The sequence below is a fragment of the Aliiruegeria sabulilitoris genome (assembly GCF_001558155.1).
Taxonomy (GTDB): Bacteria; Pseudomonadota; Alphaproteobacteria; order Rhodobacterales; family Rhodobacteraceae; genus Tropicimonas; species Tropicimonas sabulilitoris.
Genome location: NZ_LOAS01000003.1, coordinates 281333 through 337054, shown reverse-complemented (window position 1 = coordinate 337054; position 55722 = coordinate 281333). Strand labels below are relative to the sequence as shown.

Here is a 55722-nt window from a genome sequence, read left to right as displayed (position 1 = left end):
GGCCTTGGCTGCGCCGACGGCCGCTTTCACGCCGGTATCGCCTGCGCCCGATTCGAGGATCTCGGTCACGCGCAGCAGGGTGAGCTGCTGGCGGTGGCCACGGGTCCGCTGGGAGCCGTGCTTACGGCGACGCTTGACGAAGGTGATCTTCTTGACGTCCTTGATCTGGTCGATGACCTCGGCCTGCACGGCCGCGCCGTCGATCAGCGGGGCACCAACAGTGCCGCCAACCATCAGAACGTCATTGAATTGAACGGTTTCGCCGGCGGTAGCCGCCAGCTTCTCGACGCGAAGCACATCGCCCTTCTGGACGCGATATTGCTTGCCGCCGGTTTTCAGGACCGCAAACATGGGCCTTTTCCTCTTCATGTATCCGCGTCGCTCTGGCCCCCAGATCTGGGCGTTAAGGCCGGTTGCCGGCACCTCGGACTGCGCGCCCTTTCAAACGGGCGTAGTTCTTGTTCCCGCGGCAGTGCATCCGCCAACGGAGGCCTGCATATGGGCCAGAAAGGGCAACGGGTCAAGGAATTCCTCGTCATTTTACGCCCCTTGGAGCACAAAACGTCCGAGTTTTGCGGCTCCCGCGCGGGTTCAGAGGTCCGAGCCTCCCATGAACTGCGCCGCAGCGAGCCCCATTTCGCGCGAAACCACGCGGAACACAACATCGAACCCAGAAAACAGCACGGAATTGACCTGTCTGCCGGGTGTGGACGTGCTGAACGCAATATAGCGCTCGATCTCGGCGTCGCTCAACGGCTGGTAGGCCATGGCCAGATAGGACATGACCCAGATGCCGGAATCGAGCCGGATCGTCTCCTCCTGGGACCAGAGCTCGCGCAGCATCTCTTCCTCGCTGCGAAACTCTCCAAAGGCGCCCGCCGCGTTGAGGCCGGTATAGAAGGCATAGCTGGCGTTCAGCGCGGCGATGACATTGTTCTCGACCAGGTCATTGATCTCGACGAATTCCTCCAGCAGCGCGATGCGCGGCGAACCGTCATCCTGCAGCATGGCCAGATAGTCCTGTGCAGCGCTCTCCACCGACGGCTGCAGCATCGCCTCGCGCGCCGAAATCTCCAGCGTCAGGATCCGCTGCCCGAGATCGCTGTCGAAAAAGGCGGCGGCGCCCTCGACCATGCCCTCGGGCATGCTCGCAGCCATTGCGTCGGCCAACATGTCGGTCATCCGCTCGGGGTCATAGATCTGGCGAACGAGATCCGGCCAACGCTCCTTCCCGCGCCCCGGAAACATGTCCTTTTCCAGGTCCGCCGCGTGGGACAGGCCCTCCATCTGGACGATCTCGAACAGCTCCCGCAAATGCAGGCTTTCGATGAGGGGCGCGATCTCGGCGCGTTGCGCATCGGTGGACTGGACATTGTCTCCCGCCCCGGAAGGCCCGCAAAGCGTCACCACCAGCAGGACGAGGAAGGGCGCCAGAAGCAGTCTTGCGGTCATGATCGGCTCCTGCCCGTGGCGCGGCGCGCCGTTGCGGTGAATCGTTGCTGGCATCCAATTGCCATGTATGTATCAAGTTTCTCGGCCGGCGGCGAGAAAAGCACTTGCGCCTGCGGCCCAAGATTACTAAACCGCGCCCACCCTGACCACGGGAGCGCGGAGAGGTGCCGGAGTGGTCGAACGGGGCGGTCTCGAAAACCGTTGATCCTGCAAGGGATCCCAGGGTTCGAATCCCTGTCTCTCCGCCATTTCCCCCAAGGAAAGCGCATTCCGATCCGGTCGCCGCGGATCTGTTTAGACGAATGAAGGGTTGCGCGCGAACCGACGGCTTTGTCGTCAGTCTTCGCAACGTTCAGCCGATGCGGAACGCATGGATCGCTTGTGTTTTTCAACCACGCATGGCAATTCCGCGGCTTGAAACGTGGATGCCGGCCTGTGCTGCCGGCCCGACCCTCCCGTAGAAAGGAACCGGAATGAAATTCCTCGATCTTGCAAAGGTCTACATACGTTCCGGCGCCGGGGGCGGCGGGGCCGTATCGTTTCGGCGGGAGAAATATATCGAGTATGGCGGACCCGATGGCGGCGATGGCGGCAAGGGGGGCGACGTTGTGGCCGAGGTGGTCGAGGGGCTGAACACGCTGATCGATTTCCGCTACCAGCAGCACTTCTTTGCCAAGAACGGCATTCCGGGCATGGGCAAGCAGCGCACCGGTGCCGATGGTGCCGATATCGTGCTGCGCGTGCCGGCTGGCACCGAGATCCTGGACGAGGACGAAGAGACGGTGATTGCCGATCTGGCCGCCGTAGGCGACCGGGTCGTGCTGGCCAGGGGTGGCAATGGCGGCTTTGGCAACCTGCATTTCAAAAGCTCGACCAACCAGGCGCCGCGCCGGGCCAATCCAGGCCAGCCGGGGATCGAGCGCACGATCTGGCTGCGGCTGAAGCTGATCGCAGATGCGGGGCTGTTGGGGCTGCCCAATGCGGGCAAATCGACCTTCCTGGCGGCGACCTCCAATGCCCGGCCCAAGATCGCCGATTACCCGTTTACCACGCTGCACCCCAATCTGGGCGTTGTCGGCGTGGACAATGCCGAGTTCGTCGTGGCCGATATTCCGGGCCTGATCGAAGGCGCGAGCGAAGGGCGGGGGATCGGCGACCGGTTCCTTGGTCATGTCGAGCGCTGCGCGGTGCTTCTGCATCTCGTCGATGGCACTTCCGAGGACGTCGCCACCGATTACCACACGATCATCGGCGAGTTGGAAGCCTATGGTGGCGCGCTGGCCGAAAAGCCGCGGGTGACGGTTCTCAACAAGATCGACGCGCTGGACGACGAGGAGCGCGCCGAGAAGATCGCGGCGCTGGAGGAAGCTTCCGGCGGGCGGGTCTATGCGATGTCCGGGGTGAGCCGGGACGGGGTGATACAGGTCCTGCGCGCGTTGCGCTCCGAGATCGATGCTGCGCGCCGCGCCGAGGCTGCGCCGGACGAAGAGGAGGACGGGACGTGGAAACCGTAACGGCCGACAAACCCCGGATCGCTGCCGCCGAACGTTTGGTGGTCAAGATCGGCTCGGCGCTTCTGGTGGACCGCGTGACCGGAGACCTGCGCGAGGAATGGCTCGCGGGACTGGCTGAAGATGTCGCCGCCGCACAGGCGCGCGGGGCAGGGGTGATCCTGGTCTCGTCGGGTTCCATCGCGCTCGGCCGGGCGACCTTGGGGCTGCCTTCCGGAGAGTTGCCGCTTGAGCAATCCCAGGCTGCGGCAGCGGTGGGGCAGATCGAACTGGCACGGGCCTATCGGCTGGCGCTGGCCCCGCATGGGATCAAGGCGGCGCAGGTTCTTGTCACGCTGGAGGATTCCGAGGACCGGCGGCGCTATCTCAACACCCGCGCGACGCTGGAGACGCTGCTGGGTTTCGGCGTGGTGCCGATCGTCAACGAGAACGACACCATCGCCACCGACGAGATCCGCTTCGGCGACAATGACCGGCTCGCCGCGCAGGTTGCGGTGACGGTTGGGGCAGACCAGCTTGTGCTGCTCTCCGATGTCGATGGTTTCTATACCGCGAACCCGTCGGAAGACCCGACTGCGCTGCGCTACGAGGTAATCGAGAAGATCACCCCTGAAATCGAGGGGATGGCGGGCGACGCAGGCTCAGGCCTGTCCAAGGGCGGGATGAAGACCAAGCTCATGGCCGCCAAGACCGCCACCAAGGCCGGTTGTGCCATGGTGATCTCGGAGGGGTCCGTCACCCGGCCGCTCAAGGCGCTGGATGACGGCGCGAATTGCACGTGGTTCGTGGCCGAGGGCGACCCGCAGGTGGCGCGCAAGCGCTGGATCGCCTCGATGAAACCTCATGGCGCGGTGCGGGTCGATCCCGGCGCGGCGTCGGCGCTTGCAGGTGGCAGTTCGCTGCTTCCGGCCGGCGTGACGGAAGTGCATGGCAGTTTCGGGCGTGGCGAGCCGGTGGAAATCCTCGGCCCGAACGGCAAGCTGGGGCAGGGTCTCATACGCTACACCTCGAGCGAGGCGCGGATCATCGCCGGGCATCGCTCTGGCGACATCGCCGGGCTGCTGGGTTATCCGGGCCGGGCCGCGCTGGTGCATCGCGACGACATGGCCGTGTGAACGACCGGTCACGGGGGGCGCTGCCCCCCCGGCGCTCTGGCGAGCGCTCCCCCCGGGATATTTGAGAACAGATGATGGATGCGGCGGCCATGCCACGGGCCGTGATTTGCGTTGAGAAAGCGTTTCGAATGACCTATTCAAGCGCTCCGAGAGGGGAGCTTGCGATGAAAGACCATACCGATATTTCCGCCCTGATGACCGAGATGGGCGAGAAGGCGCGAGCGGCGTCCGCAGAGCTTGCCTTTGCCAGCGCCGAGCGCAAGCATGCCGCGCTGGTGGCGGCGGCCGATGCGGTGTGGAAGCGCCGCGCCGAGATTGTCGAGGCCAACGCCAAGGATCTCGAATTTGGCAGCGAGAAGGGGCTCTCGGCGGCGATGATGGATCGCCTGATGCTGGACGAAGGTCGCATTCGCGGCATTGTCGATGGCCTGCTGGCGATTGCGTCGCAGACCGACCCCGTCGGCGAGACCATCGCAGAATGGGACATGGCCTCGGGTCTGCATATTCGCAGGGTGCGCACGCCGCTCGGCGTTGTGGGGGTGATCTATGAGAGCCGGCCCAACGTGACCGCCGATGCCGGCGCGCTCTGCCTGTGGGCGGGCAACGCGGTCATACTACGGGGAGGGTCGGAGAGTTTCCACTCCTCCAGCGCGATCCATGCCTGCCTTGTTGAGGGCCTGAAGGCCGCGAACCTGCCCGAGGCCGCGATTCAGCTCGTGCCGACGCGGGACCGCGAAGCAGTGCGCGAAATGCTTCACATGACCGACACGATCGACGTGATCGTTCCGCGGGGCGGCAAGGGGCTGGTCGGGTTGGTGCAGCGCGAGGCGCGGGTGCCGGTTTTTGCCCATCTTGAAGGGATTTGCCATATCTATGTCGACAAGGCAGCGGATGCCGATAAGGCGCGGGCGGTGGTGCTGAACGCCAAGACGCGGCGGACGGGGATCTGTGGCGCAGCGGAATGCCTGTTGGTTCATCGCGACATCGCCGACACGCTTGGCCAGCAGATCGTCGACGATCTCAAGGCAGCCGGGGTCGAGGTGCGCGCACGCGGGCTTGATGGCTCGGTTGAGGCCGCGGACGATGATTTCGGCACCGAGTTCCTGGACATGATAATCGCCGCAAAAGTTGTTGATAACATTGACGAAGCAATCGACCATATTCGCCGTTTCGGCTCCAGCCACACCGAGGCGATCCTGACCGAGGATGATGATGCGGCGGCACGGTTCTTCCAACGGCTCGACAGCGCAATCCTGATGCGCAACGCGTCGACCCAGTTTGCCGATGGCGCCCAGTTCGGAATGGGCGCCGAGATCGGGATTGCCACCGGCAAGATGCATGCGCGCGGCCCGGTGGGCGCGGCGCAGCTGACGAGTTTCAAATATCTGGTCGAGGGCGACGGCACGACGCGCCCGTAGCGGCGCGCGCCTACAGGCTCAGTAGCTCAGAACAAGCGTGCCTTCGTTCCGGGTGAGCGAGAGCTTGCGGCCGAGCCGCGCCAGCGCCTCGGGCAGAAGCGCGAATTGCACGTTTTTCGGCGAAAGCTCGAAGGGGGCGCCATTGGTCGGAACCGCCCAGAGCGCCTCGTCATATTTGAGCTTCGGACTGTTGGCGGAAAACTGCCATCGGCCGTCGGCACGGTTCACGGTGATCGTGCCACCATAGGGCAGGGCGTTTTCCAGGCAAAGCAGCGTCAGGAAGGCCGCCTTGGCCTCGGCACGGCGACAATCCACGTTCACGGCCCAGTCCAGCTTGGTCCGCGTGTCGCCATAGATGTCCTTTAGGATCGACAGGATCTCGGAACGCGCCGTGCCCTGTTCGGCGGATGCCATGCCAAAGGCGATGCGAAAGAAGCGGATGCGCGCATTTGCGTTGGCCACGCTATCGGAGATCAGGGTCACTTCCGGCCCGCCAGCCCCCGCCATGGACAGCAGTTCCAACCCGTTTCCGATTGCACCTATGGGGCTGATCAGGTCGTGACAGATCCGCGAGCCTATCAGCGAGGAGAGATCGGGTTGAACCAAGGGATCGTTACTGGACATGGGAGGAGTTTCCTGAAGGTATGGAAGCCATGATCGACATGAATACTATTCTCGAACCGGGCATGCTCGTTCGCCATCCAGACCAGCCCGACTGGGGGCTTGGACAGGTGCAATCCCGTGCGGGGCACAGGATAACGGTGAATTTTGAACACGCCGGAAAGGTCGTGCTGGATGGTCGTGTCATCGGTCTGCTTCCGGAAGACGTCTGATAGTTCCGCGCAACAAGCGGAAGGTACACAAAACGCAGTGAAATTAACCGAGCTGTTCGCGGCGTCAACCCGCTGAAAATGGGGAGTGTGGACAAGCCTAGCCGCTTTGCCTAAACACCCTCGGAACCGCAGACAGGCAAGAGACCGCCCCGCGCATGACCGCCGCAGATCCCCAATTCCAAGTCAGGCTGGCCGAGAGCGAGCAGGACATGCTCGCCGCGCAAAGGCTGCGGTACCAGGTCTTTGTGCAGGAATTGCACGGCGACGGGGAGCTCGTCGATCACGCGCTCCGTTTCGAGCGCGATCGGTTCGATCCGTATTACGATCACATGATCCTGGTGGACACAAGGCGCGACGCGGCGGCGCTGGAGCATGTTGTCGGCGTCTATCGGTTGATGCCGGGCGAGCGCGCCGCGGCGGCCGGCGGTTTCTACTGTGCCGGCGAATACGACCTTGCCCTGCTGCAGGGTTCCGGAAAGAGACTGCTGGAGCTGGGCCGCTCCTGCCTACATCCCGAGTATCGCGGCGGGATGGCGCTCTATCACCTGTGGAACGGGCTCGGCCGCTACGTGACCGAGCGTGATATCGAACTGCTCTTTGGAGTGGCGAGTTTTCATGGAACCGACGTAAGGACGTTGGCGCAGCCGCTCTCCTACCTCCATCACTTCCATCTCGCGCCGCCGGATTTGCGCGTGCGTGCGTTGGAAGAAAACTTCACCTCGATGAACATCCTGCCGGAAGACAAGCTCGACCGGGTACAGGCGGTGCGCGAGATCCCGGCGCTGATCAAGGGATACCTGCGACTCGGCGGCTATGTGGGCGAGGGGGCCTTCATCGACCGTCCGTTCAACACGACCGATATCTGCCTTGTCATGGAAACCGACAAGATCTCGCAGAAACAGCGCAACCTCTACACCGGCGGGCGCGGATGAGTTCGGAGGCGACGTGGCGCTCGGCGGATGAGCCCGAGATGCATGCGCCGCGCGGTCTGCGGGACTGGTTGCGCGTGCTGCGCCGGGCAATCCCACTCGCCATCGTCGTTTTCGGCTGCCTGGCGCTTTTGCTTCTTTTGCGGCTGATCGAAAGGCCGATCTTTGGCGAGAACCGCCCCTGGACGCCGGCCATCACGCGGTTCGTCTGCCGTGCCGCCTTCGTGATCCTTGGGATCAAACGCCAGGTGCATGGCTTGCCGATGGAGGGGCGCGGGGCGCAGGTGGCCAACCATGTCAGCTGGCTCGACATCTTCGCGCTGAACGCTTCCGACCGGATCTATTTCGTCTCCAAGGCCGAGGTGGCCGGATGGCCCGGAATCGGCTGGCTGGCGCGGGCCACCGGCACGGTTTTCATCAACCGAGACCGCCGGGAGGCGCGATCGCAGGCGGCGATGTTCGAACGGCGCCTGAAGGCCGGGCACCGCTTGCTGTTCTTTCCGGAGGGCACCAGCACCGACGGACTGCGCGTGCTGCCCTTCAAGACGACCCTGTTTCAGGCGTTCTATGCCGATGACCTGCCCGCGTTCTTGCAGGTCCAGCCGGTCAGCGTGGTCTATCATGCCCCGGAGGGCGAGGATCCGCGCTTCTATGGCTGGTGGGCCGACATGGAGTTCGGCGAGCATTTCCTGAAAGTGCTGCGCCAAAAGCAGCAGGGCTCGGTCGAAGTGATCTATCACCCGCCGGTGGAATTGCACGACATCGGTGGGCGCAAGGCGCTGGCCGCGGTCTGCGAGGAGGCTGTCCGCGAGGGCGTGGCCAGCGCGCGTCTTGCCAACGCCCGCCCCGCCCAGGAGTGATCGATTACAACTTCGCCAGAAGCGTACCGAGCGCCACTGCGGGATCCTCGGCCGACCAGATCTCTGAGCCGATTCCAAAGAAATCGACGGACGGAGAAAGGGTTGCGACCAGTTCCTGATTCAGTGCGCCCTCGGCCACGACAGGAACCTCTATCATTTCCGACCACCACGAGAACAGCTCCAGATCGGCCCGTGTGCCATCGCCGAGCGGAGTGTCCCCGGCCGGACCAAAGGCCACGTAATCGGCACCGGCTTCGCCCGCATTCATCCCGTCATGGCGGGAGGCTCCGCAATAGGCGCCGACAATCGCGTCTTCGCCCAGTTCGGTGCGCGCATCGCGGATGCCGCGCGCCCCGTCGAGATGCACGCCATCGAGGCCCAGCCGCTCGGCCAGGCGCAGATGCTGCGATATGACGATCGCTATATCGCGCTCATGGCAGACCGCGCGGCAGGCATCGGCCGCCCGCGCGATACGATCCTCGTCCTGCGAGGCGAGCGCCAGCCGGAAACAGGCGATCTCGCGCGCGTCCAGAACCCGCGCCAGTTGGTCCGGAAAACGCGACAGCTCGAATTCCGGCGGGCTGATGAGGTAGATCTGCGGATGTTCCTGCTCGGCCATTTTCTCGCTCCGGCTTCTTAAATCGATCCTGCGTCTTCTAGCGCCCTTTTTTCGCCTGCGCCATGCCTGCTTGAAGCCGTGGGGCTGGCGGCGTATCAGGTCCGGGATCGAAATTCAGGAGTGCTCATGTCTCAGCCCAGCTTCATCCTCGTGCGTCCGCAGATGGGCGAGAATATCGGTGGCGCGGCACGGGCGATGCTCAATTTCGGTCTCGACCGGATGCGCCTTGTGGAGCCGCGCGATGGCTGGCCCAACACCCGCGCCGTGGCACTGGCCAGCGGCGCGGCCCGCGTGCTGGACAATGCCGGGCTCTATGGCTCCGTGGCGGAGGCGGTGGCCGATTGCACGCATGTCTATGCCACCACCGCGCGCGGCCGAGAGTTGACCAAGCCGGTGATGACACCGGAACAGGCCATGGCCGAGGCGCGGGCGATCACCGCCGAGGGCGGCAAGGTGGGTGTGCTTTTCGGCCCCGAACGGGCAGGGCTGGAAAACGAGGACGTGGCGCGCGCCCATGCCATCATTACCGTCCCGGTCAACCCGGAATTCTTCTCGCTCAACCTCGCGCAATGCGTGCTGCTGACCGCCTATGAGTGGCGCCGGCAGAGCGAGCAACTGTCCGAGGCGCCCGAGATCGAGCGCGCGCAAATGATTGAAATCGAGAAGCTGGGGGACCATTTCGAGCAGCGACTGGACGATGCCGGCTTTTTCTTTCCCGAAACGAAAGCGGCTGGGATGAAGCTTTCGATCCGGAACATGCTTTCCCGACTGGCCCTGACGCGGGCCGATGTGCAGATATTCCACGGGATGCTGCGGCAGTTGACCCGCCCGCGCCCCAAGGACGATTAAGGAGACCTTTCATGGCCGCCAAGCGCAGCATTTTCGAAGAGGTTGGCGAGGAGCGCCCGAAAGCGCCCGCCGCCCAGCCTGGCATGATCGACCGCGCCGCCCGTGGTGCGCGTGGCGCGATCCGGGTCTGGCTTGGCATCCTCTTTGCCATGGTCGTGGCGATGATCCTCGTCGGCGGGTTGACGCGTCTGACCGACTCGGGTCTCTCGATCACCGAGTGGAAGCCGATCACGGGGGCCGTGCCGCCGATGTCGGTAGAGACCTGGGAGGCGGAATTCGCCAAGTACCAGGAGATCCCGGAATTCCAGATCCAGAACAAGGACATGACGCTGGAGGAGTTCAAGGGCATCTATTGGTGGGAATGGGGCCACCGGCAGCTTGGCCGCGTCATCGGCCTCGTCTGGGCCGTGGGCTTCCTGGGTTTTCTTGCCCTGCGCAAGATCCCGACCGGTTGGACCGGACGGCTGGCAATTCCGGGCATTCTCGGCGGCGTGCAGGGCGCCATCGGCTGGTGGATGGTCTCCAGCGGGCTGGGCGAGGGGATGCTCGATGTCGCCTCCTACCGGCTGGCCACCCATCTCGGCCTCGCCTTCGTCATTCTCGGCCTGCTCTGGTGGTACATGCTCCTGCTCTCGCGCCCTGAACGAGAGCTGATGCAAGCCCGCCGGAACAAGGAAGCGAAGCTCTGGGGCCTGTCGACCGGCCTGCTGCATATCGCCTTCCTCCAGATCCTGCTCGGCGCGCTGGTCGCCGGGATCGATGCCGGCGTGGCCTTCCCGACATGGCCGCTGATGAATGGCTCGGTCTTCCCGCCATCGCCGTTCCTGCTGGAACCGGTCTGGCGCAATTTCTTCGAAGATCCCGGCCTCGTGCAGTTCATGCACCGCACGCTTGGTTATATCGTCTTCGCCTTCGCCATCTTCGCCTGGCGCCGCAGCCGCGCTTCGGCCCATCCACGCACGCGCCGCGCCTTTGACTGGGTGCTGGTGATGTGTTTCGGACAAGTCGTGCTCGGTATCGTCGCCGTGCTGACGCAGGCGCAGTGGCACGTCGCCATCACGCATCTTTTCATCGGCGTCGTTTTCTGGACCCTCATCCTGCGCGCCCGCTTCCTGTCTGGCTACCCGCTGGCCAGTTCCGTTCGCGAAGGGCTCTGACATGACCGCATATGCCAACCTCATGGGCTTCGTCCGCGAGACAGAAGCGCTTAAACAGGTTCAGGGCCGGCTGGGCTGGGATCAGGAAACGGTGATGCCGCGCGGGGCTGCCCCGCAGCGGGCCGAGGAAATGGCCGCGCTGGACCGGGTGATCCACGCGCGTCGCAGTGCGCCGCAGATTGCGGAGTGGCTGGCGGAGGCCGAGGCCGGCGACGACGTGGCCGCGGCACAGCTCCACCAGATCCGCCGCGAACATGACCGTGCGACCAAGGTACCCGCCGACCTCTCGGCGGAGCTGACGCGCGTCACCAGCCTCTCGCAGGGGATCTGGGCCGATGCGCGGTCGGCGAACGATTTCACCGCCTTCGCCCCGACATTTTCCGAGGTGCTGAACCTGCGCCGGCAGGAAGCGGAAGCGCTGGCCACGGGCGGCGATCTTTACGACGCGCTGCTGGACGATTACGAGCCGGGCGAAACCGGGGTCACGCTGGCAGCCATGTTCGACGCGATGCGTCCACGCCTCGTGGCCCTGCGCGGGGCCATTCTCGACAGCGGGAAATCCGCGCCCAAACTTCAGGGAACCTTTGACGAAACGGCACAGTTGCGCCTTTCCGATGCCTGCGCCCGCGCTTTTGGCTATGATTTCGAGCATGGTCGCATCGACAAGGCGGTGCACCCGTTCTCCTCCGGCTCCGGCCTCGATTCCCGCATCACCACGCGCACCGACCCGGCCGATCCCTTCGGCTGCATCTATTCCACGATCCATGAGGTCGGCCATAGCCGCTATGAGCAGACCGTGTCGCCGGACTACCTGCTGACGCCCATCGGCTGCGGCGTTTCCATGGGCGTGCACGAAAGCCAGAGCCGGATCTATGAGAACCAACTTGGCCGCTCCCGCGCCTTTACCGGCTGGCTCTACGAGCGCTGCCGCGAGACCTTTGGCGAGATCGGGATCGACAGCGCCGACGCCTTCTACGCCGCCGTCAACGCCGTGCATTCCGGCTATATCCGCACCGAGGCCGACGAGGTGCATTACAACCTGCATATCCTGCTGCGCTTCGATCTCGAACGCGCCCTGATTTCGGGCGACCTGGGCGTGAACGACCTTGAAGCCGCCTGGAACGATCGTTTCCGCGCGGATTTCGGCGTCGCAGTGGACAAACCCTCCAACGGTGTTCTGCAGGACGTCCACTGGCCGGTCGGCCTGTTTGGCTATTTCCCCACCTACACGCTCGGCAATGTCTATGCCGGCTGCTTGTTCGAGGCGCTGCGTACGTCCCATCCCGATTGGGAGCAGGCGCTGGCAGAAGGCCGGGCGCCAGAGGTGACCGGTTGGCTCGCAGAGAACCTTCAGCAGCACGGCGCATTGCGCGCGCCGCGCGCGACAGTGGAACATGCCACCGGCGCGTCGATCTCGGTGGAGCCCCTTCTGGACTATCTCGAAGCGAAATTCGGCGCGCTCTACGGGCTCTGACACCGGTCCCGAATGGAAGTGGAACAATTTGGCCGTCAGCGCGTTTCCTCGCTGGCGCATCGAGGGCTTTCTTGTAGTCTCTCGAACGCAACAGGCCCTCGTTTCACTTCAAGGAAAGGATTACATCATGGCTCGCAAAGCATCGGCAGAATGGTATGGAGACCTGAAATCGGGCAAGGGCGCGATGTCCGGCAGCTCCGGCGCCTTCGCGGATCTTGCTTTCTCTTTCAGTACCCGTTTCGAAGAAGAGCCGGGCACGAACCCCGAAGAACTGGTCGCCGCGGCCCATGCGGGTTGTTTTTCGATGGCGTTTTCGAACGAGCTCGCCTCGGCAGGGTTGAACCCGACTTCCGTCAAGACGGAAGCCGCCGTTTCTCTCGGCGAAGTCGAGGGCGGCTTTGCCATCACCAAGATCGTCCTGACGTCGGTTGCCAACGTGCCTGGCGCGGATGAAGCCAAAGTGCGTGAAATCGGCGCTGCGGCAAAGGCAGGCTGCCCGATCTCGCGCTCGCTCACCGGCGATATCACTCTCGAATTGACCGTCGAAACCTGAAACGGAACAAGTTTCGCGCCGGTCCGTCATGTCGGGCCGGCGCATGCTCGAAGCGCTATTTCTCCGGGATCAGCCCGCGTGGACTGAACCGCAGCACCAGCAGCAACACGACCCCCATCGTCAGCAGCCGGATATGCTGGACCGAATCCAGCAGGTGCTCCTTGAGCCCCGAGCCATCGGCCAGGGGCAGGGTGATCACGTTCATGATCGCGCCGCCGATCGGTTCCACCTGAATCCAGAGCCACCAGATCAGGAAACCGCCCAGCACGGACCCCCAGTTATTGCCGGAGCCGCCGACGATCACCATCACCCAGATCAGGAAGGTGAAGCGCAGCGGCTGGTAGGTGCCCGGCGTCAACTGGCCGTCCAGCGTGGTCATCATCGCGCCGGCCATGCCACAGATCGCCGAGCCGGTGATGAAGATCTGCAAATGGCGGCGGGTCACATCCTTGCCCATGGCCTCGGCCGCGGTTTCGTTGTCGCGGATCGCGCGCATCATCCGGCCCCAGGGCGAGTTCAGCGCCATTTGCGTGAGCCAGATCAGCAGCAACAGGACGATCGCGAAGAGGCACCCATAGAGCAGCTTCACCCAGATCGTGGAGGCCGTGGCCGGGTCCAGCCCGAGCCAGGCGGCGTTCTCCACGAAGGAGGCACTTTCCTGCAGATCGACTTCGTAGGGAACGGGGCGGGGCAGGCCGACCACGTTCTTCACGCCGCGGCCAAGCCAGTCCTCGTTCTTCATCACGGCGATGATGATCTCGGCAATCCCCAGCGTGGCGATGGCGAGGTAATCGGAGCGCAGCCCGAGCGCCGTCTTGCCAATGAGCCATGCGGCACCAGCAGCCAGCAAGCCGCCGGCGGGCCAAGCCAAGAGGATCGGCAGACCCGCACCGCCGAGATAGCCGGTCAGCGCCGGGTTCACCGCCTCGATGGCGTCGCGCGCCGGATCGAACACCCCGCGATAGAGGATGTAGCCGACAACAAAGATCGCCAGGACCGCCAGAGCGCGGAGCTTGCCTCCGGACATCTTGCGATAGGTGACGATGGCTGCGCCGATGGTTCCGGCCCCGAGCAGAAGCGCCGCGTAGATACGCAGGCCACCAGCAGCCCAGGCCTCGGGGATGGGCGGCATCGCAACCAGCACGGTGGCCAGACCGCCAAGCGCCACGAAGCCCATGACGCCTACGTTAAACAGCCCCGCATAGCCCCACTGGATGTTCACGCCCAAGGCCATGACGGCCGAGATCAGCCCCATGTTGAAGATCGCCAACGCCGTGTTCCAGCTCTGCATGAAGCCGGTCAGGATATAGAGCAGGGCGACCCCGCCAAATAGCAGCGCGTTCCGGTTCATACCGCTTTCCCCCTGAAGAGGCCGTATGGCTTGAAGATAAGCACGATCACCAGGATCGTGAACGAAACGGCGTATTTGTAATCGGTTGACAGAAGCTGCACGAGCCCGTCGGGCGCCATGCTCTCCGGCAACGCATGGGTCAGCACCTTCTTCCAGGCATAGGTGAGCGTCACCTCGGAGAAGGCGATAATGTAGCCGCCCGCAATCGCGCCGAGCGGGTTGCCCAGGCCGCCGACGATGGCGGAGGCAAAGATCGGCAGCAGGAGCTGGAAATAGGTGAAGGGCTTGAACGCCTTGTCCAGCCCGTAGAGCACGCCCGCCGTGGTAGCCAGGATCGCGGCGAGGATCCATGTCACGCGCACGACCTTCTCCGGGTTGATGCCCGAGAGCAGCGCGAGATCCTCGTTGTCCGAATAGGCGCGCATCGATTTTCCGGTGCGTGTCCGGCCGAGAAACCAGAAAAGTGCGGCCACGGCGATGACGGTGACAACAATGGTGATGCCCTGGCTGGAGCGGAAGGCGAGGCCCTCGGAAAGACCGGTCATCTCCTTGAAATCCCGCGCATTGATGATGAAGCGCGCACCATCGTTGAACTGTTGTTCGCCGGGGCCGATGATGACGCGGACAACCCCGTTCAGCACGAACATGACTCCAAGCGAGGCCATGACGAGGATGATCGGCTTGGCCTTCTGCGCGCGGTAGAACCGGTACACCCAGCGGTCCGTCAGCAGCATCATTCCGGCTGTCGCGGCGATGCCGAAGGGCAGAGCGAGCAGCGCGGTCGGCAGGGGCCCGAGCGAAACACCGATCGCCTGGAACAACCATGTGACAAGGATCGTGATCATCGCACCAAAGGCCATTGTGTCGCCATGGGCGAAGTTCGAGAACCGCAGGATCCCGTAGATCAGCGTGACCCCGAGCGCACCAAGCGCGAGCTGGCTGCCATATGCCGTCGCCGGGATAATGACGAAGTTGAGAAGCGCCACGAAGGCGTTGAGAAGGTCCATCAATGGCTCCTTCGGCAGGATCCGTGAAACACCTCGGCGCGCGCCGTTGTTTCACTCGTTTTTGTTACCTCGACAAGCTTTGCGACCTTAGGAGTCGGCATTGTCAAAGCCTTGAATCGACCCACTGTCTTTTGGACAAAGAAGAATGTTCCATCGTCGGCGTTCTGGTTGAAGATCCGGGTTTCACCGTCTTGTTCTTCAATGGCCGCGATTGACTTTGAGAAGACGACTTCCCGTCTTCCTGAAAGGCTGCATCCTGTGCCATCATCTCTGCAGACTTGAACGAAGTGACAATTGTACTCGATTGCGAGTGCCAATCTGGGAAGAAAAAGAAGCGCCAGAAGCATCGCAAGCAATCGCGCTCGGTTCGATCTGATATGTCCGGCCACAGGCCGGGCCGCGCCCGACGCTCCGTACACAGCTCCCATCACGTTCCCCCCAGGAATGTCCGGCGCACTTCCGGGTCTTCCAGAAGTTCCTTGCCGGTGCCGGTATGGGCGTTGCGGCCCTGCACGAGCACATAGCCGGTGTCAGCAATTTCAAGCGCTTGCCGGGCGTTTTGTTCCACCATCAGGATTGAGATGCCGGTGCGGGCGACCTCGATGATCCGGTCGAAGAGCTCGTCCATGACGATCGGCGAGACACCGGCGGTGGGCTCGTCCAGCATCAGAACGCTGGGCTGGGTCATCAGCGCGCGGCCCACGGCAACCTGCTGGCGCTGGCCGCCCGAAAGCTCGCCCGCGGCCTGGCGGCGCTTTTCCTTCAGGATCGGGAAGAGGTCATAAACCTGTTCCATCGAGTCCTTCATGTCGTCTTCGCGCAGGAAGGCGCCCATTTCGAGATTCTCTTCGACCGTCATCGAGGTGAAGATGTTGTTGGTCTGCGGCACGAAGGCCATGCCCTTGCCGACGCGGGCCTGCGGGGAAAGGCCGGTGATGTCTTCGCCGCCCAGCCGAACCGCGCCCTCGCGCACGTCCAGCATGCCGAAAACCGCCTTCATCGCGGTCGATTTGCCGGCACCGTTGGGGCCGACGATCACCGCGATCTCGCCCTTGTCGCAGGCAATGGTACAGCCATGCAGGATGTTCGGGCCTCGGCCATAGCCGCCCGACATCTTGTCGCCGATAAGGTACTTCTCGCTCATTCGCTCACTCCGAGGAGGGCAGGGCGACGCATTCGCCCATGTATTGTTCGGGTTTCATGGTGATACCGCCGATCCGGTGGGAGCTGTGAGTTGCCTCGCCATCCATCAGCGCAATCGTCGTGACATCCACGGCTCCGGATATCTGGTATGCCAGAAAGCTCACGGAACGGTCGCCGATATGCACGCCGATCTTGTCGAGCGGGCTGCCATGGTTGCCGAGAAACTCGGCCTCGTTGCTGTCCGTATTATGCCTGATGCGCAGGTCCAACGCGGCATGATCGCATTTCGTGTTCGGATCGCATTTCCAGTCGAAGAAGCATTTGAACAGGATCACCTCATCGGCCCTGGCCGCAGCGCCCGCCAGTACGAACGACGCGATTACAAATGCTTGCAGGGCGATCCTCATGCCTGAGTCGCCTCCTGCTTGACCTTGTTCTTCAACCCTGTGCCGAGATAGGCCTCGATCACGAGGTCGTTCTGCATGACCTCCTTGGCGCCGCCAACGGCAAGCACCTTGCCTTCGGCCATGCAGATCACCGGGTCACAGAGCCGCGCGATGAAATCCATGTCATGCTCGATGACGCAGAAGGTGTAGCCGCGCTCCTTGTTGAGCCGGATGATCGCGTCGCCAATGGTGCGCAGCAGCGTGCGGTTCACGCCGGCGCCGACCTCGTCGAGGAACACGATCTTGGCGTCCACCATCATCGTGCGGCCCAGCTCCAGCAGCTTCTTTTGCCCGCCAGACAAATTGCCGGCCTTTTCGTCTGCCAGATGATCAATGGTCAGGAATTCAAGGACTTCGTCGGCCTTTTTCATCAAGGCTTTTTCTTCCTGCGCGATCCGGGCACGGTGGAACCACGTGTTCCAGAGCGTCTCGCCCGATTGTCCGCCCGGCACCATCATCAGGTTTTCGCGCACGGTCATCGAAGAGAACTCATGCGCGATTTGGAAGGTCCGGAGCAGCCCCTTGTGAAACAGCTCATGCGGGGGCAGGCCGGTGATGTCCTCCTCGCCCATGAAGACCTTGCCCGAAGTCGGCGGCAGGACGCCCGCGATCACGTTGAAAAGCGTGGTCTTTCCGGCGCCATTCGGTCCGATCAGGCCAGTAATGGAGCCCTCGGCGATCTCGATCGACGCGCCATCGCAGGCGCGGAAACCGCCGAAATGCTTGTGGAGGTTCTCAACCCGGATCATTCTCGCGCGTCCTTTGGTTCCTTTGGCGGGGACTTCTAGGCGAAGCAAACAGCCCGGGAAAGCCCCGGGCCGCTCGTCGTTACGTCAAGAGGGGCCGAACGGCAAGCCTGCCGATCGGCCCAACTGGCACTTAGCGGTATCCGACGGTCTTGAACTCGCCGCCTTCCATGACGACTTCGCGGAAGGAACCAGCCGAGTCGCCGTTTTCGAGGAACTCCACCGCGGTCGCGCCGACATAGTCGACGTCGCCGCCGCCCGCAAGAATCTCGAGCGCCTTGCCAAGCTCACCCGGCAGGATCTCTTCGCCCGGACCGTTGGCCACTTCCATGACCTTGTCCTTGTAGACCTTCGGATCGGTCGAGCCGGCAGCCTGCATCGCCATCAGCAAGATGGCGGCGGCGTCATAGGATTCGGCGGCAAAGATCGAGGTCGGGTCGAATGCATCGCCCACGACTTCGGCGAATTTCTCGGCACCCGGGGAATCGGAGCCCGGAAGCTGGCCGCCGGAGCCGTCGACATCGGCGCCGAACTTGCCGATCGTGGCGTCGGAGACCATGCCATCGGGGAAGTGGAACGTATCGAACGCCCCGGTGTCGAGCGAGGCCTGCACGATGCCCGCGCCGCCACGGTCGGCGTAGCCGGCAACCACGAGAACCTCGCCGCCCGCGGAGGCCAGAGCGCCCACTTCGGCGGAATAGTCGGCCTTGTCATCCTCATGCGCGGCCGAGATCGTCACTTCGCCGCCCATGCCTTCGAAAGCGGCCTGGAAGCTGTCGGCAAGACCTTTGCCGTAGTCGTTATTGGTGTAGGTCAGCGCGACCGAATTGACGCCCTTCTCCTTCAGGATCTCGGCCATCACCACGCCTTGGCGGGCATCGGAGGGAGGTGTGCGGAAGAAGAGGCCGTCATCCTCGGCTTCCGACAGCGCCGGCGAGGTGGCCGAGGGCGAGATCATGACCATGCCATTGGGCCGGGCCACGTTGGCCAGCACGGCTCCAGTGACGCCCGAGCAGGCCGCGCCCATGATACCGGCCACGCCTTCGGACGTGATCAGACGCTCGGCGGCGGCGGTGGCGGCAGCGGAATCGATGCAGGTCGAGTCGGCGCGAACCGGAACCACGGTGGCCCCGTCCATGAATTTGCCGCTCTCGTTGATTTCCTTGATCGCCCACTCGGCGCCGGCGCCCATGTTCACGGCCATGGATTCGATGGGCCCGGTGAAGCCCAGAAGCACGCCCAGCTTGACGTCTTCAGCGGTGGCGGCGGTGGCCAGCAGGGTGGCGGCGCTCGCCAGCAGAAGTTTTTTCATTTCAATTAGTCTCCCAGTTGGAACTCTTGTCCGGGCGTTACGTTATTGGGAGGAAAGCGAAATGGGAAGCGCTGGCTTGCATGAAGGCGGCGTGAAAAGAGGTAGCGGTCCTGTTCACAAGGGCTCGATGCCTGCGGGCAGCGGCTGACCTGTCGCGCTGAAGCGCTATTGTCATGCACAGGACAGGAGGTGTTGATGCGTATTCTATCGATTCTGCTTTTGAGCCTGCTCGCCTTCGAGGTCACCGCCGCGCCACGGCAGACAACGCTCGGCCCGGTCGAGGTGACGCCCGTCGCCGAAGGGTTGGACACGCCATGGGCGGTGGCCTTTCTGCCGGAGGGCGGGTTCCTGGTGACGGAGCGGGAGGGGGCGTTGCTCCATTTTACAGCGGATGGCACGCGGCAGGTGGTGGGGGGCACACCCGACGTGCGGGACAAGGGGCAGGGCGGTTTGCTCGACGTGCTGGTTCCGCGCGATTTTGCCATGAGCCGTGAAGTCTACCTGAGCCATTCCGTGCCGCAGGGGCGCGAAGCCGGCACCGCAATCGGTCGGGGGCGGCTCTCCGAGGATGGCCGGCAACTGACCGGCTTCGACCAGATCTTCGAAATGGCGCCGGGCAGCAAGGGTGGCCGGCATTTCGGATCGCGGCTGGTGGAAGCGCCCGATGGCACGATCTTCATCACGATTGGCGAGCGCGGCGACAGGCCGGCGGCGCAGGATCTGGGCCGCGTTCAGGGCTCGGTGCTGCGGATCGCGCGCGACGGGACCGCGCCATCCGGGAACCCGTTCGTTGGGCAGGCCGGGGCGCAGCCGGAGATCTGGTCCTATGGGCACCGCAACCCGCAGGGCGCGGCGCTGGACGCTTCGGGGCAGCTTTGGGCAGTTGAGCACGGCGCGCAGGGCGGCGACGAGGTGAACCGGATCCGCAAGGGCGCCAATTTCGGCTGGCCGGTGATTTCCTATGGCAGGCATTATTCCGGTCAGAAGATCGGCGAAGGAAACCGGAAACCGGGCATGGAACAGCCGGTGCATTACTGGGATCCGTCGATTGCCCCCTCCGGACTGGCGATCCTGAAAGATCCCGCGATGAAGGAATGGCGCGGGGATTTCCTCGTCGGGTCACTCAAGTTCGACATGATCTCGCGGCTGGAGCGGCAGGGCGACGGGTTGGTCGAAGTCGAACGCCTGGACTGGCCCGAAACGCAGCGGGTGCGGGATGTGCGCGAGGCCCCCGATGGTAGCGTCTGGTTCATTTCGGAGGGCAACGGCGCGATCTACAGGATCGATCCCGCGCAATAGGATGCCGTCGGTTTCGACATCGGGGGCGTTGCCCCCGAACCCCCAGGATATTTGAGAACAGATGATGTCCGAGGGAGATTGTGGCGGGTGATCGTTCAGATGCTCAGCCGGCTCGATTGCGCGCCGCGCTCTCGGTAGGGCGTTGTCTGGTAATGCGCCCGGTAGCATTTGGAGAAATGGCTGGGCGAAGTGAAGCCGCAGGCGAGCGCGACATTGATCACGCTCATATCGGTCTGCATCAGCAGGTTGCGTGCCTTTTGCAGCCGCAATTCCATGTAGTACCGCTTGGGCGAGCGGTTGAGGTAGCGGCGGAATAGCCGTTCCAGTTGGCGGGTGGAGAGCGCCACGTCCTTGGCCAGCAGCGCGGGCGAGATCGGTTCCTCCAGGTTCTGCTCCATGATCTGGATGACCTGGCTGAGCTTGGGATGGCGCACACCGATACGGGTGGGAATCGAGAGCCGCTGGGTGTCCTGATCGGTCCGGATCGCGGAATAGATCAGCTGGTCGGCCACGGCGCCGGCCAATTCCTCGCCGTGATCGTCGGCGATGATCTTGAGCATGAGGTCGATGGAGGCCGTTCCGCCGGCGGTGGTGATGCGATTGCCGTCCTTCACAAAGACTGATTTGGTCAGCGTGACCTCATCGAATTCCTCGACGAAACTGTCCTGGTTCTCCCAATGGATCGTCGCCCGCTTGCCGTCGAGAAGGCCCGCCCGCGCCAAAGTGTAGCCTGCGGTGCACAAGCCGCCCACCGTCACGCCCCGGCGCGCTTCGCGGCGCAGCCAGTTGATCAGGCGGCGGGTGGTTGCGGCCTGAACATCGATGCCGCCACAGATCAGCACCGTGTCATCGCGGTTCACCTCTTCGAGATCCATGTCGAGCATGAACTCAACGCCGTTGGAACAACTGATCCGCTCTCCGCCTTCTCCGGCAATGGTCCAAGTATAGAGCGTCTTGCCCGAGACCCGGTTGGCAATACGCAGCGGTTCGATCGCGCAGGCGAAACAGAGCATGGTGAAGCGGTCCAGCAACACGAAAATGAAGCGTCGCGGACGGCTGCCGTCATCGGCGACGTCAACGAGGATCTCGGGCGTGTCGTGGATGGATGTCATCGTGCTCTCGCGCAGTTCGTATCCGGTATCGAAAGCCGGAAAACCCTGCCTTCGCAAGGGGGCGATTGGGTTTGTTTCACTTCGCGTCGCACGGGCCGCAACCTAAGCTGACGAAATCACCCGCTTTTTCGGCGCAATACAGAAACTTCCCGAACCACACGGCACGAAGCGCAAGAATCTTGTGCACAGGCAGAAAAAATCTGTCGAAAATTTCTCGTTTTCAAGCGGGAGGTCGCAAGATATACACCGCGGACTTGTATTGCCCATACCTTTTGGAGGACGACATGACACGGGTCTGGAATAAATCTGACTGGCGCGAGAAGCCCCGGGTACAGATGCCCGATTATCCCGACCGGGATAAGCTCGAAGCCGTCGAGGCCCGTCTGTCCAAATATCCGCCGCTGGTTTTTGCCGGTGAATCGCGCCGTTTGCGGGCCGAACTGGCCAAGGCCGCGCGTGGCGAGGCGTTCCTTTTGCAGGGCGGCGATTGTGCCGAGAGCTTCGCGGAGTTCTCCGCCGATTCCATCCGCGAGACCTTCAAGATCATGCTGCAGATGGCAGTGGTGCTGACCTATGGCGCCAAGGTGCCGGTGGTGAAGGTCGGGCGCATGGCCGGGCAGTTCGCCAAGCCGCGCTCGGCGCCGACGGAAACCATGGGCGGCGTCGAGTTGCCGAGCTATCGCGGGGACATCATCAACGAGCTGGATTTCACCCCCGAATCCCGCATTCCCGACCCCGACAAGATGCTGAGCGCCTACACGCAGGCCGCGGCCTCGCTGAACCTGCTGCGCGCCTTCTCCACCGGTGGTTTCGCCGATATCCACCGCGTGCATTCCTGGACGACCGGTTTCGCCGAGGCCGACAAAGCCGAGCGCTACCGCGAGCTGAGCAACCGGATTTCCTCAGCGCTCGATTTCATGACCGCCGCCGGGGTCAGCTCCGACCGCATGTCCACCATGTCGACCGTGGACTTTTACACCTCGCACGAGGCGCTGCTGCTGGAATACGAGGAGGCGCTGACGCGCGTCGACTCCACCACCGGCCAGACCATCGCCGGTTCCGGCCACATGATCTGGATCGGCGATCGTACCCGGCAGCCCGATGGCGCGCATGTCGAGTTCTGCCGAGGCGTGATCAACCCGATCGGGTTGAAATGTGGCCCGACCATGACAGCGGAAGACCTAAAACTGCTGATGGAAAAGCTGAACCCGGAGAACGATCCCGGCCGACTGACGCTCATCGCGCGCTTCGGGGCCGGCAAGGTTGCCGAGCACCTTACGCGCCTGATCGAGACGGTAAAGGCCGAGGGCGCCAATGTCGTGTGGTCCTGCGACCCGATGCATGGCAACACGATCAAGTCGGCCACCGGCTACAAGACACGCCCCTTCGACATGGTGCTGGCGGAAGTGCGCGAGTTCTTCGCCGTGCATCGCGACCAGGGCACGATCCCGGGCGGCGTCCATTTCGAGATGACCGGTCAGGACGTGACCGAATGCACCGGCGGCGTGCGGGACGTGACCGAGGAAGACCTGTCGGACCGCTACCACACCGCCTGTGATCCGCGCCTGAACGCCTCGCAATCGCTGGAACTAGCCTTTCTCGTGGCCGAGGAACTGTCCAACCGGCGGGAACTGCATCGCGCGGCAAGCTGAAAATTGGGATGAAAATCCCCCTGCAACCATCAGAAAAGGCGGCGCAATGCCGCCTTTTTTTATTCGGAGAGCTGTCCCGTCAATCTTCCGTTTTGACCAGGTAGAGATGCGGCCTTTCCGTGCGCGGCGGACGATGCGGAGAGGGACGGAAACCGCGCATGGGCTCGGCGAGCCCGAGCGGTTCAAACCGGGCCGTTTCCTTTCGGGCAGGCCATTCATTCGGAATGGTCTCCGGCACCTGCAAGCTCCCGTCGGAGAGGATCGGAGTCACGGCCGTCGAGCGAATGTCAAACCGTCTCGGCGCGCGCCCCAGCGGCCCCATTGTGGACAGGCAGCCAAGCGCGCGGTTTATGTCGCCCGTGTCTCCCCGCAGCGGCAGCAGGAGCAGGCAGGCATCGAGCGGCGGCTTTCCGATGCCACGATCCCCGGCCAGCGTCAGCCACGCCTTGGCCGGCGCATCAAAGACCTGTTCGAGCGAGTTGCTCACCCGTTTGCGGCTTTCCGGCAGGAAGAAGCAGGTCAGCGGCATGCCGCGCACCTCCATGCCCATCAGCTCGTTCAGATGAGAGCCGGCGAGGCGGAAGCGGGCGATGCCGGGGGCCAGGCGTTCGAGAATGAAAGAGGTCGAAAGCGCGGACTGGATGCGTCTTGGATCCAGTTCCGCCCGTTTCGGGACCTGCCTGTCACCGCGCAACGAATCCCAGTAATTCTCGACATCCTGCAATACGGGAAAGCGCATCGCTTCACCTCCGGCACCCTCTAGGGACACCACGTTCCGGCCTTCAACGAAACCGTCGCTCATGGTCTTGACCCATCCCAACATCAGGGCAGGCGCGACGCCTCGCGCACACCCCTGCTTCACTCGCGCAATGTTGTCCACGGGTTAAGTGTCTGTTAACCCATGACTCAACAATGCTTACCCAATTATTAACATGCCATGTTTGGATGCCCTTGTGGTAAAAAAGAGGTAAAATGGTTAACTCGATGACCGGCTTCGCGGCCCGTAGCGGGCAGAGCGGAGAATATGGCTGGAGCTGGGATCTGCGCAGCCTGAATTCCAAGGGACTGGACCTGCGCCTGCGGGTGCCCGACTGGGTGGAGGGGCTGGAAACGGCCCTGCGCGGACGTATCGGGCGCGACGTAAAGCGCGGCTCGCTGGCGATCGGCCTGCGTGTGTCGCGCGATCAACCCGAGGGTGCGTTGAACATCGACCCGGCCGGGTTGGAACAGGCGCTGCGGGCGCTCGGTCAGATCGCGGAGGCGGCCACGGCCGCCGGTGTGCAGGTCGCACCGGCGAACACGGCGGATATCCTCGCGATGAAGGCAGTGCAGGCGCAGAGCGCGCAGGCCACCGATACCGACCCGCTCAAATCGGCCCTGTTGGAAGATTTCGAAGCGTTGCTGAACAGCTTCCTGCGGATGCGCGCGCGCGAAGGCGCCGCGCTGCGCGAGCTGTTGCTGGGCCAGCTCGACCAGATTGCCAGCCTGCGCAAGGATGCCGTGGCCTGCCTGGATGCACGGGCAGTCAACTCCGCGCGTGCCCTGCGCGATGCGCTGCAACGTATCATGGAGGGCGTCGAGGGCACAGACGAGGCGCGAGTGGCGCAGGAACTGGCCATCCTCGCGGTCAAATCCGACATCACCGAGGAGCTGGACCGGCTGGGCGCCCATGTCGACGCGGCGCGCGAATTGCTGGCGGAGGAGGGACCCGTGGGCCGCAAGCTCGAGTTCCTGACGCAGGAGTTCAACCGCGAGGCGAACACACTCTGTTCCAAATCGCAGGATGTCGCGCTTACCCGCATCGGCCTTGACCTGAAGGCGGTCATCGACCAGATGCGCGAGCAGGTTCAAAACGTGGAGTAAGCCATGACATCCGAACGCCGGGGTCTTCTCATCATTCTTTCGTCGCCCTCGGGCGCGGGAAAATCGACTTTGGCACACAGGATGATGGACTGGGACAAGAGCCTCCGCTTCTCGGTCTCCGCCACCACGCGCGCGCCGCGGGAGGGCGAGCAGGACGGTGTGGATTACCGTTTCATGGATGTTGCGGGCTTCAAGAAGATGGTCGAGGAAGGGCGGATGCTGGAACACGCCCACGTCTTCGGCAATTTCTACGGCTCGCCGCAGGATCCGGTCGAGGAAGCAATCGAGAGCGGCCGCGACGTGCTCTTCGATGTCGACTGGCAGGGCGCGCAGCAGATCCGCAATTCGGACCTGGGCAAACATACGCTGTCGATCTTCATCCTGCCGCCCTCGATCACCGAGTTGCGCCGCCGGCTCATCTCGCGCGGCAAGGACAGCGCCGATGTGATCGGCAAGCGGATGCAGAAGAGCTGGGACGAGATCAGCCACTGGGGCAGCTACGATTACGTGCTGGTCAATGACGACCTGGACGCGACATTCGAGAAGCTGAAGACCATCGTGACCGCCGAGCGGATGCGCCGCGCGCAGCAACCGACACTGCAGGGGTTCGTTCGCGGGTTGCAGGCAGAATTCGAGGAGGGGCTGGAATGATCTATGCACTGGACGACATCGCGCCGGAAATCGCCGAAACCGCCTGGGTGGCCGATGACGCCAACCTGATTGGCAAGGTGACTCTGGAAGCTGACAGCTCGGTCTGGTTCGGCACCACGATCCGGGGCGACAACGAGCGGATCACGCTCGGCGCGGGCTCAAACATCCAGGAAAACTGCGTGTTGCATACGGATATGGGCTTTCCGATGGTTATCGGGGCGAACTGCACCATCGGGCACAAGGCAATGCTGCATGGCTGCACCATCGGCGAGCAGAGCCTGATCGGCATGGGGGCCACGATCCTCAACGGCGCGAAGATCGGCCGGAACTGCCTGATCGGGGCTTGTGCGCTGATTACCGAGGGCAAGGAGATTCCGGACAATTCGTTGGTCATGGGCTCTCCCGGCAAGGTTGTGCGGCAACTGGACGAAGAGGCCGCGCAGAAGCTGCTGGCCTCGGCTCTGCATTACCAGCAGAACGCCCGCCGCTACCGGGCCGGCCTGAAGCCGGTCTGATTTCGGGCGACCTGCTCTTCAGCATCAACAGCACAGGAACGCCCGGCCAGTCTGAACCGGTAGCGACAGAGGGCCGCCTTGATCCGCACCGGGTCACCGCAATGATGGCGACACATATCTCACGCAGAGATCCGTTTCATGAACGCGTTTTCCGAAGACATCCTCGCGGCGGTTCCCATGCCGCTGCTGCTGGTCGGTGCCGACGAGCGAATTCGGGTGATGAATCCCGGCGCAATGCAGCTCTTTTCCGGCTCCGGCAAGGGGCGGCATATCGTGACCGTCCTGCGCCAGCCATCGCTGTTGCAGGTGGTTGAGCAGACACTGCGCTCCGGTGTGGCCGCCAATGGCCGCTACGTCGACAAGAACCTGGCCCGCGAAGCCACCTACAGGGTCCGTGTCGCGCCGGTCCAGGATACGGACGGAACCTGCGTGCTGCTCTCCTTCGAAGACATCACCGACCTGCAGCAGGCAGGCGAGATGCGGCGGGATTTCGTCGCCAATGTCAGTCACGAGCTGAAGACTCCGCTGACCGCGCTTCTGGGCTTCATCGAGACATTGCGTGGCGCCGCGCGCAACGATCCAGAGGTGCGGGAACGTTTCCTGTTGATCATGGAGCGCGAAGCGCAGCGCATGAATCGCCTCGTCTCGGACCTGCTCTCGCTCAGCCGGGTCGAGTCGACGGAACGCCAGCAGCCCACCGATCCCGTGGACATTAAGGCGCTCGTGGAGTCCACCCTCGTATCCCTGGAGAGCCTAGCATCCTCCGAGAATGTCCGCCTGATCACGCAACGGATGGACGATGGCCACGAGGATCTCGTGGTCCGGGGGGACCGGGACCAGTTGCAGCAGGTACTGACCAACCTGATCGAGAACGCGATCAAATACGGACGAAGCGGAGGGTCGGTCCAGGTCCGGCTGTCCTATTCGTCCCGCGAGCTGGCCTTTCGCGGACCGGGCATCCGGATCGATGTTGTCGATGACGGCGACGGGTTCGATCCGATCCACATTCCACGCCTGACGGAACGGTTCTACCGGGTCGACAACCACCGATCGCGCGAGATGGGGGGGACCGGTCTGGGCCTCGCCATCGCCAAGCATATCGTCAACCGGCATCGAGGCCGGTTCCGGATCGAGACCGAACCGGGCAAGGGGGCAACCTTCACCGTTTTGCTGCCAGCGATTCCCTGAAGCGGCCTTCACACGTTCCAGACGTTTCATTTGGGTCGAATGCCGGCGACGGGTCAGGGCAGCTCTGGGTTCCTTAGCGTCACTTTTCAGGCGATCCACCGAAAATCCGGACCTTGTCATCAATCTGTTACACTGGTGTCACAAAAGGCAAACGAGAGAAGCCTAAACGCCACTCGAGGCCGTCGGAGAGCGACGGTCCGGAAAAACCACTGCCTTGGAGAACACTATGTCTCTCGTGAAGCTGACCGCCTCTGCTCTGGCGATTGCTGCCGTTTCGGCCACCGCCGCCGCCGCCCGTGACAACGTTCAAGTCGCCGGTTCCTCGACTGTTCTGCCCTACGCTTCGATTGTTGCCGAAGCCTTTGGCGAGAACTTCGACTTCCCGACGCCCGTTGTCGAATCCGGCGGTTCGTCCGCTGGCCTCAAGCGCTTCTGCGAAGGCGTGGGTGAAAACACCATCGACATCGCGAACGCTTCGCGCAAGATCAAGGCCAAGGAGATCGCGGCCTGCGCAGAAGCCGGCGTGAAGGACATCATCGAAGTCCGCATCGGCTATGACGGGATCGTCTTTGCCTCCCAGACCGACGGCCCGGCCTTCACCGCGCTCGAGCCGGCCGACCTCTTCAACGCCCTCAGCGACAAGGTGCTGAAGGATGGCGAGGTCATCGACAACCCCTACACAAAGTGGTCCGAATTCAACGCCGAGTTGCCGGATGTCGACATCATCGCCTTCCCTCCGGGTACCAAGCACGGCACGCGCGAAGTCTTCGAAGAGAAGGTCATCCTGGTCGGCTGTGAAGAGTCCGGCGCCATGGAAGCCATGATCGCGGGCGGCATGTCCGAGGACGACGCCGAGAGCGCCTGCATCTCGCTGCGCACCGACGGCAAGTCGGTCGACATCGATGGCGACTACACCGAGACCCTGGCCCGCATCGACGCCAACCCGAACGGGGTCGGCATCTTCGGTCTGGCCTTCTACGAGAACAACACCGACAAGCTGAAAGTCGCCACCATGTCCGGCGTCGTTCCCTCGACCGAGTCGATCTCGACCGGCGAGTACCCGGTGTCGCGCCCGCTGTTCTTCTACATCAAGAAGGCCCATATCGGCGTCATTCCCGGCCTGAAGGAATACGCCCAGTTCTTCGTCGCCGACGAGATCGCCGGCCCGGATGGCCCTCTGGCTTCCTATGGCCTGGTTTCCGATCCGGAACTTGCCGCCACCCAGGCCACTGTAGAGGCCGAAGAGGTCATGGGCGGCATGTAAGCCGCTCGCACACGTATGCCCTTTGGGAGGGTGGCAGGTCGCTGCCCTTCCAACCCCGCTGACTTCCTCCCCAAACCCCGCTCAGACATGCCCGAAAGGCTGCCAGCGGGCGCCGTCATTTCAGGGATGTGCGCTCCCACCTGTGACGAAAAACGAAGAAAAGATGAGGTAGCCCGATGCCGGTGCTCTGGATCGTCCTCGCAGTCCTCGGACTCGGATTGATCGGTTATTTCGTCGGACGCATGCGTGCGCTCGGCTCAGCGGGCGGCGATGCGCGCCAGCTGCACTCTCTTCCGAATTACTATGGCTGGCACGCTTTCATGCTGACGGTTGTGCCGGCCTTGCTCGTGCTGGCTGCCTGGCTTCTGGTTGCGCCGAACTGGATCGAAAACACCATTGGCGCGAGTATTCCCGAACAGACCATCGCGGAGTCCGGCTCTCGCAGCCTTGTCATGGCCGAGGTCCGGCGCACGGCTGGTGCGCTGGAGTTGGCCGTCGAGCAGGGGCTGATGGACGAGACGGCCTCGTATGACCTCAACGCCAACTTGTCCGATCTGACCGGGAAGCTCAAGGAAACCGGCGCGATCATCACCTCGGACGTGACTCAGCCTGTGCTGCAGGCCGCGCAACAATTTCGCAGTTTCTCCGGCATTTCCGCGCTCTGGATGAGCGTCGCGGTGCTGGTTCTGGCACTGGCCGGTTTCGCGGTGGCCATCCTGCGCAGTGACAAGGATTTCCGCGCGCGCAATACGGTGGAATCGGGCATCAAGATCATCCTGATCCTCGCCTCGACCATCGCCATCCTGACGACGGTCGGCATCGTGCTGTCGATGCTGTTCGAGACCGGGAATTTCTTCGAGAAGTACCCTTGGCAGAAGTTCTTCTTCGGGACGAGCTGGGCACCGGATTTCCGTGGCAACTCCGATCTGGGCATGCTCCCGCTGCTCTGGGGCACGCTCTACATCTCCTTCGTCGCGCTCGCGGTGGCGGTGCCGGTCGGGCTCTTTGCCGCGATCTACCTGTCGGAATACGCCGGACCCAAGCTGCGCGCGGTGGCCAAGCCTATGATCGAGATCCTCGCCGGCATCCCGACCATCGTCTACGGTCTGTTCGCGCTGATCACGGTCGGCCCAATCGTACGCGACTGGTTCGCCTCGCCGCTGGGCCTGGGCAATTCGACCAACTCGGTCATGACCGCGGGCCTCGTGATGGGGATCATGCTCATCCCTTTCGTCTCCTCGCTCAGCGATGACATCATCAACGCCGTGCCGCAGGCGATGCGGGACGGCTCCTTCGGCCTCGGCGCGACCCATTCGGAAACGATCAAGCAGGTTGTCCTGCCGGCCGCGCTGCCGGGCATCGTGGGCGCGGTGCTGCTGGCCGCGTCGCGCGCCATCGGCGAGACCATGATCGTGGTCATGGGGGCAGGGGCCGCCGCCGCGCAGTTCCAGGCAGGGCTGGGCGCGGTGGTCAATCCCTTCGAGGCCATGACGACGGTAACGGTCAAGATCGTCTCGCAATTGACCGGCGACACCGACTTCGCCAGCCCCGAAACGCTCGTCGCCTTTGCCCTCGGGCTAACCCTCTTCGTGATCACCTTGGGGCTGAACGTCCTGGCGCTCTGCATCGTGCGCAAGTACCGGGAACAGTACGAATGACCGACGCAACCGCAAACGCGCCCGACGCTCCGAAGCAAGGCAAACATGCCGGCTCGCTCTTTGACGCAGATGTGCGCACCAGGAAGCGCAATGCCGCCGAGGCCCGTTTTCGCGCCTATGGGCTGACCGCGGTCGGTATCGGCGTGGCCGCGCTGATCATGCTAATGGCCTCCATCCTGAGTCAGGGCCTGCCTGCCTTCAATCAGACCTTCATCACGCTGGATGTCTATCTGGACGAGGCCAAGCTCGACAAGAACGGCACCCGAGATATCGAAGCCATCAAGAAAGTCTCGACCTTCGGCTACGATCCGCTGATCAAGAACGCGATGACGTCCAGGATGGACGCACTCGGTGTGAGCGCAGAAGAGTTCGGTATTTCCGGCAAGGAACTCTCCGCGATGATCTCCAAGGAAGCCGCCGCGCAGCTTCGTCGCTTCGTCATCGCCCATCCCGATCGGATCGGCGACACGGTGGAGTTCGAATTTCTCGCCTCCGGTCGGATCGACGGCTACTACAAGGGCCGCGTCAGCATGGAGAGTGCCGAGAAAGACAGCAATGTCACGCCTGGCCAGCTACGGTTGGCCGATGCGCTGAAAGAGGGTGGGGCGCTTTCCACCCATTTCAACTGGGGCTTCATCACCATGGCGGACGCTTCCGAGAACCGCCCCGAAGCCGCCGGTATCGGCGTGGCGATGCTCGGCTCACTCTACATGATGATCATCGTGCTCTGCCTCGCGCTGCCCATCGGCGTGGCGGCCTCGATCTACCTCGAGGAGTTCGCGCCGAAGAATTGGATCACCGACCTGATCGAGGTGAATATCTCCAATCTCGCCGCGGTGCCCTCCATCGTCTTCGGTATCCTCGGGCTTGCCATCTTCATCAACTATGCCGGCCTGCCGCAATCGGCGCCCATCGTAGGCGGTCTCGTGCTGACGCTGATGACGCTACCGACGATCATCATCTCGACCCGCGCCTCGCTGAAATCGGTGCCGCCGAGCATCCGCGACGCGGCACTGGGCGTTGGGGCCTCCAAGATGCAGTCCGTGTTCCACCACGTGTTGCCACTGGCAGCACCCGGCATCCTCACCGGCACCATCATCGGCCTGGCGCAGGCGCTCGGAGAGACCGCACCGCTGATGCTGATCGGAATGGTGGCTTTCGTCCGCGAATTCCCCTCGGCACCGCCGGAGGGCTTTTTCGACCCCGCTTCGGCCCTGCCGGTGCAAGTCTATAACTGGACAACCCGGGCAGATCCGGCTTTCGTGGAACGTGCATCGGGAGCGATCATCGTGCTGCTGATCTTCCTGCTGTGCATGAACTTCCTTGCTATCATCCTCCGCCGCCGCTTCGAGCGTCGCTGGTAACTCGGGAAGGGCCCAAAAATGAACGATATGCGACCAGTGGAGCGCTCCGTGGACACCAAGGAAATGAAGTTCGAATGCAGCGACGTGCAGGTCTATTATGGCGAAACCCACGCCATCAAGGATGTGAGCGTCAAGCTGGAAGACAAGACGGTGACCGCGTTCATCGGCCCGTCGGGCTGTGGCAAATCCACCTTCCTGCGCTGCCTGAACCGGATGAACGACACGATCGACATCTGCCGAGTCACGGGCAGCCTGCTGCTCGATGGCGAGGACATCTATGACAAGCGGGTGGACCCGGTCCAGCTGCGCGCCAAGGTGGGGATGGTGTTCCAGAAGCCGAACCCTTTCCCCAAGTCGATCTATGACAATATCGCTTATGGCCCGCGCATCCATGGCCTTGCCAGGAACAAGGCGGAACTGGATGAAATCGTGGAGAAATCCCTTCGCCGAGGCGCGATCTGGGACGAAGTCAAGGACCGTCTGGACGCACCGGGCACGGGCCTTTCGGGTGGCCAGCAGCAGCGCCTTTGCATCGCGCGCGCCATCGCCACCGAGCCCGAAGTGCTGCTGATGGACGAGCCTTGCTCCGCGCTCGATCCGATCGCCACCGCGCAGGTGGAGGAGCTGATCGACGAGCTGCGCGAGAACTACTCCGTAGTCATCGTGACCCACTCGATGCAACAGGCCGCGCGTGTCAGCCAGAAAACCGCCTTTTTCCACCTCGGCAACCTGGTGGAATTCGGTGCGACGGGCCAGATCTTCACCAATCCGAGGGATCCGCGCACCGAGAGCTATATTACCGGCCGGATCGGCTAAGGGAGAGACCGACAGATGGTTATGGATAAATCCGAGCGCCACATCGCGCGCGCTTACGACCGCGACCTGGAGGCCATTCAGGCGCATATCATGAAGATGGGCGGGCTGGTCGAGGCCGCAATCCTGGACGCCGCACAGGCGCTTGCCACCCGCGATGAGGAACTGGCCGAGAAGGTCCGCAATTCGGACCGGGCCATCGACGATCTGGAAGCGCTGATCCAGCAGGAAGCGGCGCTCACAATCGCCGAGCGCCAGCCGATGGCCTTCGACCTGCGCACCATTCTCGCGGTGATGAAGATCGCCAACAACCTTGAACGGATCGGCGACTACGCCAAGAACATGGCCAAGCGGACCGGGGTTCTGGTGCAGATGAAGCCGGTGGAGGAGAACAACTCTTCCGTGCGCCGCATGGCCAAAATGGTCGAGGTGATGCTCAAGGATGCGCTGGACGCCTTCGTGCAGCGCGACGGCGAGCTGGCCGAGGATGTCCGCCAGCGCGACCTGGAAGTGGACCAGATGTATAACTCGCTGTTCCGCAACTACCTCACCTACATGATGGAAGATCCACGCAATATCACGGCCTGCATGCACCTGCATTTCATCGCCAAGAATATCGAGCGGATGGGCGACCACGTGACCGCGATTGCCGAACAGGTGATCTATCTCGACACCGGCGCATATCCCGACGATCCGCGTCCCAAGGGCGACCGGACATCGATCGATTATAGCGAGGGCGCGTAATGTCTCCGCCGGAACAACCCAGGGTGCTTGTGGTCGAGGACGAACCCGCGCAGCGGGAGGTGCTCGCCTATAATCTCGAAGCCGAGGGGTTCCACGTCGACAAGGCGGAAAACGGCGAAGAGGCGCTCCTGCTCGTCGAGGAGAACGCACCGGACGTGATCGTTCTGGACTGGATGCTGCCCAACGTGTCGGGCATCGAGATCTGCCGTCGTCTCAAGATGCAGCCGGACACCCGTGGCGTGCCGATCATCATGCTTTCCGCGCGTTCCGAAGAGGTAGACCGGGTGAGGGGGCTTGAAACCGGGGCTGACGATTATGTCGTGAAGCCCTATTCGGTGGCCGAACTGATGGCCCGGATTCGTGCGCAGTTGCGTCGGACACGGCCCGCAAGCGTCGGCGAAAAGCTCACCTTCGACGATATCGTGCTCGATGCCGAAACCCACAAGGTCTTTCGCGACGAGCAGTTGCTCAAGCTCGGCCCGACCGAGTTCCGGCTTCTGACGACCTTCATGGAGAAGCCCGGCCGCGTCTGGAGCCGCGAGCAGTTGCTGGACCGGGTCTGGGGGCGCGACATCTATGTCGATTCACGAACGGTCGACGTGCATATCGGGCGGCTGCGCAAGGCCCTCTGCCAGCATGGCGGCGAGGACCCGGTGCGCACGGTGCGCGGCGCGGGCTACGCGCTCGGCTGACCAGCGCCGACAGGCCAGCGGCTATTTCAACTGGCTGTCCTTGCTGCCGCCGCGATTGATGCCGCCGCGGTGCTTGTAGGCCGAGTCGCGTTCCTGCTGGCAATCGATACAGAGCTTGACGCCGGGCAGGGCGACCCGCCGCGCCTCCGGGATCGGCTCTTCGCATTCCGCGCAATGCGTCAGACTTTCTCCCACGGGATGCGCGCGCGCCTTCATCCGGGACAGTTCGTCCTGAATCGAGTCCTCGATCTGCTCACTCACAGCGCCATCGCGCGCCCAACCGCCAGCCATATCAAGCCTCCTTCGACTTGTTAGGGTGCCAGCAGCTTTGACGAATTTCAATCCGGGACAGTGCCGTATCTGTCCGCCGACGAAATGACGTTCCCGGGTCGCACAGCGCGGGTGCAAGCAGGGACAGGACAGATTCAGACTGAGGACAGGACCTTGGCAGCGCCGAAAGGATCTCCGCCGGATCTGATCCAAAAGTCGTATAATCAGTATTATGTAATATACAGATCGATATGGAACGGGCTCGCACACCCGTTCCAGCTTTCAGTTATTACTGTAAGTCCTTGGAATCAGAACTTTCGGACACCCACGACCTTTTGGTACAAGCCACCAAAGATCGTCTCCTTGCGCCATTCGAACTGGTCCTTGTCCTCAACATAGTCCCAAAGCTCGTTGGCCCACAGCGCCTTCGCGAACGGCTCCAGCCATTTGAAGACCAGCCAGATGATCGGACGCATCGGGTGCCACATCACCGGCTCGTGGTAATCGACGAACATCAGCTTGCCGCCGGGCTTCACACGGCTGGCGAGATTGTTGGCGATGGCGTGTTTGTAGTCCTCGGGAACCTCGTGCATCAGGAAATACGAGTTCACCACGTCATAGAGGCCTTCGCCGGTGGTCCGCGCATCGCAGATGCCCGTACGGGTCTGCGGCAGATCAGAGATCTTGCGGTTCACGTGCTCGATCTGGACGTTCTGAATATCGGTGACGTGATATTCGCCTTCCGGGCCGACTTTCTTGGCCAGATGGCTGACGAGCTTGCCGTAAACAGCCGCCGGCTGAAGCACCCGATCACCCGGTGTGATTTCGTCCCGCGCGGCGCGCATCAGCTTGTTCTGCTGCATCCACAGGATCGTCGCAACGACGACTTCTCGGTCCAGCAATTCGACCATGTTCGGCGCGACATAGGCCCAAGTATAAACATCGACCAGGTAATCGGGCAGTTTCGGCGCGGGCGTGTCGCCCCAGGAAGCTGCTGGCACGGTGCTAACCGGGTCAACCTTGTCATTGCCCCCGAAATCGACGCTCGCATTCATGACTGGACCCTTTCCAAGTACCGGGGTTTGACACCCCTTCGTATATCGGCGCATCGCCGTCACATCGATTTTGCCCTCTGAATCGGCGAAAACCGTCTTTGGCGAGACCGTAACCGTGTTTTACGGGCCTTAACATGCGGCAAACCCGATAATCGCACGCCTCGGATGCAACTCCGCATTCTCGGGAGCGCAAGGCTCGACGCGGGATGCCTGCTCCTGCTACACGATGCCGCGCTCCCGGAATGGTCGATTTTCGAGGATCCGCTCCATCGAGAATTCCGACAGATCGAGGCTCCGGAAGTGGCCATGAACCAGCAGTTCGGCCAACCCACGCCCCATAGCCGGCGCCTGTTGCAGACCGTGGCCGGAGAATCCGTTGATAAGCAGAAGATTGTCCCAATTCGGGTGCCGCCCGAGAATTGCATTCTGATCCAATGTGTTGAACGCATAATGCCCGACCCAATGACGAATTACTTTTGCCTGATCGAACCCCGGAATGCGCCTGTAGAGCTTTGGCCAGATATTTTCTTCGAAATCCCAATGTCTTGCATCGAAATCTTCGCAATCGACCGCTGTGTCGTTCTCAGGCACCGTTGCGGTGATCCAACAGGTTCCCTCCGGCCGCGCGTAGTAGCCCTGGTAGTCGATCAGCAATGGGGCATCGGGGTGACGCGCATTCGGGGCGTCAACAACAAATACTGTTCTTTTTCTTGGTTCTACCGGAAACTCTTCACTCAGTTTGCGCATGAAGAGAGATGCTCTCGGCCCGGCGGCGTTCACCACCTCGCCAACCGAGACCCGCCGCCCATCCGAGAGCGAGAGCGATCCGATCACCCTGCCCGCACGATCTACGCCAACAACCTCAGCATGCTCGAACCGGACACCTTGCAGCCGCGCCAGGTCGCGCAGCCCGGCCAGCAGGCCCATATTGTCAAACCACCCCTCCGCGCTTCCGCCAAAGGACGCCAGCGAGACCCCCTCGGCACTGATCCAGGGGAACAGCCGGCAGAGCTGCTCCGCCGTGAGGGCCTCCGTCCCTGCCCCTTCGCCGCGCTGCATGTCGACCGCCTCTCGCAGGTTTTCCGCACCCGTCTCGCTGCCGGCCAGAAAAAGGTAGCCATTGCCGCGAAACCCGAGATCAACACCGCCCAGCTCAGCGGTAAGACTTGAAAAATTTCGTATGAATTCAAGCCCAAACCCCGATATCCTCACGTTGATCGCAGCGGTGAACTGCTGCCGGATCGAGGCGACGGACAGCGCTGTCGATGAGAATTCATGCGTCGGGTCCCGTTCAAAGACACAAATACGCAACCGCGGCTCGAAAAGGCTCAGCCAATAGGCCGTCGAGGCTCCCATGATCCCGCCGCCGACAATTGCGACGTCGACCTTTTCGGCCATCAGAAACCCTTTCCCATCAGTGCTCTGCCTGTCCGGTTGTTACCGCTGCCGTCTCGACAGTTCCGCCTGCGCGACCTATTCTGCCTCGACGTCATAGGAAGACAATCGCTCATGGTATCAATTCTCGTTTTGAACGGGCCGAACCTCAATATGCTCGGAACCCGTCAGCCCGAAGTCTACGGAAGCACAACATTGCCGCAAATCGAACAGATGTGCCGGCAGCTTTCAGAAGAACTGGGCATCTCGCTCGCTTTCGAACAGTCGAATCATGAAGGTGTCATGGTCGACATGATCCACGCGGCCAAGGGCGTGCATGACGCCATCATCATCAATGCCGGCGCCTATACCCATACCTCCATTGCGATCATGGACGCGCTCGCCTCTGTCGAGATTCCAACGCTGGAGCTTCACCTGAGCAATGTCCATGCGCGCGAGGAGTTTCGACACTTCTCCTATATCTCCCGTGTCGCTATCGGCTTGATCTGCGGTCTGGGTCCGGCCGGCTATTTGCTCTCCCTGAGGGCGATGGCCGACCATCTTGGAGTGCCCGCTTGATCCTCGATTACGTCGAACGTGTTACCAGCCTGTCGGAAATGCAGGACGTATGGGCTTATCACAAGGAAGTCATGGCCACCTATGGCTTCAACCGGGTTCTCTATGGTTTCACGCGTTTCCGGACAGAGAAATCCCTCGGCGACCCTCAGGACCTGCTGGTCCTGACCAATCACGACATTGCCTATATCCAGACCTTCCTCAATCAGGGGCTCTATCTGAATGCCCCGATGACCATTTGGGCCCTGAACAATGTCGGTTCCAGTTCCTGGCGACAGACCGAGAAAATGATGGCCTCCGGCACCCTCAACGAGTCCGCGCGCAAGATCTGGGAATTCAACAGGAGCCACGGGCTTGGCGCCGGATACACGATAAGCTTCCAGACCAATTCGAAACGTGCCAAGGGCGCGATCAGCCTGACCTCGGTCCCTGCCCTCTCCTTTGATGAGGTAGATGACATCTGGGCGCGGCACGGCCGTGAGTTGGAGGCAATGAGCAACGTGCTTCACCTCCGACTCTCCTCCATGCCCAACCCGGACTCCCTCCGTCCGCTGACGCCGCGCCAACGCGAGGTCCTCGAATGGGTCGGTGACGGCAAGACAACCGCCGATATCGCCTCGATCATGGGCCTCACGCCGGCGACAGTTGAAAAACACCTGCGCCTCGCACGCGAAGCCCTCGACGTTTCGACCACCGCACAAGCCGTGTTGAAGGCATCCTTCCTCAACCAGATTTTTGTCCTTTGAACAAAGCTCCTCGCAATACCTAACAATCTAACGAAATTTTGAAACTTACGCCTGCCAACGGTCAGGGATTCCATACTTCCTTAACCAAGCGTTAATTGGCATTTTAAAATCGTTCCGTGAGTGGTGGCATTAGCCAAGGAACAGTGGGCCAGACACCCCCTCGCGATTTCGAGGCGAACGGTCCGCACCGGGCAACCGGAGTCGGCCCGTAGCGGTGTATTATTCGCCGCCGGGTCGACGCTTATCCACGGATTTGGCATCATCCCCAATAATGCCGGGTCCGGCATGTGGATGCGAAACGGCGCAGCTTGCCCGTGCTGCGCCGTTTCCTTTTTCGCGGTCGATGAAGCAATTCCCCGCCAGGTCTGGCCCGAGAAACCTGAGTTTCAGGCCCCCACTTGCCATCGTCTTTCCGCAAGATACCTCCGCCGGAGCCACGATCCGCAGGATCGTTTTCGAGCGAAGCGTACGAACCAAGACGCGATTGCAGAACGAAAAAAGGCGCCCGCAAGCCGCGAGCGCCCAATCCGATCGGAGTTTTCGTGCCGTCTCAGCCCTTCATGGCTGCGACTTCGGCCGCGAAATCCTCTTCTTTCTTCTCGATGCCTTCACCGACTTCCATGCGCACGAAAGCGGTGATCTCGGCGCCGGCTTCCTTGGCGGCTTCGCCAACGGTCAGATCCGGGTTCACAACGAAAGCTTGTCCGAGCAGGGTCACTTCGGACATGAATTTCTTCATGCGACCGATGATCATCTTCTCGATCACCTGCTCCGGCTTGCCGGATTCACGGGCGATGTCCATCTGGACCTGCTTTTCATGCTCGACAACGGCCGGGTCGAGATCGGCTTCGGAGAGCGACGCCGGGTTGGAGGCTGCGATATGCATTGCAACCTGCTTGCCGAAGGCTTCGTCACCGCCCTTGAGCGCGACGAGAACGCCGATCTTGCCAAGCCCCGGGGCCGCGGCATTGTGCATGTAGGCCGCGACCACGTCGCCCTCGACAGCCGCCATACGGCGCAGCGACATGTTCTCGCCGATGGTGGCAATCTTGTCGGTCAGAACCTCGGAGACAGGCTTGCCACCGAGGTCAGCCGCCTTGAGCGCCTCGACATCGGACACACCGATCGCGGCTTCGGCGATGGCGGCAACCATTTCCTGGAACTCCGCGTTCTTGCCGACGAAGTCGGTTTCGGAGTTCACCTCGACGACAACACCCTTGCCGCCATCGACCTTCATGCCGATGAGACCTTCCGCGGCAACACGGTCGGATTTCTTGGCGGCCTTGGCCAGGCCCTTGGTGCGCAGCCAGTCGACGGCGGCTTCGATATTGCCTTCGACTTCGGTCAGCGCCTTCTTGGCGTCCATCATGCCTGCGCCGGTCATGTCGCGCAGTTCTTTCACCAGTTTCGCGGTGATCGCCATCTCTTGGCTCTCCTCGATTTGGGGTCGTGTTGCGGCAGGCATTGGCCCGCCGCACATGTCAGTTCCGTGACGTTTTCACGCGACTCGGAAATCAGGCTTCGGTCGGGGTCTGTTCAACCACAGCTTCGGCTTCGGCGGCGGGCGCCTCTTCCAGAGCTTCCTCGATGAAACCTTCTTCCATCTCGCCAAGGTCGATACCGGCGGCATCCATCTGGGCAGACATACCGTCGAGCGCAGCGCGCGAGACGAGGTCGCAATAGAGCGCGATGGCACGGGCGGCGTCGTCATTGCCCGGGATCACGAAGTCCACGCCATCGGGAGAAGCGTTGGTATCGACCACGGCGACGACCGGAATGCCGAGCTTCTTGGCTTCAGCAATGGCCAGGTCTTCCTTGTTCACGTCGATGACGAAGAGCAGGTCCGGAACGCCACCCATCTCGCGGATGCCGCCGAGGGAAGCGGTGAGCTTCTCCTGGTCACGCTCCATGTGCAGGCGCTCTTTCTTGGTGAGGCCTTCGGCACCCATCGCCATCTGCTCGTCGATCGAGCGCAGGCGGTTGATCGACTGGGAGACGGTCTTCCAGTTGGTCAGCGTGCCGCCCAGCCAGCGGTGGTTCATGTAGTATTGCGCGCAGCGTTCCGCGGCATCGGCGATCGGCTTCTGGGCCTGACGCTTGGTGCCGACAAACAGGATCCGGCCACCCTTGGCGACGGTCTCGCGCACGGCAACAAGCGCCTGCTCGAGCATCGGCATGGTCTGGGTCAGGTCCATGATGTGGATGCCGTTGCGGTCACCGTAGATGTACTCGCCCATGCGGGGATTCCACCGCTGGGTCTGGTGACCGAAGTGAACGCCAGCTTCAAGCAGCTGACGAAGAGAGAACTCAGGAAGCGCCATATCCTATCCTTTCCGGTTTAGCGTCCTCGGCGGGGTCATAACGGGCTTTCGCCCAACCGGCGGACCGAACGAGGATGTCTCCCCCGAAGGCCCAGGCCCCGCCTGTGAAGTGCGCTGCGCATAGATCATCCCGCGCGCCCACGCAACCCCCTGCCCTGCTTTTCTGGCGGCGCCGCGGAAAAAGCTGTTAGTTTGCGAAGCGAACCACGGAGAATCTTCATGAAACTACCCGATTTCCTGATGGCGCTGCCATCGCTCGACGTTCCGTTTCCCGCAGATGTGGTCGAGAGTCGCGCCATGCGGACAGAGGACGCGCTGCTGGTCTTCTTCATTTTCCACAAGGAGTTCGAGTTGCCGGCGCATTCCCACAAGGCGCAATGGGGCACCGTTCTGCAGGGCGAGATCATTCTGACCATAGGGGATGAAACTCGGCATTACGGCCCCGGCGACAGCTACGACATTCCATCGGGCGTCGAGCATTCGGGCCAGATCCACGCCGGTTCCATCGTGATCGACGTGTTCGAGGAGCCGGATCGGTATTCAGTCATTCGGTGATTTCGCAGCCTGGCACGAAAGGCAGGGGGCTCTGCCCCGCACGCTCTCGCGAGCGCTCCCGCTTGGATATTCGAGGAAGGATGATTTCCGTGAACGGGCCGGCTATCTCGTGCGAGAACACCGGCTTGGAGCCATACCTCGCCTCTGCGACTTTGAAACGCTTGTCTGCCAGCCCAACGCGCTTGCCACGCCCGCCCCTGCAGGTCACAAGTCGACATGAGCAAGGAAATCGACATTCTCTGTATCGGCTCGGTGCTGTGGGACGTGATCGGCAGAACGCCGCGTTCGATGGCGGTCGGCCATGATGTTCCGGGGCGCATAACGCGCCTGCCGGGCGGTGTTGCAATGAATATCGCCATGGCTTTGGTGCGCGAGGGCCTGACACCGGCGCTGCTGACAGTATTGGGACAAGACAACGAGGGCCGCGAACTGGCGCGGGCGGCTACGGAAATGGGCATGGTGGCCGATCTGGTCACGTGGTCCGAAGACCTGCCTACAGATCAATACATGGCAATCGAGGCCGAGAACGGCCTCGTCGCCGCTATTGCTGACGCGCATTCGCTGGAACGGGCCGGGGATGCGATCCTCGAACCGCTGGCCGATGGGCGCCTCGGTTCCATCTCGGCGCCATACGACGGTGTGATCGCGCTGGACGGGAATCTGACGGAAAGTCTCCTGTCAAGAATCGCAGATAACCCGTTGTTCTCAAGTGCAGATCTTCGAATCGCTCCGGCCTCTCCCGGCAAGGCCAATCGGCTGGTCCCGCTGTTGCACCACCCGAAGGCAACGATCTATGTCAACCGGATCGAGGCGGGCCTGATCTGTGACAAGAAATTCCCCACGGCCCTAGCCGCGGCAGAAGGCTTGCGCGGCCTGGGCGCCCGCCGGGTACTGGTCACCGATGGCGGCGAGGCCATGGCCGAGGCCAGTCCCGAGGGTGTGCGCACAGCCATCCCGCCCAAGGTCACGGTCAACCGCGTAACCGGCGCGGGAGACACTTTCATGGCCGCCCATATCGCGGCCGAGCTGCGCGGTCAGAGTGGCAATTTCGCCCTCGAAGCGGCGCTTGGCATCACGGCAGCCTATATCTCGGAGACTGATAGTTGAGCCTTCCCATACACTTCTCGGCCGAAGTTGCCGAGGCGCGCGCCAAAGGCGGCGCGCTGGTCGCGCTGGAGAGCACGATCATCACCCACGGCATGCCTTGGCCGCAAAACCTCGAGACCGCGCAACAGGTCGAGCAAACCGTGCGACAAGCCGGCGCGACACCGGCCACAATCGCCGTTCTGGCGGGACGACTGCATGTCGGGCTGGAACCCGCGGAGTTGAAAGCGCTTGCTCGGGCCAAGGATGTCGCCAAGGTCAGCCGCGCCGATCTCGCCGTCTGCATGGCGCGCGGCGGAAACGGCGCCACGACCGTCGCGGCCACCATGATCGCCGCCCATCTGGCCGGAATCGAGGTTTTTGCCACGGGCGGAATCGGCGGCGTGCACAAGGGCGCGGAGACGAGTTTCGACATTTCGGCGGACCTGCAGGAACTGGCCCAGACGCCGGTGACCGTGGTATGCGCGGGCGCCAAGGCGATCCTTGACCTGCCCAAGACCTTCGAGGTGCTGGAAACGCTTGGCGTCCCGGTGATCGCCCTCGGGCAGGATGTTCTGCCGGCCTTCTGGTCTGCACGCTCTGAACTCGCCGCGCCGCTTCGCATGGACAGCGCCGACGAGATCGCCGACGCCATGCGCATGCGGCGCGCGCTCGGCCTGCCTGGTGGACAACTGGTCGCCAACCCGATCCCGGCAGAGGCCGAAATCTCCGCTGACGCGCTGGCCCCGGTGATTACTCAGGCTCAGGCCGAGGCTGATGCAGCCGGCGTCTCGGCCAAGGCGGTGACCCCGTTCCTGCTGCAGCGGATCTTCGAGCTGACCGAGGGGCGCTCGCTGGAAGCGAATATCGCCCTCGTTTTGAACAATGCTAGGCTTGCGGCGGCAATTGCCGGCTGCCTTGCGAGCAAACAGTAAACCGCTTCCTTTGAAACCTTCAGCCGCCCTTGCGAAGTTTCGGGCGGCTACATAGCTTGCGTGCGGGGAGCACCAGTTCAGGCAATGCAAAATCGCGACAAACATCAAACGGCCCCCGAGCCGCTTCATCTCCGTCGAAAGCCGGGGATCCTCGCAAACCTGCGGTCTTCCTTCCTGACCGGGCTGGTCGTGATCGCGCCTGTCGGCCTGACCGTCTGGCTGATCTGGACCGTCGTTGGCTGGGTCGACAGCTTCGTGCTGCCTTTCGTCCCCGACCCCTACGAGCCCGAAAGGTTCTTGAAGGAGATCTTTGGCGAAGACACGCAAATCAACGTGCGTGGCGTGGGCGTCGTCTTCTTCCTGGTCTTCACGGTGGTGATCGGCTGGATCGCCAAGGGCGTGATCGGCCGGTCCTTCATCGCCTGGGCCGAGGTCCTGGTGGACCGGATGCCGATCGTGCGTTCCATCTATAGCGGCGTGAAGCAGATCGCCGAGACCATCTTTGCCCAGACGGACTCCAAATTCGACAAGGCTTGCCTGATCGAATACCCGCGCGCGGGGCTCTGGGCCGTTGCCTTCGTCTCCACCGCAGCCAAGGGCGAAATCTCGAGACGTGTGCCCCGGAACGAAAACATCCTGTCGGTCTTCCTGCCGACGACGCCGAACCCGACCTCGGGATTCCTGCTGTTCGTTCCGGAGTCCGAGGTCATCTATCTCGACATGTCGGTCGAAGATGCGGCCAAACTGGTGATTTCGGCCGGCTTGGTCTATCCGAACGCCGGGCATGAAGACCTGCCACCGACGCCGGGCGGCATTCCCATCGATGTCGAGAACGAACGTCAGCGGGACAAGCTGGGCGCCTGACGAGGTTTCCGCCCAGAAAGGCGCCGAAACACACGTCCTAACCGAACATCTCCGCCAGATCGACACTGCCGCGCAGGTTCAGATCCTGCTTGTGGGCGCTCAGGAACCGCTCCCCCGCCGCCCGCCCGGCAGCCTTGAGCCTCGACAGGATGACCGGCGAGGGCACGATCTTGGTGGCAACCGACAGATCCCGCATGAAATCGTCATCGGCGACCATGTGCACCAGCACGTCGCGCATCCCCTCCACCCGCTTCTCGGCAATCAGTTCATGCACGAAGTGAATCGCACGAAGTTCTCGCAGCAGCGAGGAATTGAAGCTGATCTCGTTGATCCGGTTATGGATATCGCCCGCTGATTTCGGCACGTCCGGCCGGAAAAGCGGGTTGATATTCACCACCAGAACATCCGCCGGCAGATCCTGCCGAAAGAGCGGAAAGAGCGCCGGGTTGCCGGTATAGCCGCCATCCCAAAAGGCTTCCATCTGCCCGGTCGTCTCGTCGAAAATCTCAACCGCCTGAAAGATCGAGGGCAGGCATCCCGAAGCCAGAATCGCGCTCGTCGATATCTCCTCGCCCTCGAACACCCGGATCTTGCCGCTGCGCACATTGCTCGCTGAGATGAACAGCGCCGGCCCTGTCTCGGCGCAAACCCGGTCGAAAGCGAAACGCTCCACGATCCGCTCCAGTGGGTTGGAATAGAGCGGCCCATAGGCATAGGGGCTGATCACCCGGCTCGCCATGTCCGCCATGGTGAAAAGCGGCGAGCTTTCCAGAACCGCCGAATAAATCTCGCTCGGCGGCGCAAAAGGCGCGAACCAATGCGTCAGCCGCAGATCCTGCACGCCGGCCACCTGGTGCCAGAGCCAGTCGAGATTGGCCTTCGCCGCCGCCCTGTCCTGCCCCTTGCCATCGGCCACCAGCCCTGCCTTCAGCGCCGCCCCGTTCAGAGCGCCAGCCGAGGTGCCGGAGATCCCGGCGATCTCGATATCCTCGTCTTCCAGCAACCGGTCGAGCACACCCCAGGTAAAGGCGCCATGCGCCCCACCGCCCTGCAAGGCCAAATTGATCCGCTTCACCACGCCCATGACATCATCTGTTCCCAAATATCCCGGGGGGAGGCGCGGCAACGACGCGCCTGCGGGGGGGCAGCGCCCCCCGCCGCCGAACGGCTCACAACGCGGTCCAGCCGCCGTCGACGCTGATCGTCGTGCCGGTGATCTGATCGGCCGCGGGCGAACTGAGAAAAACGCAGGTCCCGCCCAACTGCTCGACCGTGGCGAATTGCTTGGACGGCTGGCGCTGCAGCATCACATCGCGGATCACCTGCTCGCGATCCATGTTGTATTCCTTCATCGTGTTCGGGATCTGCGCCTCCACCAGCGGTGTCAGCACATAGCCCGGGCAGATCGCGTTGGCGGTGATCGGCTCCTGCGCCGTCTCAAGCGCCACCGTCTTGGTCATGCCCACAACGCCATGCTTGGCCGCGATATAGGCCGACTTGAACGGCGAGGCCGTCAACCCATGCGCCGAGGCAATATTGATAACCCGGCCCCAGCCGGCCGCGCGCATCTTGGGCAAGGCAGCCGCGGTGGTGTGGAAGGCCGAGTTCATGTTGATCGCGATGATCGCGTCCCATTTCTCCACCGGGAACTCGTCGATCGGCGCCACGAACTGGATGCCGGCATTGTTGATCAGGATATCACAGGCGCCGGCCTGCTCGATCAGCGCCCGGCATTCCTCGCCCTTGGACATGTCCGCCTTGATATAGCGCGCCCGAACGCCGGTCTGGCTGGCAATCTCAGCTGCCAGCGCGTGGTCCTCTTCCCGGTCCGTGAAGGAGTTCAACACCACATCCGCGCCCGCCCGTGCCATTTCCCAGGCCACGCCAAGCCCGATCCCCGAATTTGATCCCGTGATGACGGCAGTCTTTCCCTGAAGGCTCATTTCCCTCTCCCTGTCTTGTTTGCCCGGAGCATACATGCTGCGCGCGCGAAATAAAGAAACAGGAGAGCCTGCCGACAGGCATCCGGAGATCGAAATCGTCAGAGACCACGCCACGTCTCCCGAGATCCGTTCGCGTCCTGCCCATCTTTTTCGCAGGCCCAATCGGCACCCGACCAAAAAAAACGCCCGCACAAGGCGGGCGCTAAGTCATTGAGGCAGGTTTCATACAGGCAAGAAACCTATCGAGCAGTACGTTCTTTATACGCAAACCGGCTGCGTACGCCAAGTTAAAAGTTTGAAATGGTTGACTTGCGGGGCTACGCTCGCCCCAAGAATACAAGGGCAGATAGGGATTGTTGCCAAAATGCGACCGCATTTTTTCGAACGCACGCGCTTTGCCGCTTGCGCAATCGCCGTTTCTCTCGCAGGGGGATTCGCACAGGCGGAACCAGCGCATGGCATAGCTATGTATGGCGATCCCGCGCTTCCACCGGATTTTGTGTCCCTCCCATATGTGAACCCCGACGCGCCCAAGGGTGGAAGAATCGTGCTCTCGGAGGTCGGTGGCTATGACAGCCTCAACCCGTTCATCCTCAAGGGCAGTTCTGTCTACGGACAAAGAAATTATGGCTATGAAAGCCTGATGGGGCGCAATTGGGACGAACCCTTCACGCTTTACGGCCTTCTGGCCGAATCGGTGGAGACCGGTCCGAATCGCGAATGGGTCCAGTTCACGCTCCGCCCCGAGGCGCATTTCTCCGATGGCAGCCCGGTCACGGTGGAGGATGTGCTGTGGTCATTCGAGACCCTCGGCACACTCGGCCACCCGCGCTATCACGGCGCCTGGGAAAAGGTCGAGACAGCGCAAGCCGTGGACGACCGCACGGTCCGCTTCAGCTTCAACACCGAGGACAACGAGTTGCCGCTCATCCTCGGGCTAAGGCCGATCCTGAAGAAATCCACCTACGAGAACCGCCCCTTCGACGAAAGCTCGCTGGAGCCCCCCGTCGGCACCGGGCCTTACGTGATCGCCGATTTCGAGCCGGGCCGTTTCGTGACGCTCAAAAAGGATCCCGACTGGTGGGGGTCAGATCTGCCCTTCAACCGCGGACAGCACAACATCGACGAGATCCGCTACGAATGGTTCGGCGACAGCGAAGTCGCGTTCGAGGCCTTCCGCGCCGGAGAAATCTCCTCCAACCGCGAGGGCAGCCTCTCCAAATGGAAGACGGCCTATGATTTCCCCGCCGTTGAAAAGGGCGAGATCATCATGACCGAGATCCCCCACCAGCGCCCCTCCGGCATCCAGGGCATGGTCATGAATACCCGCCGCGCACCCTTCGATGACTGGCGCGTGCGCGATGCCCTGATCCACGCCTTCAATTTCGAGTTCATCAACAACGCGATCAATGCCGGCGAGGAGCCGCGCATCCGCTCCTATTTCTCCAACTCGGTTCTGGGCATGTCCGATGGACCGGCCGAGGGCAAGGTGCGGGAATTGCTGGAACCCTTTGCCGATGAGTTGCTCCCCGGCGCGTTGGAAGGCTATGCTCTGCCCGTCTCCGATGGCTCCGAGGCCAACCGCAAGAACACGCGGGCGGCCCTCAGGATCCTCGCCGATGCCGGCTGGACGGTGCAGGACGGCGTGATGACGAATGAAGCGGGCGAAAAGCTCGAATTCGACATCTTTCTGCGTTCTGGCGCAACCCAGACCGTCAATATCGCCGAGCTTTACGCTGAACAGCTCAAGCGGATCGGCGTGGTGGCCAACCTGGTGACGGTGGATGCCGCCCAGTACAAGGAGCGCACCCAGGAATACGATTTCGACATGGCCTATTACATTCGCTACATGTCGCTGTCGCCCGGCAACGAGCAGAACCTCTATTGGGGCGCGGAGGGCGTGACCAAGCCCGGCACGCGCAACTGGATGGGGATGAACTCGCCCGCTGCCGAGGCCATGATCGACGCGCTACTCAATGGCGAGAGCCAGGAGGATTTCCGCGCGGCTGCCAAGGCGCTCGACCGGGTACTGACCACGGGCCGCTACGTGATCCCGATCTGGTATTCGCCGGTGGGCCGCATCGCGCATAAGGCGGAGCTGAAATACCCCGAAGGCAAGACGCAGATGTATGGAGACTGGATCGGCTTCCAGCCCGATGTCTGGTGGATCGAGCCATAGGATCGAACAAAAGAAAACCGCCTGAACTCAGGCGGCTTTCTTTGTACCTATTTGTCGTAACACCCTGCTCAGCGCCGGATATTCGGCTCGCCTTGCAGCCCGAGCAACTTCCGAAAGGCCGTCCAGTAGAATGGCAGGCGCGGCGGTTCGGAGAGTGCTTGCAAGATCTCGTCGGCATGGTCCGGCATCCTGCGCTGCGCGAACTCGCGCCCCCAATCCAGGAATGCCTGCTGATCGTCCGGACGCAGCCGGCAAGCGCTGCCGACAAGGCCGATGAGGGTTTCGGGGGGCGAGTACCATTCGTCCTGGATCCCACGCACCTTCCAGCGCAGCAACGGGCCAAGCGCGCGCATCCAGGTCTTGTCAGAGAACCGGATCAGGACTTCCGCCATCTCGTCGTGGCTGTAGCCAATCAGCGGCGGGAAGGTATCGAAGAAGATCCCCTGTCCGTCGATCACCGCCAGGTTGCGGATCGAGGGGTGGAAACCGACCCGGTCGTCCCGTTCCGCCGCCGCTTTCCAGAACGTCGCGATCACTTCTCCGGCTGCCTCCATTAGCGCCAGCGCCCCGTCCAGATCCGCCTGAAGCATCTGGTCCCGCATCATCGATGCCGCAGGCAGCGCCTCCTGTACGATCACCGGAACGGTAGTACCGTCGCAATCCAGCAGGCAAAGCCGCGTTTCGGGCAGGCGGACACCGCAGGCGCCGAGAGCTGCAACGTAGTCGTCATGCGCCGCCGCCAGCCGCTGGAGAATCTCCTGCCCTGCCCGGCTCTGATAGACCTTGATCACCGTGCCCAGGAACGGACCGCTCTCCGGCCGGAAAGGCGCACAGAAATACCCCATCCGGGAGATCGGCTCCCTCTGCCCGTCCGTGACCTCCGCCCGCAACGCGTCCAACCATTCGGCACTGCCCGGCGCGAGCCGCTGTTCTTCGCTGTTCATCGCTCTCACTCTGTCTTGTAGGTCTCGACGGGGCCGCCCTGTTCGACCCAGCCGGTGAAGCCCTCGCGGATATGCGCGGCTGGAAAGCCCATATCATTGAGCGTGGCGACGGCAAGCGCGGAGCGCCAGCCGGATGCGCAATGGAAGACGAATTTCTTGTCCTCCCCGAAAATCGATTTGAAATACGGGCTCTCCGGATCGACCCAGAACTCCATCATCCCGCGGGGGCAATGAAATGCGCCGGGGATGAACCCGACCCGCTGGCGCTCCCGCACATCACGCAGATCGACGATGACCACGTCCGGGTTGTCCATCATCGCGATCGCGTCGGCGGCGGAGACTTCCTCGATCCGTTCCCGCGCCGCTGCAACCATGTCGGCCGCGCTGATGTTCAGTTTCACCATGATACCCTCCTACCCTGCTCCTACTGCTAGGCGAGGACGGGCTGGGCGGCAACCGGTGTTTCCTCTCACGTACGATCCTGTGGATCGTGCCTCCGGCGGAGGCATTTTCGGAAAGATGATGGAACCGAGTTGCGTCATCGAAGACTGGTTTCAAACCGGAAAAAGCTGCGACACATCTGAAAGAAAAAAAGGGCCACCCGAAGGCGGCCCTTTTCCGTAAAACGTCTCGTTCGATCAGCGCTTGGAGAACTGGAAGCTCCGGCGGGCCTTGCGGCGGCCGAACTTCTTGCGTTCTACGACGCGGCTGTCGCGGGTCAGGAAGCCCGCAGCCTTGAGCGGCGCGCGCAGCGTGGGATCGTAGAGTTGCAGGGCCTTGGAGATGCCGTGCTTGACCGCGCCAGCCTGACCGGAGAGGCCACCACCCTTGACGGTGGCGACAACGTCGAATTCACCGACGACGCCGGCAACCTGGAACGGCTGGTTCAGGATAAGCTGCTGCACAGGGCGGGCGAAGTAGACGGTGATGTCACGGCCATTTACGGTGACCTTGCCGGAGCCCGGCTTGATCCAGACGCGGGCAACCGCGTCCTTCCGCTTGCCGGTGGCATAGGAACGGCCCAGCTCGTCGCGCACGGGATCGCGGTTGACCAGCTCTTCGACGACCGGAGCGGAGCCTTCAGCGACTTCGTTCAGCTCGGCGAGGGATTTGATTTCTTCGACCATGTTCCTCAGCTCCGGGTGTTTTTCTTGTTCATGGACTTGACGTCGAGCACTTCGGGCTTTTGAGCCTCATGCGGATGCTCGGTGCCGGCGTAGACGCGCAGGTTGGTCATCTGCTGGCGGCTCAGGCGGTTGCCCGGCAGCATGCGCTTGACGGCCTGCGTGACGACGCGCTCGGGGTACTTGCCCTCGAGGATCTGGCCGGTCGTGCGGGACTTGATGCCGCCCGGATAGCCAGTGTGCCAGTAGTTGGGCTTGGAGCGCTTGTTGCCCGTGATCTGCACCTTCTCGGCGTTGATCACGATGACATTGTCGCCCATGTCCATATGCGGGGTGAAGGTGGCCTTGTGTTTGCCACGCAGACGGTTGGCGATGATCGAGGCAAGACGACCCAGCACCACGCCTTCGGCGTCGATGATGATCCACTTCTTCTCGATATCCGCCGGAGTCGCGGTATAGGTTTTCATGTTCTTGCTCTTTACGGGTTCGTCTGGAAGGCGCCTTGCGGCACCGGAAACCTTGGATGCGCCGGTTCTAAGGGTTTTCACGCGCCGGTCAAGTTACATCTGCGCCAATTAGTTATACAATTTCAATGGCTTGAAATTATGGTATTATTATACCCCATTTTTCAACCTACCCCGGACAGATTTCGGGCCAGGAAGCAGATGCTTTCCTGGCCCGTTTCTTGCCTGAAAGGCGGGATCGCTCAGCGGCCGACCGACCACCAGCCACGTCGCTTCGGCTTGGGATCTTCGTCGACCGTCTCGCTCATCGCCGCTTCGGCCTGTTCGCGGTCCGCTTCGGACACCGTTTCCTCGGCTTCCGGAACCTCTGCTTCGGCGGGATCGGCGACAACCTCTTCGACTGCGGCTTCCGGCGCGGCCGGCTCTTCATCCGCTGCCACCACGTCGTCGGCAGCAGCTTCAACGGTCTCCGCTTCACCAGCCTCGGCCTCGACTTCAGGGGCTTCGGTTTCCGGTTGCGGCGCTTCCGTTTCGGCAGACGCCTCGGGCGCGGTTTCAACGGCGTCATCAACCGCAGGCTCCGGCACGCTCTCAGCAGTCTCCGCAGACGTCTCGACGCTGTCTTCAACAGCTTCTTTCTTCACATCCGCTGCTTCCGCATCGGAGGCCTCGCCAACCGTATCCTCGGCTTTGGCGTCGCTTTCCGACGCCTCGGCTTCGGGGGCGTCATCGGCATTGCGGCCAGACCGGCGGCGCGAACGGCGACGACGCGAACGACCGGACTTCTTGTCCTCCTCGCCGTTCTCAGCCTCGTCAGAGGCCGCATTCGCTTCCTCGGCTACCGCCTCGTCGGAACTTTCCTCCGAGCCGTTTTCCGAAGACTGCGCGGAATCGTCGTTCTGATTCTCGTCCCCTGCGGCTCCGCCACGGCGGCGACGCCGACGGCGGCGCTTCTTGCGCGAGGATCCATCGTCATCGCCATTGCCTTCCGTGGCCTGCACAGTCTCCTGTGCCTCCACGATCTCTTCCTCCTCCTCTTCGACGAAATCGGGCATGTCCGAGGTGTCGATGGAGATAACCGGCGCGGACGGTTCGGGCACCGAGCGGGTCGCGGTCTTGAACTTCTCGATCGAGAAATCAGGCGGGATAAGGCTCGGATCGGCCTCGACGCGCACCGAAAGACCGTATTGCGCCTCGATGGAGGCCACATGCTCGCGCTTCTGGTTCATCAGGAAGTTGACGATACTGACCGGAGCCTTGACCAGCACTTCCCTAGAGCGACGGCGCCCACCCTCTTCTTCCAGTTGGCGCAGGATCTGCAGACCTATGCTGTCATCGGAGCGCAGCAGGCCCGTGCCATGGCAGGCCGGGCACGGCTGCGTGGTCGCTTCCAGCATGCCGGGGCGGAGCCGTTGCCGGCTCATCTCCAGCAGGCCGAAGCCCGAGATGCGACCAACCTGGATCCGTGCGCGATCGGTCTTGAGTTTGTCCTTGAAGCGCTTCTCGACGGCGGCGTTGTTCTTGCGCTCTTCCATGTCGATGAAGTCGATCACGATCAGGCCGGCGAGGTCACGCAGACGCAGCTGGCGGGCCACTTCCTCGGCGGCTTCCAGGTTCGTCTTGAGCGCGGTCTCCTCGATCGAGCCTTCTTTCGTGGCACGGCCCGAGTTGACGTCGATGGCCACCAGCGCTTCGGTCACGCCGATCACGATGTAGCCACCCGACTTGAGCTGTACCACCGGGTTGAACATGGCGGCGAGGTAGCTCTCCACCTGATAGCGGGCGAAGAGCGGCATCGCCTCGGTGTATTGCTTCACGTTCTTGGCGTGGGACGGCATGATCATCTTCATGAAGTCCTTGGCCACGCGGTAGCCCTGCTCGCCTTCGACGAAGACCTCGTCGATATCGCGGTTATACAGGTCGCGGATCGACCGCTTGATGAGGTTGCCCTCTTCATAAATCGGCGCCGGCGCGATGGATTTCAGCGTCAGCTCCCGGATCTGCTCCCAGAGCCGCTTGAGATACTCATAGTCACGCTTGATCTCGGCCTTGGTCCGCTTGGCACCCGCCGTGCGGATGATCAGGCCCGCGCCCTCGGGCACGTCGATCTCGCCCGCGATCTCCTTGAGCTTCTTGCGATCCGCCGCGTTGGTGATCTTGCGAGAGATGCCGCCGCCCCGGGCGGTGTTCGGCATAAGGACGCAGTAACGGCCGGCCAACGACAGGTATGTCGTCAGAGCAGCGCCCTTGTTGCCGCGCTCTTCCTTGACCACTTGCACCAGCATGATCTGGCGCACCTTGATGACTTCCTGGATCTTGTAGCGGCGCATGCGCGGCTTGCGCGGACGGCGGATCTCCTCCTGAACGTCCTCCTCGGCCACCGACTCGATGTCGTTGCCGGGGTGGTCCTCGTCCTCATCTTCGTCTTCGTCCTCGGACGCGCTGTCTTCGTCCTCCGCGGAAGTGTCCTCAGTGGCGGCAGCGGCTTCCGCTTCGGTTGCATCGTCTTCGCTGCCGGGCGTTTCAGCAGCTTCCGCCACTTCGACTTCAGCCGGCATTTCTTCCGAAGCGGTGTTGGTCTCACCCGGTTCCTCAGCCACGGCCTCTGCCTCGGCACTCGCCTCGGGTTCCGAAGCCTCGGTCGGCTCCCCGGACGTCGCATCCTCCGCGACAGCCGCCTCTTCAGCGCTTCCCTCGGAGGTCTCCGCGTCGTCATCCTCTACGATTTCGGAGGTCACGACATCGGCCGGATCGTCTTCAAGACGCGCCGCCATGGTCCGGCCGGGTTTGTCCCCGTCCTCGTCTTCGCTTTCCGTCTCAGCGCTTCCCGCAGCTTCCTCGGTATCCGCGTCGGGTTCCGCACCCTCAACATCGTCCACGGCTTCAGCCGTTTCGACAGCATCCTCGGCAGCGGCTTCCGGCGCAGCGTCGTCAGCGCCCGGCGCAGCGACTTCGGCAGTCGCAGCCTCCGGCTCCGCGCTCGCGGTTTCGGCTTGCTCCGGTGCATCGGCGGCGTCTGCCGTCTCTTCTACCGGCTCGACCGCCGCTTCGGCTTGCTCAGGCGCATCCTGTTCGGACGCCTCCGTTTCCGTCGGCGCGTCGTCGACCGCGACCGCATCGCCCTCGACGGGGTCGGTGATTTCCGCAGCGAAGTTTCCGTCTTCGATCACCTCGACCGGGGCCGCGAGCCCGACAACGTCCTCCCCCCCGTCACCAAGATCTACGACATCCATGCCTTCGATCCCGCTCGGGCGGGTCTCTGCCTCGGCGCCCTGGGTCTCATCCTTGCGGTTGCGGTTGCGCGAACGGGAGCGGCGCGAACGGGAGCGGGACTTCTTCTGCTCCTCGCCGTCCTCTTCCTCTTCGTCACGGTTCGCTTCACGCTCCTCTGCCAGAAGCGCTTTCCGGTCGGCCACCGGGATCTGGTAGTAATCCGGGTGAATCTCCGAGAAGGCCAGGAAACCGTGCCGGTTCCCGCCGTAATCCACGAAGGCAGCCTGGAGCGAGGGCTCCACGCGGGTCACTTTTGCAAGGTAAATATTTCCAGCTAGTTGCCGTTTGTTGACGGACTCGAAATCGAACTCGTCAACCTTGTTGCCGTCCACCACGACAACGCGGGTCTCTTCCGCGTGTGTGGCGTCGATGAGCATCTTCTTTGCCATGTAAATCTTTCGCACCCGGGCGGGGCCTGCGTCCGGTCAGGCGCAGGTGGAGAGCTGGGGTGATATGCTGAGGCGGGAACGGCGTGTACGACAAAAGCGGCAGCGGCGCTATCTTGCGCCCTGCCTGCTCCTCGAATTTCCAACGCGCGTTCCATCGCGGTTCTTGTTCTCCGATGCCGAAGGCAATTGTTTGCCCGACACCTATTCATGGTTTTGCCCGGAGCCGTGCCTCGGGCCTTGGTCTAACCTGACCGGTACGCTGTCCCGTTTCCTGCCGGCAATTGGCCAGCCCAGGTTCGGCACAGTGAAATTTGAGGCGGTCTCTCGGGGCGACAAAGCGGGTCCCAGAGGCCGGTAGCACCGACCTTATCGGCAGGAATGGGGATAACACAATCGGAAACTGCGCAAATTCGCGCGCGAATGCGGACTCCGACCCCGTCAACGCCCCGCAGGGGCGCCACCGCCCAATGGCCGACAGCGCGTCAGCGCCAAAGGCCGAGGGCCGTCCCCCGCGCCGCTTTCTCCCCCCGAACGCAACTCCGCCCGGGTCGGGATGTTTCTGGAATCAGAGCAGCCCCTGCGCCTCGACCGCTTCGCGCAGGTTGTTGAAAACCCCCTGCCCGAGCGCAGGCAAGCCCGCATTTCGCGGTCGCAGGTCCGGAACCTGGCTCACCCGGCAGCCGGCCGCGACCGCTGCGGCCACGCCCTTGTCACTATCCTCGAAGGCAAAGCAATTGCCGGGGGCCACCCCTGCCCGCGCCGCCCCCAACAGGTATGGCGCCGGGTCTGGCTTGTGCGCGGCAACGCAATCACCGCCCACCACATCCCGAAAATGCTCCAGCAACCCGGCCCGCCCGAGCTGGTCCCGCGCCATGTCCTTGCGCGTCGAGGTGACGACCACCATGGTCAGGCCCTTCGCCCCAAGCTCCGCAATCAGCGCCTGCACACCCGGTTTCACCGGCACATCTTTCGACACGAGGCTCCGGAACAGCGCGCCCCATTCCTCCTGAAAGCGATCGACATCGGCAATGCCGACGCCCTGCAGGCGCTGTTTCGTCTGCGGACCACTGGAACCGACCAGCGACAGGAAGAATGGCTCGGCCTGCGCGCTTTCCATCGCGTGATCGGCGGCAATCGTCAAAAAGCTGTTCAGGGCCACGCGCTCGGTATCGAGCAGCAGCCCGTCCATGTCGAACAGGAGTGCGGTCATCTCAGAGGTAATCCGATCGTTGTAGGCCGTATTTGGCCATTTTCTCGTTGAGGGTACGCCGCGGAAGGCAAAGCTCCTCCATGACCGAGACGATCGATCCCTTGTGCCGTCGCATCGTGTTGTCGATCAGCATCCGCTCGAACGCCTCGACATATTCCTTGAGCGGCTTGCCTTCCGTCGTCATCACCGGTTCGACGCTCTCGCTCTCCGCCATCAACAGCGAGGCGATGGTTCCCGAGCCGCGCCGGCTCTGCAAAACAGCCCGCTCGGCCACATTGGTCAACTGGCGAACATTGCCCGGCCAAGGCGCCTGCAACAGCTGCGCTGCCTCCTGCGCGCCAACCTCCGGCGCATCGCAGCCATATTCATCGGCGAATTGCTCGGCAAAACGGGTGAACAGCAACAGGATATCCTCGCCCCGCTGACGCAGCGGCGGCAGCGTGATCCGCATCGCGGCCAGCCGGTAGAACAGATCGGGGCGCAGCACATCCTCGCTCGTCTTACCCTGCTCCTGCAGGTTCGACACCGCAACGATCCGGGTCTCGGCCGGGCTGCCCTGATCGTTGATGAAGGTCAGCAGGCGCGCCTGCACATTGGTATCCAGCGCCTCGATATCCTCCAGGCAAAGCGTGCCGCCGCGCGCCTGCTCCACCAGCGGCAAAACCGCGGCATCCGGATCGCCGTCAAAGAGCCGCAAGGACATTTCCTCCTCCGGATAGGCGCCGCATTGCACCAACACGAAGGGCTTGCTCGCCCGCGACCCCACCGCGTGCAGCGCATGCGCTGCCAGCGTCTTGCCGGTGCCGGTCTCGCCATCGATCAGCACA

Annotated in this window: 54 protein-coding genes, 1 tRNA gene and 1 pseudogene (2 of these 56 only partly in view); 30 read left to right on the top strand and 26 right to left on the bottom strand. The window is 62.6% G+C overall.

The window, feature by feature from the left end; translation table 11 throughout:
* Positions 1-351, bottom strand: a pseudogene (gene rplU / locus AX756_RS06030) (50S ribosomal protein L21) (its annotated part extends 12 nt beyond the left edge of the window); the annotation flags it as partial.
* A gap of 240 nt (positions 352-591) precedes the next feature.
* Positions 592-1452, bottom strand: coding sequence for a DUF2059 domain-containing protein (locus AX756_RS06025; protein ID WP_163886642.1), 861 nt, complete (start codon positions 1450-1452; stop codon positions 592-594).
* Between the two features lie 158 nt (positions 1453-1610).
* Here AX756_RS06025 and AX756_RS06020 point away from each other — a divergent pair.
* The 4 genes from AX756_RS06020 (at position 1611) to AX756_RS06005 (ending at position 5496) form a co-directional block, all read left to right on the top strand.
* Positions 1611-1700: transfer RNA gene (locus tag AX756_RS06020), tRNA-Ser, on the top strand.
* 225 nt (positions 1701-1925) lie between these two features.
* Positions 1926-2966, top strand: a complete 1041-nt coding sequence (gene obgE, locus AX756_RS06015) for a GTPase ObgE (protein ID WP_068309536.1) — start codon at positions 1926-1928, stop codon at positions 2964-2966.
* A gap of 17 nt (positions 2967-2983) precedes the next feature.
* On the top strand, positions 2984-4078 hold the full coding sequence (proB, locus tag AX756_RS06010) for a glutamate 5-kinase (protein ID WP_197431059.1): 1095 nt from the start codon (positions 2984-2986) through the stop codon (positions 4076-4078).
* A gap of 164 nt (positions 4079-4242) precedes the next feature.
* Complete coding sequence (locus AX756_RS06005) at positions 4243-5496, top strand: glutamate-5-semialdehyde dehydrogenase (protein WP_068309582.1); 1254 nt, start codon at positions 4243-4245, stop codon at positions 5494-5496.
* Between the two features lie 18 nt (positions 5497-5514).
* Here AX756_RS06005 and AX756_RS06000 read toward each other — a convergent pair whose 3' ends face one another.
* Positions 5515-6120: a histidine phosphotransferase family protein gene (locus tag AX756_RS06000; protein ID WP_068309534.1), complete on the bottom strand. Its 606-nt coding sequence runs from the start codon at positions 6118-6120 to the stop codon at positions 5515-5517.
* A 29-nt stretch (positions 6121-6149) separates the two neighbouring features.
* Between AX756_RS06000 and AX756_RS05995 the strand changes: the two genes are divergently transcribed.
* The 3 genes from AX756_RS05995 to olsA all read left to right on the top strand — a co-directional run bounded on the left by AX756_RS05995 (position 6150) and on the right by olsA (position 8118).
* Positions 6150-6329: a DUF3553 domain-containing protein gene (locus tag AX756_RS05995; RefSeq protein WP_231700990.1), complete on the top strand. Its 180-nt coding sequence runs from the start codon at positions 6150-6152 to the stop codon at positions 6327-6329.
* A gap of 155 nt (positions 6330-6484) precedes the next feature.
* Positions 6485-7261 carry an L-ornithine N(alpha)-acyltransferase gene (gene olsB / locus AX756_RS05990; RefSeq protein WP_068309532.1) on the top strand — a complete coding sequence of 259 codons (777 nt, stop codon included), beginning with the start codon at positions 6485-6487 and terminating at the stop codon, positions 7259-7261.
* Entirely contained in the window at positions 7258-8118 is an 861-nt protein-coding gene (gene olsA / locus AX756_RS05985) for a lyso-ornithine lipid O-acyltransferase (RefSeq protein ID WP_082738955.1), read from the top strand. Before olsB ends, olsA begins: the two co-directional genes overlap by 4 nt.
* A gap of 4 nt (positions 8119-8122) precedes the next feature.
* On the opposite strand, the gene AX756_RS05980 is transcribed toward olsA, so the two are convergent.
* Positions 8123-8737 carry a thiamine phosphate synthase gene (locus AX756_RS05980; protein WP_068309531.1) on the bottom strand — a complete coding sequence of 205 codons (615 nt, stop codon included), beginning with the start codon at positions 8735-8737 and terminating at the stop codon, positions 8123-8125.
* Positions 8738-8863: 126 nt separating this feature from the next.
* Between AX756_RS05980 and AX756_RS05975 the strand changes: the two genes are divergently transcribed.
* From AX756_RS05975 to AX756_RS05960, 4 genes are all read left to right on the top strand, one after another.
* Positions 8864-9586: an RNA methyltransferase gene (locus AX756_RS05975; RefSeq protein WP_068309530.1), complete on the top strand. Its 723-nt coding sequence runs from the start codon at positions 8864-8866 to the stop codon at positions 9584-9586.
* Positions 9587-9597: 11 nt separating this feature from the next.
* Positions 9598-10743, top strand: coding sequence for a heme A synthase (gene ctaA / locus AX756_RS05970; RefSeq protein WP_068309529.1), 1146 nt, complete (start codon positions 9598-9600; stop codon positions 10741-10743).
* Position 10744: 1 nt separating this feature from the next.
* A complete protein-coding gene (locus AX756_RS05965) occupies positions 10745-12217 on the top strand; it encodes a carboxypeptidase M32 (protein WP_068309528.1) in 1473 nt (490 codons plus the stop codon).
* A 127-nt stretch (positions 12218-12344) separates the two neighbouring features.
* Entirely contained in the window at positions 12345-12770 is a 426-nt protein-coding gene (locus tag AX756_RS05960) for an OsmC family protein (protein WP_068309527.1), read from the top strand.
* A gap of 55 nt (positions 12771-12825) precedes the next feature.
* On the opposite strand, the gene AX756_RS05955 is transcribed toward AX756_RS05960, so the two are convergent.
* The 6 genes from AX756_RS05955 to AX756_RS05930 all read right to left on the bottom strand — a co-directional run bounded on the left by AX756_RS05955 (position 12826) and on the right by AX756_RS05930 (position 18775).
* The gene (locus tag AX756_RS05955) at positions 12826-14121 is read right to left on the bottom strand and encodes a branched-chain amino acid ABC transporter permease (RefSeq protein ID WP_068309526.1); all 1296 of its coding nucleotides are present in this window, start codon (positions 14119-14121) and stop codon (positions 12826-12828) included.
* Positions 14118-15128 (bottom strand): branched-chain amino acid ABC transporter permease, encoded by a 1011-nt coding sequence (locus AX756_RS05950; protein WP_068309525.1) that lies wholly within the window; start codon positions 15126-15128, stop codon positions 14118-14120. Before AX756_RS05950 ends, AX756_RS05955 begins: the two co-directional genes overlap by 4 nt.
* A gap of 427 nt (positions 15129-15555) precedes the next feature.
* On the bottom strand, positions 15556-16272 hold the full coding sequence (locus AX756_RS05945) for an ABC transporter ATP-binding protein (RefSeq protein ID WP_068309524.1): 717 nt from the start codon (positions 16270-16272) through the stop codon (positions 15556-15558).
* A gap of 4 nt (positions 16273-16276) precedes the next feature.
* Positions 16277-16678 carry a hypothetical protein gene (locus AX756_RS05940; protein ID WP_068309523.1) on the bottom strand — a complete coding sequence of 134 codons (402 nt, stop codon included), beginning with the start codon at positions 16676-16678 and terminating at the stop codon, positions 16277-16279.
* Positions 16675-17466: an ABC transporter ATP-binding protein gene (locus AX756_RS05935; RefSeq protein WP_068309522.1), complete on the bottom strand. Its 792-nt coding sequence runs from the start codon at positions 17464-17466 to the stop codon at positions 16675-16677. Before AX756_RS05935 ends, AX756_RS05940 begins: the two co-directional genes overlap by 4 nt.
* 130 nt (positions 17467-17596) lie before the next feature.
* Complete coding sequence (locus AX756_RS05930; RefSeq protein WP_068309521.1) at positions 17597-18775, bottom strand: ABC transporter substrate-binding protein; 1179 nt, start codon at positions 18773-18775, stop codon at positions 17597-17599.
* 195 nt (positions 18776-18970) lie between these two features.
* Here AX756_RS05930 and AX756_RS05925 point away from each other — a divergent pair, with 195 nt between their 5' ends.
* Positions 18971-20074 carry a PQQ-dependent sugar dehydrogenase gene (locus AX756_RS05925; RefSeq protein WP_082738954.1) on the top strand — a complete coding sequence of 368 codons (1104 nt, stop codon included), beginning with the start codon at positions 18971-18973 and terminating at the stop codon, positions 20072-20074.
* Between the two features lie 95 nt (positions 20075-20169).
* Here AX756_RS05925 and AX756_RS05920 read toward each other — a convergent pair whose 3' ends face one another.
* Entirely contained in the window at positions 20170-21186 is a 1017-nt protein-coding gene (locus tag AX756_RS05920) for a GlxA family transcriptional regulator (protein ID WP_068309579.1), read from the bottom strand.
* A gap of 284 nt (positions 21187-21470) precedes the next feature.
* On the opposite strand from AX756_RS05920, the gene AX756_RS05915 reads away from it, so the two are divergent.
* On the top strand, positions 21471-22838 hold the full coding sequence (locus AX756_RS05915; RefSeq protein WP_068309520.1) for a class II 3-deoxy-7-phosphoheptulonate synthase: 1368 nt from the start codon (positions 21471-21473) through the stop codon (positions 22836-22838).
* Between the two features lie 79 nt (positions 22839-22917).
* Here AX756_RS05915 and AX756_RS05910 read toward each other — a convergent pair whose 3' ends face one another.
* The gene (locus AX756_RS05910) at positions 22918-23640 is read right to left on the bottom strand and encodes a PAS domain-containing protein (RefSeq protein WP_163886646.1); all 723 of its coding nucleotides are present in this window, start codon (positions 23638-23640) and stop codon (positions 22918-22920) included.
* 170 nt (positions 23641-23810) lie between these two features.
* On the opposite strand from AX756_RS05910, the gene AX756_RS05905 reads away from it, so the two are divergent.
* From AX756_RS05905 to phoB, 10 genes are all read left to right on the top strand, one after another.
* Complete coding sequence (locus AX756_RS05905; RefSeq protein ID WP_068309518.1) at positions 23811-24701, top strand: YicC/YloC family endoribonuclease; 891 nt, start codon at positions 23811-23813, stop codon at positions 24699-24701.
* Positions 24702-24704: 3 nt separating this feature from the next.
* Entirely contained in the window at positions 24705-25352 is a 648-nt protein-coding gene (gene gmk, locus AX756_RS05900) for a guanylate kinase (protein WP_068309517.1), read from the top strand.
* Positions 25349-25867 (top strand): gamma carbonic anhydrase family protein, encoded by a 519-nt coding sequence (locus AX756_RS05895; RefSeq protein ID WP_068309516.1) that lies wholly within the window; start codon positions 25349-25351, stop codon positions 25865-25867. The genes gmk and AX756_RS05895 overlap by 4 nt, the downstream gene beginning before the upstream one ends.
* A gap of 138 nt (positions 25868-26005) precedes the next feature.
* Positions 26006-27055: an ATP-binding protein gene (locus tag AX756_RS05890; protein ID WP_068309515.1), complete on the top strand. Its 1050-nt coding sequence runs from the start codon at positions 26006-26008 to the stop codon at positions 27053-27055.
* Positions 27056-27281: 226 nt separating this feature from the next.
* On the top strand, positions 27282-28319 hold the full coding sequence (locus AX756_RS05885; RefSeq protein ID WP_068309514.1) for a substrate-binding domain-containing protein: 1038 nt from the start codon (positions 27282-27284) through the stop codon (positions 28317-28319).
* Positions 28320-28495: 176 nt separating this feature from the next.
* A complete protein-coding gene (pstC, locus tag AX756_RS05880; RefSeq protein ID WP_068309513.1) occupies positions 28496-29977 on the top strand; it encodes a phosphate ABC transporter permease subunit PstC in 1482 nt (493 codons plus the stop codon).
* On the top strand, positions 29974-31341 hold the full coding sequence (gene pstA, locus AX756_RS05875; protein WP_068309512.1) for a phosphate ABC transporter permease PstA: 1368 nt from the start codon (positions 29974-29976) through the stop codon (positions 31339-31341). The genes pstC and pstA overlap by 4 nt, the downstream gene beginning before the upstream one ends.
* A 27-nt stretch (positions 31342-31368) precedes the next feature.
* Positions 31369-32157 carry a phosphate ABC transporter ATP-binding protein PstB gene (pstB, locus tag AX756_RS05870; RefSeq protein WP_438938394.1) on the top strand — a complete coding sequence of 263 codons (789 nt, stop codon included), beginning with the start codon at positions 31369-31371 and terminating at the stop codon, positions 32155-32157.
* A 15-nt stretch (positions 32158-32172) separates the two neighbouring features.
* On the top strand, positions 32173-32898 hold the full coding sequence (phoU, locus tag AX756_RS05865; RefSeq protein WP_068309510.1) for a phosphate signaling complex protein PhoU: 726 nt from the start codon (positions 32173-32175) through the stop codon (positions 32896-32898).
* Positions 32898-33590: a phosphate regulon transcriptional regulator PhoB gene (phoB, locus tag AX756_RS05860; protein ID WP_068309509.1), complete on the top strand. Its 693-nt coding sequence runs from the start codon at positions 32898-32900 to the stop codon at positions 33588-33590. Before phoU ends, phoB begins: the two co-directional genes overlap by 1 nt.
* A 21-nt stretch (positions 33591-33611) precedes the next feature.
* On the opposite strand, the gene AX756_RS05855 is transcribed toward phoB, so the two are convergent.
* The 3 genes from AX756_RS05855 to AX756_RS05845 all read right to left on the bottom strand — a co-directional run bounded on the left by AX756_RS05855 (position 33612) and on the right by AX756_RS05845 (position 36313).
* Positions 33612-33881, bottom strand: a complete 270-nt coding sequence (locus AX756_RS05855) for a DksA/TraR family C4-type zinc finger protein (RefSeq protein WP_068309508.1) — start codon at positions 33879-33881, stop codon at positions 33612-33614.
* A gap of 287 nt (positions 33882-34168) precedes the next feature.
* Positions 34169-34915 (bottom strand): rhodoquinone biosynthesis methyltransferase RquA, encoded by a 747-nt coding sequence (rquA, locus tag AX756_RS05850; RefSeq protein WP_068309507.1) that lies wholly within the window; start codon positions 34913-34915, stop codon positions 34169-34171.
* Between the two features lie 219 nt (positions 34916-35134).
* Positions 35135-36313 carry an NAD(P)/FAD-dependent oxidoreductase gene (locus tag AX756_RS05845; protein ID WP_068309506.1) on the bottom strand — a complete coding sequence of 393 codons (1179 nt, stop codon included), beginning with the start codon at positions 36311-36313 and terminating at the stop codon, positions 35135-35137.
* 111 nt (positions 36314-36424) lie between these two features.
* On the opposite strand from AX756_RS05845, the gene aroQ reads away from it, so the two are divergent.
* Positions 36425-36868, top strand: coding sequence for a type II 3-dehydroquinate dehydratase (gene aroQ / locus AX756_RS05840; protein WP_068309505.1), 444 nt, complete (start codon positions 36425-36427; stop codon positions 36866-36868).
* Positions 36865-37611: a helix-turn-helix transcriptional regulator gene (locus tag AX756_RS05835; RefSeq protein WP_321186380.1), complete on the top strand. Its 747-nt coding sequence runs from the start codon at positions 36865-36867 to the stop codon at positions 37609-37611. The genes aroQ and AX756_RS05835 overlap by 4 nt, the downstream gene beginning before the upstream one ends.
* A gap of 550 nt (positions 37612-38161) precedes the next feature.
* Here AX756_RS05835 and tsf read toward each other — a convergent pair.
* Entirely contained in the window at positions 38162-39034 is an 873-nt protein-coding gene (gene tsf / locus AX756_RS05830) for a translation elongation factor Ts (RefSeq protein WP_068309504.1), read from the bottom strand.
* Between the two features lie 91 nt (positions 39035-39125).
* Positions 39126-39932 carry a 30S ribosomal protein S2 gene (gene rpsB / locus AX756_RS05825; RefSeq protein ID WP_068309503.1) on the bottom strand — a complete coding sequence of 269 codons (807 nt, stop codon included), beginning with the start codon at positions 39930-39932 and terminating at the stop codon, positions 39126-39128.
* A gap of 219 nt (positions 39933-40151) precedes the next feature.
* On the opposite strand from rpsB, the gene AX756_RS05820 reads away from it, so the two are divergent.
* The 4 genes from AX756_RS05820 (at position 40152) to AX756_RS05805 (ending at position 43369) form a co-directional block, all read left to right on the top strand.
* Positions 40152-40487, top strand: coding sequence for a cupin domain-containing protein (locus AX756_RS05820; RefSeq protein WP_068309502.1), 336 nt, complete (start codon positions 40152-40154; stop codon positions 40485-40487).
* A gap of 216 nt (positions 40488-40703) precedes the next feature.
* The gene (locus AX756_RS05815; RefSeq protein WP_068309501.1) at positions 40704-41594 is read left to right on the top strand and encodes a PfkB family carbohydrate kinase; all 891 of its coding nucleotides are present in this window, start codon (positions 40704-40706) and stop codon (positions 41592-41594) included.
* Positions 41591-42505 (top strand): pseudouridine-5'-phosphate glycosidase, encoded by a 915-nt coding sequence (locus tag AX756_RS05810; RefSeq protein WP_068309500.1) that lies wholly within the window; start codon positions 41591-41593, stop codon positions 42503-42505. The genes AX756_RS05815 and AX756_RS05810 overlap by 4 nt, the downstream gene beginning before the upstream one ends.
* Before the next feature lie 84 nt (positions 42506-42589).
* Positions 42590-43369 carry a DUF502 domain-containing protein gene (locus tag AX756_RS05805; RefSeq protein ID WP_068309499.1) on the top strand — a complete coding sequence of 260 codons (780 nt, stop codon included), beginning with the start codon at positions 42590-42592 and terminating at the stop codon, positions 43367-43369.
* Positions 43370-43406: 37 nt separating this feature from the next.
* Here the strand turns inward: AX756_RS05805 and AX756_RS05800 are convergent, their stop codons facing one another.
* Both AX756_RS05800 and AX756_RS05795 read right to left on the bottom strand, forming a co-directional pair.
* Positions 43407-44453 (bottom strand): patatin-like phospholipase family protein, encoded by a 1047-nt coding sequence (locus AX756_RS05800; RefSeq protein WP_068309498.1) that lies wholly within the window; start codon positions 44451-44453, stop codon positions 43407-43409.
* 85 nt (positions 44454-44538) lie between these two features.
* Positions 44539-45312, bottom strand: a complete 774-nt coding sequence (locus AX756_RS05795; RefSeq protein WP_068309497.1) for a 3-hydroxybutyrate dehydrogenase — start codon at positions 45310-45312, stop codon at positions 44539-44541.
* Between the two features lie 364 nt (positions 45313-45676).
* On the opposite strand from AX756_RS05795, the gene AX756_RS05790 reads away from it, so the two are divergent.
* Positions 45677-47491 carry an extracellular solute-binding protein gene (locus tag AX756_RS05790; protein WP_068309496.1) on the top strand — a complete coding sequence of 605 codons (1815 nt, stop codon included), beginning with the start codon at positions 45677-45679 and terminating at the stop codon, positions 47489-47491.
* A 68-nt stretch (positions 47492-47559) separates the two neighbouring features.
* On the opposite strand, the gene AX756_RS05785 is transcribed toward AX756_RS05790, so the two are convergent.
* The 7 genes from AX756_RS05785 to AX756_RS05755 all read right to left on the bottom strand — a co-directional run.
* Positions 47560-48435 carry a DUF6206 family protein gene (locus tag AX756_RS05785; RefSeq protein WP_231700987.1) on the bottom strand — a complete coding sequence of 292 codons (876 nt, stop codon included), beginning with the start codon at positions 48433-48435 and terminating at the stop codon, positions 47560-47562.
* A gap of 5 nt (positions 48436-48440) precedes the next feature.
* Positions 48441-48839, bottom strand: a complete 399-nt coding sequence (locus AX756_RS05780) for a rhodanese-like domain-containing protein (protein ID WP_170307686.1) — start codon at positions 48837-48839, stop codon at positions 48441-48443.
* Positions 48840-49073: 234 nt separating this feature from the next.
* Positions 49074-49562, bottom strand: a complete 489-nt coding sequence (rpsI, locus tag AX756_RS05775) for a 30S ribosomal protein S9 (protein ID WP_068309495.1) — start codon at positions 49560-49562, stop codon at positions 49074-49076.
* A gap of 5 nt (positions 49563-49567) precedes the next feature.
* Entirely contained in the window at positions 49568-50026 is a 459-nt protein-coding gene (rplM, locus tag AX756_RS05770) for a 50S ribosomal protein L13 (protein ID WP_068309494.1), read from the bottom strand.
* A 239-nt stretch (positions 50027-50265) separates the two neighbouring features.
* Positions 50266-53685 carry an Rne/Rng family ribonuclease gene (locus AX756_RS05765; protein ID WP_068309493.1) on the bottom strand — a complete coding sequence of 1140 codons (3420 nt, stop codon included), beginning with the start codon at positions 53683-53685 and terminating at the stop codon, positions 50266-50268.
* A 565-nt stretch (positions 53686-54250) separates the two neighbouring features.
* The gene (locus tag AX756_RS05760; protein ID WP_068309492.1) at positions 54251-54895 is read right to left on the bottom strand and encodes an HAD family hydrolase; all 645 of its coding nucleotides are present in this window, start codon (positions 54893-54895) and stop codon (positions 54251-54253) included.
* A 1-nt stretch (position 54896) separates the two neighbouring features.
* Positions 54897-55722: the 3' portion of a sigma-54-dependent transcriptional regulator gene (locus tag AX756_RS05755; protein WP_068309491.1), read on the bottom strand. It continues 506 nt past the right edge of the window; 826 of the gene's 1332 nt are visible here — the last part of the coding sequence; its start codon lies off the right edge, out of view — the gene reads right to left on this strand; it ends in the stop codon at positions 54897-54899.

Bases quoted from the DNA above. Each gene is read 5' to 3' on its own strand.
- AX756_RS06025 (WP_163886642.1), bottom strand. From the start codon at position 1,452: ATGACCGCAAGACTGCTTCTGGCGCCCTTCCTCGTCCTGCTGGTGGTG.
- obgE (WP_068309536.1), top strand. From the start codon at position 1,926: ATGAAATTCCTCGATCTTGCAAAGGTCTACATACGTTCCGGCGCCGGG.
- AX756_RS06005 (WP_068309582.1), top strand. From the start codon at position 4,243: ATGAAAGACCATACCGATATTTCCGCCCTGATGACCGAGATGGGCGAG.
- AX756_RS06000 (WP_068309534.1), bottom strand. From the start codon at position 6,120: ATGTCCAGTAACGATCCCTTGGTTCAACCCGATCTCTCCTCGCTGATA.
- AX756_RS05995 (WP_231700990.1), top strand. From the start codon at position 6,150: ATGATCGACATGAATACTATTCTCGAACCGGGCATGCTCGTTCGCCAT.
- olsB (WP_068309532.1), top strand. From the start codon at position 6,485: ATGACCGCCGCAGATCCCCAATTCCAAGTCAGGCTGGCCGAGAGCGAG.
- olsA (WP_082738955.1), top strand. From the start codon at position 7,258: ATGAGTTCGGAGGCGACGTGGCGCTCGGCGGATGAGCCCGAGATGCAT.
- AX756_RS05980 (WP_068309531.1), bottom strand. From the start codon at position 8,737: ATGGCCGAGCAGGAACATCCGCAGATCTACCTCATCAGCCCGCCGGAA.
- AX756_RS05975 (WP_068309530.1), top strand. From the start codon at position 8,864: ATGTCTCAGCCCAGCTTCATCCTCGTGCGTCCGCAGATGGGCGAGAAT.
- ctaA (WP_068309529.1), top strand. From the start codon at position 9,598: ATGGCCGCCAAGCGCAGCATTTTCGAAGAGGTTGGCGAGGAGCGCCCG.
- AX756_RS05965 (WP_068309528.1), top strand. From the start codon at position 10,745: ATGACCGCATATGCCAACCTCATGGGCTTCGTCCGCGAGACAGAAGCG.
- AX756_RS05960 (WP_068309527.1), top strand. From the start codon at position 12,345: ATGGCTCGCAAAGCATCGGCAGAATGGTATGGAGACCTGAAATCGGGC.
- AX756_RS05955 (WP_068309526.1), bottom strand. From the start codon at position 14,121: ATGAACCGGAACGCGCTGCTATTTGGCGGGGTCGCCCTGCTCTATATC.
- AX756_RS05950 (WP_068309525.1), bottom strand. From the start codon at position 15,128: ATGGACCTTCTCAACGCCTTCGTGGCGCTTCTCAACTTCGTCATTATC.
- AX756_RS05945 (WP_068309524.1), bottom strand. From the start codon at position 16,272: ATGAGCGAGAAGTACCTTATCGGCGACAAGATGTCGGGCGGCTATGGC.
- AX756_RS05940 (WP_068309523.1), bottom strand. From the start codon at position 16,678: ATGAGGATCGCCCTGCAAGCATTTGTAATCGCGTCGTTCGTACTGGCG.
- AX756_RS05935 (WP_068309522.1), bottom strand. From the start codon at position 17,466: ATGATCCGGGTTGAGAACCTCCACAAGCATTTCGGCGGTTTCCGCGCC.
- AX756_RS05930 (WP_068309521.1), bottom strand. From the start codon at position 18,775: ATGAAAAAACTTCTGCTGGCGAGCGCCGCCACCCTGCTGGCCACCGCC.
- AX756_RS05925 (WP_082738954.1), top strand. From the start codon at position 18,971: ATGCGTATTCTATCGATTCTGCTTTTGAGCCTGCTCGCCTTCGAGGTC.
- AX756_RS05920 (WP_068309579.1), bottom strand. From the start codon at position 21,186: ATGACATCCATCCACGACACGCCCGAGATCCTCGTTGACGTCGCCGAT.
- AX756_RS05915 (WP_068309520.1), top strand. From the start codon at position 21,471: ATGACACGGGTCTGGAATAAATCTGACTGGCGCGAGAAGCCCCGGGTA.
- AX756_RS05910 (WP_163886646.1), bottom strand. From the start codon at position 23,640: ATGAGCGACGGTTTCGTTGAAGGCCGGAACGTGGTGTCCCTAGAGGGT.
- AX756_RS05905 (WP_068309518.1), top strand. From the start codon at position 23,811: ATGGTTAACTCGATGACCGGCTTCGCGGCCCGTAGCGGGCAGAGCGGA.
- gmk (WP_068309517.1), top strand. From the start codon at position 24,705: ATGACATCCGAACGCCGGGGTCTTCTCATCATTCTTTCGTCGCCCTCG.
- AX756_RS05895 (WP_068309516.1), top strand. From the start codon at position 25,349: ATGATCTATGCACTGGACGACATCGCGCCGGAAATCGCCGAAACCGCC.
- AX756_RS05890 (WP_068309515.1), top strand. From the start codon at position 26,006: ATGAACGCGTTTTCCGAAGACATCCTCGCGGCGGTTCCCATGCCGCTG.
- AX756_RS05885 (WP_068309514.1), top strand. From the start codon at position 27,282: ATGTCTCTCGTGAAGCTGACCGCCTCTGCTCTGGCGATTGCTGCCGTT.
- pstC (WP_068309513.1), top strand. From the start codon at position 28,496: ATGCCGGTGCTCTGGATCGTCCTCGCAGTCCTCGGACTCGGATTGATC.
- pstA (WP_068309512.1), top strand. From the start codon at position 29,974: ATGACCGACGCAACCGCAAACGCGCCCGACGCTCCGAAGCAAGGCAAA.
- pstB (WP_438938394.1), top strand. From the start codon at position 31,369: ATGCGACCAGTGGAGCGCTCCGTGGACACCAAGGAAATGAAGTTCGAA.
- phoU (WP_068309510.1), top strand. From the start codon at position 32,173: ATGGTTATGGATAAATCCGAGCGCCACATCGCGCGCGCTTACGACCGC.
- phoB (WP_068309509.1), top strand. From the start codon at position 32,898: ATGTCTCCGCCGGAACAACCCAGGGTGCTTGTGGTCGAGGACGAACCC.
- AX756_RS05855 (WP_068309508.1), bottom strand. From the start codon at position 33,881: ATGGCTGGCGGTTGGGCGCGCGATGGCGCTGTGAGTGAGCAGATCGAG.
- rquA (WP_068309507.1), bottom strand. From the start codon at position 34,915: ATGAATGCGAGCGTCGATTTCGGGGGCAATGACAAGGTTGACCCGGTT.
- AX756_RS05845 (WP_068309506.1), bottom strand. From the start codon at position 36,313: ATGGCCGAAAAGGTCGACGTCGCAATTGTCGGCGGCGGGATCATGGGA.
- aroQ (WP_068309505.1), top strand. From the start codon at position 36,425: ATGGTATCAATTCTCGTTTTGAACGGGCCGAACCTCAATATGCTCGGA.
- tsf (WP_068309504.1), bottom strand. From the start codon at position 39,034: ATGGCGATCACCGCGAAACTGGTGAAAGAACTGCGCGACATGACCGGC.
- rpsB (WP_068309503.1), bottom strand. From the start codon at position 39,932: ATGGCGCTTCCTGAGTTCTCTCTTCGTCAGCTGCTTGAAGCTGGCGTT.
- AX756_RS05820 (WP_068309502.1), top strand. From the start codon at position 40,152: ATGAAACTACCCGATTTCCTGATGGCGCTGCCATCGCTCGACGTTCCG.
- AX756_RS05815 (WP_068309501.1), top strand. From the start codon at position 40,704: ATGAGCAAGGAAATCGACATTCTCTGTATCGGCTCGGTGCTGTGGGAC.
- AX756_RS05805 (WP_068309499.1), top strand. From the start codon at position 42,590: ATGCAAAATCGCGACAAACATCAAACGGCCCCCGAGCCGCTTCATCTC.
- AX756_RS05800 (WP_068309498.1), bottom strand. From the start codon at position 44,453: ATGGGCGTGGTGAAGCGGATCAATTTGGCCTTGCAGGGCGGTGGGGCG.
- AX756_RS05795 (WP_068309497.1), bottom strand. From the start codon at position 45,312: ATGAGCCTTCAGGGAAAGACTGCCGTCATCACGGGATCAAATTCGGGG.
- AX756_RS05790 (WP_068309496.1), top strand. From the start codon at position 45,677: ATGCGACCGCATTTTTTCGAACGCACGCGCTTTGCCGCTTGCGCAATC.
- AX756_RS05785 (WP_231700987.1), bottom strand. From the start codon at position 48,435: ATGAACAGCGAAGAACAGCGGCTCGCGCCGGGCAGTGCCGAATGGTTG.
- AX756_RS05780 (WP_170307686.1), bottom strand. From the start codon at position 48,839: ATGGTGAAACTGAACATCAGCGCGGCCGACATGGTTGCAGCGGCGCGG.
- rpsI (WP_068309495.1), bottom strand. From the start codon at position 49,562: ATGGTCGAAGAAATCAAATCCCTCGCCGAGCTGAACGAAGTCGCTGAA.
- rplM (WP_068309494.1), bottom strand. From the start codon at position 50,026: ATGAAAACCTATACCGCGACTCCGGCGGATATCGAGAAGAAGTGGATC.
- AX756_RS05765 (WP_068309493.1), bottom strand. From the start codon at position 53,685: ATGGCAAAGAAGATGCTCATCGACGCCACACACGCGGAAGAGACCCGC.
- AX756_RS05760 (WP_068309492.1), bottom strand. From the start codon at position 54,895: ATGACCGCACTCCTGTTCGACATGGACGGGCTGCTGCTCGATACCGAG.